Genomic DNA, 54,733 nt, shown 5'->3' with positions numbered 1-54,733 from the left:
GGCCGGCGGAAGGACAGTCAGCGAAGTACACGCCGATCTCTGGGTAGGCCCACTCCTCGATAAGGAACCGGCTGCCCGAGGGCCCAGCCAGAGAACATTCCTTCTCCCGACCGATCCCCATGATCGCGGTGAGGGCGACGTGGTCTTCGGCCCAGGTCGTTCTGCTCGGGGCTGGACAGCAGGTGTTACGGGGCATTCCGCCGTTGCGCATCCGCATCAATGCCACATACGAGGCCGGCAGCCGAAATCCGAGCTCTGCCTCAACCGACGCGACCAGCTCCTCAGTGGGATACCCGCCACCATAGGTCTCCTCGGCATACGCCGAGTCTTCCCAGAACCCGTCCAAGTCCAGATCTGGGAAAACCTGTCTGAGATGCTCGTCAGCCATACTCTTGCCCTTCGTCAACCGCACCACGGGCGCCGGAGAAGCCCCGAGCGCCAGCTGAAGCACGGCGGGGGCACCCCGCCAACCAGTCAGTCATAATCCAGTACTCGCCGCTCAACAGACCCGGCGCCGCGGGTGTCCGCTCACGTTGCGCCATGGTGGAGAGCGAAGCCAGTTGCCCGTTAACCGGCTGGCCCGGAACGTCCTCATCTGCCGCCGACCGCGTCCCGCTGCCGGCGCTGAGCCGTCAACCGGCGTGACGAGCGTCGGACAGCTCGACGTACGCTCATGCCGAGTTGGGTGCACACCGAGATCGCGGCTGGAGCATTCATCCGGCGTGCCTCCAGGGTTGCGGACTGACTGGTCACTGCGCGGAAGTTGCACCCGATGAATCAAGCGCTTCGTATCCGGCCGAATATTTTGCAAAATGCGGATGCGAGATCCAGTACTCGTCTCCGTGAATAGCCCGCATCGCCCAGTGCCATGCCTCGTCATGAAAGATAAGCCCTCGAAGGGGTACGTCGCCTGCCTCGAAGGGATACCGCTCCCCCTGATGGATCTGTGCGACAGCCAGGAACTCGGGAGGCAGGATGACCTCCAGTTCGTCCTGCGCCTGTCGCACCGCCGCGGCCGACGCCGGCTGCGGGTCGTCGATGGCGCCGTCCACCCAGGTCACCATGGTTTCGCTCCTCGTGGTCTCGTCCTTCAGCGGTGCGGGACCTCGAGATTCTCCCCGACGCAGGTCGCCTTGCGCCGGCGTGGACGGTGTCTCAAGGGGTGAAGACGGCGATGGCCGACTCGTGCAGGCTGCCCAGCCAGATGCGGCCGTCGTGCTCGCGGACGCCGGTGACCATGTGGAAGTGGAGACTGTCGGCGGTGAGGTCGTGGACCAGGCGGCCGGTGTCGTCGTACGCCTGAACGCGGACCGTGCGCTTCGGGGCCGGTTGCAGCGCCTCGGGGATTTTGGTGATCTGACGGCGGATCCATACGGGGCTGCGCTGGATGCGTTCCACCACCGGGTCCGTCGGGCTGGCGATCGACGCCCAGATCAGTCCGTCGCTGCCGCGGGCGATGTTGTCGGGGTAGCCCGGAAGGTTCTCGACCAGGTAGTCGTTGCGGCCGGTCAGCCAGTGGCGGGCGATGGCGCGTGTTGCCGTCTCGGCTACCGCGACGAAGGACTCGTCGCCGGCCAGAGCTACGCCGTTGGCGAAGGCCAGTCTGTCGCGCAGGACGGTGACGGCGCCGTCAGGGGTGCGGCGGAGCAGGCGGCCGGTGCGGGTCACCTCGACCATCTCCGCCTTCCACTCGTCGATCGGGTGGACGGCGGAGGAATCCGAGAAGTAGATCGTGCCGTCGGCGGCCACTGCGGCGTTGTTGCAGAAGCGCATGCCACTGGCCAGGCTCTCGATCGTGCCGGTGGACGGCTCCACGGCCAGGAGGCCGCGGCGGGCGTCGCAGACCACGAGACGGCCGTCGGGCAGGAGTTCGATGCCCAGTGGCCGGCCGTCCGTGTTGGCGACGGCGTCCGCGCGGCCGTCGGGAGCGATCCGATGGATCACGCCGTCCTCGGTGCCCGTGAAGACGACACCACCGGGAGCCACGACGACGTCCTCGGCACCATGGCCCGGCACCGCGATTACCTCGAAATTCATGGCGCTGACTATTCGCCTGTGGGCGGGCCGCATCAAGTGTCCGCAGGAGGTCTTCGCCTCGGCGGCGCGGTGGTGGCCGCTGTCGCGTCATTCATCCCAACGGACCCGCACTACGCGGACCCCCGCTGACGCCGGCGCCCGGAGAAGTACAGATACCCGGCCACCATGGCCAGGCCCAGCCCCACGGCGCCGATCCCGATGAGTACGCCCACCGGCAGACCACCTGACGACTCCCCGGCCGCGACCGGTGGCCGCGCCGCATCCCCCACCGTGAACCCGTACGAACCCTGGATCGTGTGCCCGTCGGTCGACACCACCCGGTAGGCCACCGTGTAGGCCCCCTCCCCCAGAGCTCCCTCGATCCGGACCGTGCCGGCCGCTCCGGAGACCGCGGGCGCCGACGCCGGGACCCGCTGCCGGCCGGCGTCGCTCACCACGATGGTCGTGAACTCTGGGTTGAGCTGCTCGTTGAAGGTCAGGGTGACCGCCGCCGGCGCTGTGCTCAGCGCGGCGTCCGGCGCCGGGACCGCCGAGGCCAGCTGGGCGTGCGCCCAAGCGGGGACGCCAGGCAGCGCCACCACCAGGAAGGCGGCCGCGGCCACCAGCAGTCGCTGTATCCAACGTGGACCGCCCAGCCACCGGTTGCGGCGGGACGTCGCCTCGGGCCTCATCCCAGGACCTGCTCGCCGATCCAGCCGCCCTCGGCGCACCCCGGGGGGACGGCGAACACCGCCGATCCGATCGGGGTGATCCACTCGTTGAGCAGGTCCTTGTCGGCCAGGCGCTGCTGGACGGGGACGAACTGGCGGGCGATGTCCTTCTGGAAGGACGCGAAGATCAGGCCGGCGTCCGGGTGGCCGGCCGCGTTCGGTACGCCGTCGTAGTTGTACGGGCGGCGCAGCAGCTTCAAGGCCGGGTCGGTGACCCGGGCGCGCGTCACGTGGGAGAAGTCCGGCATGGCGGGCAGCCCGGAGTCGTCCAGTTTGGTGAAGTCGGGTTCGTCGTGTTCCTGGGTGCCGCTCAGCGGGGCGCCGGTGTCCAGGCGGCGGCCGACTGCGTTCTCTTTGTCGGCGACCGACAGCATGTCCCACTTCTCGATCTCGGCGCGCATCCGGCGGACGACGATGGTTGTCGACCCGTCCTCGTTCCACACGGCGGGGTCGATCTCGGCGCCGCGCGGGTTGGCCGTGCCGTCGAGCTGGCCCATGACGTTGCGCTGGGTGTGGTCCGGCGCGTGGATGCCGGGGCTGCGCCGGAAGCCCTGCTGCACCCAGCGGACCGCGGCGAACGGCCGGGTGTCCTTGATGAGCATGCGCTGGGTGTGAGCGACGGTGAGCGGGTCGTCGGCGCAGACCTGCAGCAGCAGGTCCCCGCCGGACCAGCGTTGTTCGAGCCGGTCGATGCGGAACGCGGGCAGGTCGGCCACGGGTGGCCGGAGGCCGGCCGCGCGGTAGAGACCCGGGCCGAATCCGAAGGTGACGGTCAGCCGGGCCGGGAGCGGGGCCAGGGTGGCGTCCGTGTCGCCCAGCGCGGGCTCGCCCCGGGTCAGGCGGGCCGCGTCATCGGTGAGCAGGCGCATCATCCGGGCCAGCCCGCGCCGGTCGGCGGTGGCGGGCAGGGTGAAGGCCACGAACGCGGCGTGGGCCGGTGGGTCCTCGGCGACGCCGGCCTGGCGGGCGCCGTGGAAGGCGACGATGGCGGTGCCGAGGGCCGGCTGGCCGCCGGGCGCCGCCGCGACTCGCGCGGGGCTGTCCCCGTGCGCGGCGGCGACCACGCCGGCTCCGGCCGCCGCACCGAGGCCGGCCGCCGCGGCCCCGGTCAGCAGATGACGGCGTGAGGTCACGGAGCGGTGCTCCCCATGGGGGCCATCGAGTGGCCCGGGTCGTAGCTCTCCTCGGCGCCGGCGAACGGCTTGGCGATCGCGGTGAACGGCACGGTGCTGCCGTCACCGAGCTTGAGCGTGAAGGACACCTCGTCGCCGGGTTCGATGGCCTGGGCCGGCTTCATGAGCATCAGGTGGTCGCCGCCCGGGGAGAGCTCGTGGCTGCCCCGGGACTTGATGACGAAGCCGCCCTGCTTGGGCTGCATGACCATCTTGCCGTCCTTCATGGCCATCTCGTGCAGCTCGAGCGGGGAGGCCGGCGACTCGGCGGTGGTGATGGTGATGTCGGCGCCGGTGTCGTTCACCAGCGTGCCGAACGCGGCGGTCATGGCGCCGGCCGCACCGGCCTTGACCCACGGGTCCTTGACGGTCAGGGTCGCGGCGGCCGCGGTCGCCGAGGGCGCCGGGGCGGGGGTGGCCGCGTCGCTGCTGCCGCCGCCGCAACCGGCGAGGCCGAAGGTGGCTACGGCAAGCGCGGCAGCCGCGCGCAGAACGTTGGTTCGCATGCAGCATTGGTCTGTTCGGTCGCGGCGAAAGTTCCCGCCGAATCAAGAAATTTCATGACTTGTGCGCGTCGCGGGCATCGGCAGCCGCGTCGGCCAGGAAGGCGTTGTAGCGGGCCAGTTCGTCGTCCTCGCCGGCGGCGGCCGCACGGTCGGCGGCGCGGTCGAGTCGGGCCTGTTCGCGCTCGTCGGTGCGGATCCACTGCCGCACCAGCAGCAGCAGGATCGCGGCGGCCGGCAGCTCGCCGAAGGCCCAGGCCAGGCTCGCGCCCAGATGCTGGTCGTCGAGCAGCGAGGACGCCCACGGCGGGTGCACGGCGGTGTACCAGTCGGCCGCGATGACCGTCGTGGACTGCAGCAGCACGAAGCCGAAGAACGCGTGCGCCACCATGGCCAGGAAATGTACGACGACGAGCATGGCCGGGTGGATCCGCCGGCGGCCCGGGTCGGTCCCGATCAGCACCCAGAAGAGCAGATATCCGGCCAGCACGAAGTGCGTCAGCATGGCCAGGTGCCCGAGGTGGTAGCGCATCAGCGTGCCCAGCAGCCCACCCAGGTAGAGCCCGTAGAGGCTGGTGACGTAGATGGCCAGCGCGACCAGCGGATGGCTGAGCACGCGGGCCGTCCGGCTGTGCAGCGCGAGCAGCAGCCACTCGCGGGCTCCCCGGACCTGCGGGTCGGCCGGGCGGCGCAGGGCGCGCAGGGCCAGGGTGACCGGCGCGCCGCCGACGAGCAGGATGGGCACGACCATCGAGAGCACCATGTGCTGCACCATGTGGACGCTGAACAGGACGTACGCGTACTTCGCCACGCCCAGGCCGGTGATCGCGCCGAGCAGCAGCTGGCCGCCGACCCACGAGGCGGTGCGGCTCGCCGGCCACGGGTGCCCGGCCCGGCGCATCCGGCGGACGCCCGCGAGGTAGACGAAGATGCCGGCGGCGACCACGGTGAGCAGGAACATGTCGGGGAGCGGGTCGCCGAGCAGCCGGGCGGCGGTGGGCGGGCCGGGCTGGTCGAAGCCGAGCAGTTCCACCAGCGGGTCGGGTTCCACCGCGGTCTCGGGCACCGGGGTGGGGCTGCGGGTCAGCGCCACGGCCAGGCCGACCGCCGCGCCGAGCACGACCAGTTCCCCGGCGGCCAGCCGGACGAAGGCCCACGGCCGGCCGTCCCGGAGCGCGGGCAGCGTGCGGGCCCGGTGCGCGGCGCCGATCGCGCCCACGGCGAGCAGCGCGACCGCTTTGAGCAGCACCAGGGCCCCGTACCGGGAGGTCCAGAGCGCGGGCAGGTCACCCAGCCGGACCGCCGCGTTGACGAGGCCGCTGATCGCCGTGGCCACGAAGCAGCCCAGGGCGAGCCGGCTGTAGCGGGCCGCGGTCTCGGCGAAACGGCGATGGCGGCGGACCAGAAGGAGCCCGGCCAGGCCGCCCACCCAGAGCGAGGCCGCGACGATGTGCAGGGTGAGGCTGCTGACCGCGATCTGGTGGTTGCCGGCGCCCGACGAGTGGCCGGTGAAGGCCGGGGGCAAACCGGCGATGACGGCGAGGCCGGCCGTCACGGCCGCGGCGCCACGCGACAGGCCGGCCCGCGAGCCGATCGCGACGGCGAGGGCGAGGGCGGCCTGCAGCATCAGGGCCTGGCCCTGCGACACCGAGAAGCCGAAGCTCAGCACGGACGCCCGGCCGAGCCGGTCCACCGGTACGCCCAGGACGTCGGACACGGTGAACACCACGAGCGCGAGCGAGGTGGCCGCCCACAGCAGGGCCGGCCAGGTGGAGCGGCGCAGCAGCACCCAGCCGTGCGGGGCCACGCTGCGCCCGTCACCGGGCAGCAGGAAGGCCGCGGTCACGGTGAGCCCGACAGTGAGGACGCCGAGCACGGTGGCCAGCATCGTGAGGGACGGCAGGGTCCACTCGGTGAGGGCTCCGGGGCTGGGGATGCCGGGCAGCACCGTGTCGTCCACCGCCCCGCCGAACCGCAGCGCCGCGATCAACGTGACGGCGGCTGCCGCGCCCGCTCCCACCAGAGTTTTCCGCACGGTTCATCAGTCGCCGCGGGGTCCGCCGAAGTTCCCGCGAACCCTGAGATCACGGCCGCGTCCGGCCCGCGCATCGACGGTCGCCGAAGTCCGGCTGGTGGGTGGAAACAGAGCGTCCCGGTTTTAAGGCTCTCTTATGAAACGTCGCGTTACGGTCCTGCCGTCAGCAGATCGACGAGACGAACGAGGTCATCATGGCGCCAGTCGTGGTCGCGGGACGGCGCCCGCACGAGGCCGGGGCGGTCGCCCGGCTCGCCGGGCAGAAGCTGGAGTACGTCCAGCTGGGACCGGCCCTGGTGTGGGGTTTCTCCGGTGGCAGCCGGGTCGTGACGGAGACCGTCGCGCACCTCGCCGGGCCGGGCGGGCCGGCCCGGATCGATCCGGGCGAGCGGCCCTCCGACGCCATCGGCACCCTGCTCGGGGACGTGGTGCAGACGGCTCAGGTGCGCGACAGCGGCGAGCTGGTCATCTGCTTCGCCGGCGGCGCCGAGCTGGTGGTGGGGGCCGACGCCGACGCCGAGTCGTGGGCCGTCGCGGGGGCGGACGGGTGCCTGATCGTGTGCCTGCCCGGCGGCGAGGTGGCCGCCTGGACCCACGTGCCGACCAAGGTGATCCTCCACTGACGAGCCGGAACGACCGCGCCCGGCCGACCCCGAAGGGCCGGCCGGGCGCGAGGGAACAGGATCAGACCAGGTCGAAGCGGTCGAGCTCCATGACCTTGGTCCAGGCGGCCACGAAGTCGGCCACGAACTTGTCGCGGGCGTCGTCGCTCGCGTAGACCTCGGCCAGGGCCCGCAGCTGCGAGTTCGAGCCGACGATGAGGTCGGCCGCGGTGGCGGTCCACTTCACCTCGTCGGTGGCCAGGTCGCGGATCTCGTACACGTGCTCCTCGTTCTTCGACGCCGCCCACCGGGTGCCCGGGGAGAGCAGGTTGACGAAGAAGTCGTTGGTGAGCACGCCCGGCTTGTCGGTGAGCACGCCGTGCTGCGAGCCGCCGGCGTTGTTGCCGAGAGCCCGCAGACCGCCGAGCAGCACGGTCATCTCGGGGGCGGTCAGGTTGAGCATGTAGGCGCGGTCGACCAGCAGGACCTCGGGCTGGGTCTTCTCGCCCGGCCGCAGGTAGTTGCGGAAGCCGTCGGCGCGGGGCTCGAGGACGCGGAACGCCTCCACGTCGGTCTGCTCCTGCGTGGCGTCGGTGCGGCCCGGCCGGAACGGCACGGTCACCTCGGCGCCGGCGTCCTTCGCGGCCTTCTCGACGGCGGCCGAGCCGGCCAGCACGATGAGGTCGGCCAGCGAGATCTGCGCCCCGCCGGCCGCGTTGAACTCCTGCTGGATGCCCTTGAGCGCGTCGATCACGGGGACGACGGGCTGGTTGACCTCCCAGCTGCGCTGCGGCTCGAGCGCGATGCGGGCGCCGTTGGCGCCGCCGCGCTTGTCGGTCGAGCGGAAGGTCGCGGCCGAGGCCCACGCGGTCTGGATCAGCTGGGCGACGGTGAGGCCCGAGCCGAGCACCTTGGCCTTGAGCGCGGCGATGTCGGCCTCGCCCACGAGCTCGCCCTCGACGGCGGGGACCGGGTCCTGCCAGAGCTGCGGCTCGGCCACCCACGGGCCGAGGAAGCGGCTGACCGGACCCATGTCGCGGTGCAGCAGCTTATACCAGGCCTTGGCGTAGGCGAGCGCGAACTCGTCGGGGTTCGCCAGGAAGCGGCGCGAGATCTTCTCGTACGCCGGGTCGACGCGCAGGGCCAGGTCGGTCGTCAGCATCGTCGGCTTGTGCTTCTTGGCCGGGTCGAACGCGTCCGGGATGATCTCGTCGGTGGTCTTGGCGACGTACTGCTTGGCGCCGGCCGGGCTGGTGGTGAGCTCCCAGTCGTACGCGAAGAGGATCTCGAAGAAGCGGTTGCTCCACTGCGTCGGCTTGTCGGTCCAGGTGACCTCGAGCCCACTGGTGATCGTGTCCTTGCCCTTGCCGGTGCCGTGGGTGTTCAGCCAGCCCAGGCCCTGCGCCTCGATGGGCGCGCCCTCGGGCTCGGGGCCGATGTGGTTGTCGGCCGGCGCGGCGCCGTGGGTCTTGCCGAAGGTGTGGCCGCCGGCGATGAGCGCGACGGTCTCCTCGTCGTTCATGGCCATGCGGCGGAACGTCTCACGGATGAAGTGCGCCGCGGCGAGCGGGTTGGCGTTGCCGCGCGGGCCCTCGGGGTTGACGTAGATGAGGCCCATCTCGGTCGCGCCGACGTCCTCGGCCATCGAGTCGTCGGAGACGTAGCGCTCGTCGCCGAGCCAGGTGTCCTCGGGACCCCAGAAGATCTCCTCGGGCTCCCAGGTGTCGACCCGGCCGAAGCCGAAGCCGAAGGTCTTGAAGCCCATCGACTCCATGGCCACGTTGCCGGCCAGCACCAGCAGGTCGGCCCAGGAGATCTGCTGGCCGTACTTCTGCTTCACCGGCCACAGCAGGCGGCGCGCCTTGTCGAGGTTGGCGTTGTCGGGCCAGCTGTTGAGCGGGGCGAACCGCTGACCGCCGTCACCGGCGCCACCCCGGCCGTCCTGGATGCGGTACGTGCCGGCGGCGTGCCAGCTCATCCGGATCATCAGACCGCCGTAGTGGCCGAAGTCGGCCGGCCACCAGTCCTGCGAGGTGGTCAGCACGTCGGTGATGTCCCGCTTGAGGGCCTCGACGTCGAGCTTGGCGAACTCCTTGGCGTACTCGAAGGAGGGGCCGAGCGGGTTGGCCTTGGACGAGTGGGCGTGCAGCACCGACAGGTCGAGCTGGTTGGGCCACCAGTCCCGGATGCTGTGCGGGCGGCCGCCGGTCTTGGGCTTGGGCGAGTCGATCGCCGGGTTCTCGCTCTCGCTGCCGTGCGAGGTCACGGAGTCGTGCGCGACCGGACAGCCGGCCGCCGCCTTCTCGTCCACGCCCTGCGCGCTGGCGGAGACGTTGTCCTGGGTGTCGCTCATCTGGTTCCTTCCGAACTGGCGGATCTCTCGGACGTTTTCGCGGCCGCGCAGCGGGGGCAGACGCCCCAGTAGACGACCTCCGCCTCGTCGATCACGAACCCGTGGTCGTCGGAGGCGGTGAGACAGGGGGTGTGACCGGCGGCGCACTCGACGTCGGCGATCGTGCCGCACGAGCGGCACACGACGTGGTGATGGTTGTCAGCCACCCGGGACTCGTAGCGGGCGGTGGCCCCGGCGGGCTGGATGCGGCGCACCAGCCCGGCCTCGGTGAGCGCCCGCAGCACATCGTAGATCGCCTGGTGGGACACCTTGGGGTGATCGGCCCGGACGAGCGCGATCACGGCGTCGGTGTCGACGTGCGGGTGGTCGCGCAGCGCGCCCAGGACCGCCAGTCGCGGCCTGGTCACACGCAGCGAGGCAGCCCGGAGCTGGGCCTCGAACTGCCGCTGTGCTTCGAAGGCCGCCGTCACCCGGATGACCTTACCCCTAGATTGGAACAAATCAAGTTTACCGGCGAGGGTTCACAAGAACGATCGCGCCGGGCCGGACCATCGGGGGCCGCCGGGTGGAGAATGCGGTATGACTGATTTCGACCCGCGCGCGCTGCTCGCCGGCAGCCGGCTCGGCGTGCTGGCGACCATCAAGGCGAACGGCCTGCCGCAGCTGTCCCCGGTGACCCCGTTCTACGACCGCGCGGCCGAACGCGTCTATGTGTCGGTCACCGACGGCCGGGCCAAGACGGCCAACGCGCGCCGCGACCCGCGCGCCGCCCTGGAGGTCACCAGCCCCGACGGCCGGGCCTGGGCGACGGCCGAGGGATCGGTCGAGCTGATCGGCCCGGGCGCCGACCCGGACGGTCCCGAGGTGGACGCGCTGGTCGACTACTACCGCCGGGCCGCCGGTGAGCACCCGGACTGGGCCGAGTACCGCTCGGTGATGGTCTCCGACCGCCGGGTCCTGCTCGTCCTGCGGGTCGAGCACGTCTACGGCCAGAGCCTGAACGGTTCCTGACCCGTCCCCGGCGCCGCCGCAGCCGAGGCTTCGTCCACCCTGGACAGATGTCTCGCGATGGCGCTGACCGCTTCCCGGCCCGCGCGGTTGGCGCCGACCGTGGACTGCGAGGGGCCGAACCCGACGAGATGGACGCGCGGCTCGTCGGCGACCTGGGTGCCGATCACCCGGATGCCGCCCGCCTCGTTACGCAGTCCCAGCGGGTCGAGGTGGGCCAGCGCGGCCTTGAAGCCGGTGGCCCAGACGATCGCGTCGACGGTGGTGAGGGTGCCGTCGGCCTCGCGCACGCCGAGCGGCTCGATCGCGGTGAACATCGGGCGGCGCTCGAGAACGCCGCGCCGCTTCGCCTCCAGCGCGTACGACGTCCAGGCCAGGCCGGTGTAGGAGACCACGCTGCCGGTCGGACGGCCCGCCTCGACGTCGGCCATGACCTTGGCGATGGTCTCGCGCCCGGCCACCTCGGGTTCGAACCCGTCGGTGCGGAAGTACGGCTCGCGGCGGGTGTACCAGAACGTCTTCGCGACCCGGGAGATCTCCTCCAGCAGTTGCAGGGCGGAGATGCCGCCACCGACGACCGCGACGCGCAGCCCGGCGAACTGCCCGGCCGACACGTAGTCGGACGTGTGCAGCTGAAGACCTCGGAACGTCTCCTGACCCGGATAGTGCGGCCGGACGGGGTTGGTCCACGTGCCGGTGGCGTTGATCACGGCCCGGGTCGTCCAGCGCCCGCGGTCGGTCTCGACGACGAGATCGGGGCCGGCCCGGCGGACCGCGGTGACCCGCACGGGGCGCAGGATCGGCGGGGCGAACGCGCGCTCGAACTCGGCGAAGTAGCGGGGCACCGCCGTGCGGCTGGGCTCGGCCTCGTCGAGCGGCGGCTTGGCCAGGCCGGGCAGGTCGAAGATGCCGTTCACGGTGGCCATCCGCAGCGACTCCCAGCGGTGCTGCCAGGCGCCGCCCGGGGCGGGCGCGGCGTCCAGCACGACGAAGTCGAGACCGCGCCGCTGCAGGTGGTACGCGGCGGACAGCCCGGACTGGCCGCCGCCGATCACCACCACCGTCGCCGATCCGTCGGTCATGGTGTCGCGCTCCTCGCTGTCCGAAAGCCCTGCCCGAAAGCCCCGCGCCGGGAAAACCACCCGAGGAGGAGCGCGTATTCCCGGCGCGGCCGCCGACCGTCAGCGGGCGCCGAGGTTGGCCACCAGCAGCCGGCCGGTCGCCTCGAGGTGGGCGCGCATGGCCGCCTCGGCGGCGGGGGCGTCGCGGGCCAGGACGGCGGCGACGACCGGCTCGTGTTCGGCGTGGATCTCGCTCAGCGTGCGGCCGCTGGCCGTGGTGGGCGGGCCGAGCAGGGCGGTGGTGGAGCGCAGCTGGGCGACGATGGCCGCCGCGCGGGTGTTGCCGGCCGCCTGCAGCAACAGGTCGTGCAGGCTGCGGTCGGCCGGCCAGAAAGCGGCCTCGTCGTCCCGGGCGGCCGCCGCGGCCATCGCGTCGAGCGCCGCCTGGATGGCGGCATGCTGGGACTCCGTGCCGGCGGCGGCCTTGCGGGCGGCGGGCGGCTCCAGCGCGAGGCGGATCTCGACGATCTCCTCGACGTCGTGGGCGCGGGGCGGCAGGACGCGGAAGCCGCGGTTGCGGCGGATCTCGACCAGGCCGGCCTCGGCCAGCCGGAGCAGGCCCTCGCGGACCGGACTGCGGGAGATGCCGAGCAGGTCGGCCAGCTGATACACCGAGTACGTGATGTCGGGGGCCAGTTCCCCGGCGGCGATGCCCTCGCGCACGGCCAGGGCGACGGCGTCGGCGAGGGTGGGAGCCTCCAGCGGCAGGGTCAGCGACGGCACGAGTAACATGTTACCCATGAGCGACGTGGTGGCGGCACTGGAAAAGGCCGGTCTCGAGGTGCGGGCCGACGCGGGCACGCGGGGGATGTACTCCTCCGACGCCTCGCTGTACCGCATCCCCCCGCTGGCCGTGGTGCGGCCCCGGCACGTCGACGAGGTGGCGGCCGCGCTGGCCGTGGCCCGCGAGACCGGCACGCCGTTCACGTCGCGCGGCGCGGGCACGTCGGTGGCCGGCAACGCGGTCGGCCGGGGCATCGTGCTCGACTTCTCCCGCCACCTCAACCGGGTGCTCGAGATCGACCCGGCGGCGCGGACGGCGGTGGTCGAGCCGGGCACGGTCCACGCCGTGCTGCAGAAGGCGGCGACCCCGCACGGCGTCCGGTTCGGGCCCGACCCGTCGACCTGGCCGCGCTGCACGATCGGCGGCATGATCGGCAACAACGCCTGCGGCTCGCGGTCGCTGGCCTACGGGCGCACCTCCGACAACGTCGCCGGGCTGGAGCTGCTGACCGCGGCCGGCGACCGGCTCGACACGACCGCGCCGCACGGGCCGGTCGTCGACGAGTTGCGCACGGTGGTCGGCCGGCACCTGGCCACGGCCCGCACCGAGTTCGACCGGTTCGGCCGTCAGGTGTCCGGCTACGCCGCGCAGCATCTGCTTCCCGAGCGGTTCGACCTGACCCGGGCGATGGTCGGCTCCGAGGGCACCCTCGCGGTCATCACCCGGGCCACCGTCAAGCTGGTGGTCGACTCCCCGGTGCGGGTCGTCGTGGTGCTCGGCTTCCGCGACATCGTGGCCGCGGGCGAGGCCTCCCCGGCCGTGGTCGCGCACGGCCCGACCTCCTGCGAGGGTCTCGACTCACGGCTGCTCGACGTGCTGCGCGCCCGCCGGGGCCCGGCCGCCGTCCCCCCGCTGCCGCGCGGCGGGGCCTGGCTCTTCGTCGAGCTGGCCGGTGACGAGCCCGGCGAGGTCGAGGCACGGGCGCGCAAGCTGGCGGCCGACGGGATCGCCGACGACGCGCTGGTCGTCACCGACCCCGCGACCCAGGCGCGGCTGTGGCGCATCCGCGAGGACGGCGCCGGGCTGGCCGGGCGGGCCCCGTCGGACCGGCCGGCCTGGCCCGGGTGGGAGGACGCGGCCGTCCCGCCCGAGCGGCTCGGCGCCTACCTCGCGCGGTTCGACGAGCTCGTCGCGGCGTACGGGATGACCGCGGCGCCCTTCGGGCACTTCGGTGACGGCTGCATGCACGTACGCCTGGACTTCCCGCTCGACGAGCCCGGCGGCACCAAGGTGCTGCGGGACTTCCTGATCGGCGCCGCGAAACTGGTCGGCGAGTTCGGCGGGTCGCTGTCGGGCGAGCACGGCGACGGCCGGGCCCGCTCGGAGCTGCTGCCGCACATGTACTCCCCCGACGCGATCGCGCTGTTCGCCGGCATCAAGAACGCCTTCGACCCGGGCAACCTGCTCAACCCGGGCGTGCTGGTCGACCCCGACCCGGTCGACGCCGACGTGCGGCCGGCCGGCCGGTTCCCGGTCAAGGGGCTCGCGCTGGCCTACCCGCACGACGGCGGCGACCTGGCTCAGGCCGTGCACCGCTGCACCGGCGTCGGCAAGTGCCGGGCCGACAACTCGGCCGCGCACGGCGTGATGTGCCCGTCGTATCTGGCCACCCGCGAGGAGAAGGACTCGACCCGGGGCCGGGCGCGGGTGCTGCAGGAGGTCGTCCGGGGGGAACTGCCCTTCTCGCATCCGTCGGTGCACGAGTCGCTCGACCTGTGCCTGTCCTGCAAGGGCTGCGCGTCGGACTGCCCGACGGGCATCGACATGGCCACGTACAAGTCCGAGGTGCTGCACCAGACCTACCGCGGGCGGCTGCGGCCCCGGTCGCACTACACGCTCGGGAAGCTGCCGTTCTGGGCCCGCCTGGCCGGGTGGACGCCGCGTCTGGCCAACCTCGGCACCCGGCTGCCCGGCGTCCGGAGCCTGGCGCTGTGGCTGGCCGGCGTCGACAAACGACGGTCGGTGCCGGCCTTCGCGCGGCGCCCGTTCCGCCGGACGTTCCGGGCGGTCCCTGGGCCCAAGCCGGTGGTGCTGTTCGCCGATTCGTTCTCCGACGCGTTCTCCCCCGAGGTCGCGGAGGCCACCGTCCGGGTGCTGCGCGCGGCCGGCTACGAGCCGAGGCTGCCGTCCGGGTCGGTGTGCTGCGGCCTGACCTGGATCACGACGGGTCAGCTCGACTCGGCCAAGAAGATCCTCGCCCGTACGGTCGAAGCCCTCGCGGCCGACGCCCGGGCCGGCATCCCGATCGTGGGCATCGAGCCGTCCTGCACGGCGGTGCTGCGCTCGGACGTGCACGAGCTGCTGCCCGGCTCAGCCGACGCCGCCGTGGTGGCCCGTTCGGTGCGCACCCTGGCCGAGCTGCTGGCCGAGACCCCGGGCTGGACGGCGCCCGACCTGTCCGGGGTCGAGGTGGTCGCCCAGCCGCACTGCCACCACCACGCCGTCCTGGGCTGGAAGGCCGACGCCGACCTGCTGGCGTCGACCGGGGCCACCGTGCGGCGGCTGGCCGGTTGCTGCGGTCTGGCCGGCAACTTCGGCGTCGAGATCGGCCACTACGAGGTGTCCGTGGCCGTGGCCGAGCAGAATCTGCTGCCCGCCCTGGACGCCGCCCCGGACGCGGTCGTCCTGGCCGACGGATTCTCCTGCCGCACCCAGGTGGCCGATCTGCGCGACCGCCCCGCCGTGCACCTGGCCCAGTTGCTGGATCGCTCCTGACCTCGCTCAGGCCCGCCGGAGCGGGATCGGGTTGTCGTCCGGCACGACCCGCCAGGCCCGGTCGGCCAGCGGCGCCAGCAGCTCGGCGCAGCGCCGGGTCGCGGCCCCGCCCAGACTCCGCCACGGGCCCGCGGCGAGATCGTCGGTCAGCGCCTCGACCCGGGCATGGGCCTCGCGGCCCGCGGTCGTGGCGGCCCCGTCCGCCGTCCAGCCGCGGTCCCGGAGCCGCTCGTCCGCGGCCCGCCACTGCTGGTCGGACCAGCCGCGGGCGGGCTGGGTGACCTCGCGCAACCGGCCCCCGTCGAGAGCGACCCGCCAGGCCAGCGACTCACACCCGTCGACACCGGCGGTGAGCAGGGCGGCGACGTGCCCGTCGCCGCGGTGTTCGCGCAGCACGGTGGCCGCCTGCCACAGCCGGGCCACCGGATCGCGGGGCCAGGGGACGTCGGCGTGGGCGGCGGCCAGCACCCGTCCGGGCAGGTCGGCCGCCCGGGCCGCGTCGGTGAGGAGCCCGGCCGCCTCGGCGATCGGGGCCGGTGGCAGCCCGGCGAACAAAGAGGTCAGCGCGGCGTGCGCCCCGGCGGTGCGGGCGGCCAGGGCGGCCGACGGGCTGATCCTCGACCAGACGTCTGGCAACGCCCGCGCCACCATGGCCGGCGCGAACCCGAAGAAGGCGGCGGTCACCGGCCCCGGCCCGACCGGCCCGAGAGCCGCAGCCCGCCCGGCGAAGTAGCACCGCCAGAACCCGGTCAGCCCCGCTTCCGCGAAACCGGCGGTCATCTGGGGAGCGAAATAGGCGACGGCGTGCAACGGCTCGAACAGGCTCCACAGGTGACGCGCGACAGACGGTTCGGTCATGGTCCCATCCCAGAGCCCGGCCGGCCGCCGGGCAAGGACCGCTTCGCCGCCGGTGGCCCCGGCCGTGCCGGTCGCCGCTCGTCAGGCGGCGACCATCGGGTCAGTAGCGGCGCTTGCCCTGCAGCTTGGTGAACAGATCGCGCAGCCGGCGCTGGTTCTCCGGCTTGGCCAGCTGCCGGCGGCCCTGGTCGACCAGGCGCCGGCCCTGCGGGCCCTGCAGGAAAGCGCGGACACGTTGGGCAAGTGTTGCCATGTGGTTCCTCCTCGAATTACGTGGCTTCTTTTGTACCCGCTCGGCCCGCACCGGAACCCCCGGATATCGCCACGGTCGCCGGTCGGCCCGCGGATGGCACTTGCGCTCGACGGTGTAAGCGGGAGACTGGTCACTTCGGCTGCGGCGCGCTTTCGTGGCGCGGCCGTAACCGTCACCGCGGGTCGCTCGTTGAGGGAACGACCCCTCGGAACTCTTCAGGACGACAGTGATGGGTGTGATCTCCGCGGCGGCCGGCCTGCTGGCGGGCTGCTCCGTCCTGGCTGCCGTGCTGATGGCGCGGGCCGCCTTCCACGGAAGGACGGCCGGTCCGCGGCTGCGTGCTCTGACCCTGGCCGGCGGCGCCGGGCTGACCGCGCTGGCCGGCACGGCGAGCGGCGTGGCCGTGCTGGCCTGGCCGGACACGCGGGTCGACGGCGTTCCCCTGGCGGCCGAGATTCCGCTGGTCTGCGTCTTCCTCGTCGCGCTGCTGTATCTGCCGGCGCTGCTCCGGCCCCAGCAGCGTCGCGAGGCGCTGGCCCGGCTGCGGGTCGGGCTGGACACCCTCGGGGTCTGGGCGAGCCTGATGTACACGGGGTGGCTGCTGCTGTTCACCGTGGGCGAGCGCCGGGGTGGCTCGATCACCGCGCTGATCTTCGGTGGCGGCGCGGTGGCGATCGCCGCCGTCACCGGCGTGCACGCCCTGCGGCACCGGGCCGCGTTGCAATGGTGCGGCACGGCCGCGGCGCTGTCCCTGACCGGGCTGACGGCGCTGGTCATCGCCATGGATCACCCCGGCCAGGCCAACGCGGCGATCGCCGGGCTGGCCGCGGCGGCCGCGATCAACGTGGCCGCGGCCGGGCTGTGGTACGGCTCGGTGCGGATCTCCCCCGACACGCGCCCGCTGCCGCCACCGGGCAGCGAGTCGACCGGGAGCTTCCCGCTGCTCGGCGTGCTGATCCTGTCGTCGGCCCTGGCCACCGTCTACCACCTGATCAACGGGGGCCGGCTCGACGCCATCTCGATCATGTTGGGCGCCGTCGCGGTCACGGCCGTGACGGTCCGCGAGTGGGTGTCGGCGACCGTGCTGCGCCGTCAGGCCGGGCACCTCACCGATCAGGGCAACCGGCTGCGCGACCTGATGTTCGGCTCGGCCGAGGTGGCCATGATCCTCGACGCCAACCTGGCCGTGCGCTGGCAGTCGCCGGCCGCGGCCCGCCAGTTCGGACTGTCCGACCAGGAGGTCCTCGGTCGTACGGTGTCGGTGCTGGTGGATCCCGATCAGGTCGAGATGGTGCACGCCCACCTCAACGAGCGGATGGAGCACGGCCGGCCGAGCACCCTCGCGGTGCGCCTGCGCGACGGTTTCGGCCGCTGGCGGGCGACCGAGTGGACCACGAACGGCGCCGACCCGGCCGAGCCCGGGCGCACGCTGGTCGTCCACATCCGCGACGTCACCAACACGCACGACCTCGAGCAGACCCTGCGCCGGACCACCCACCTCGACCCGCAGACCGGCCTGACCAACGAGGCCGGGATGCTGCGGGCGGCCGAGCTGATCCCCGACGCGGCCGCCATGATCGTGGTGGAGCTGGGCGGGCTCACCGCGGTCGGCGACGTCCACGGGCGCGACCTGGCCGAGGTGGTGCTGGTCGAGGCCGCGCGCCGGTTGCGGACCCGGGTGGCCGACGCCGACATCCCGGCCCGGGTGGGCGAGACCCGCTTCGCCGTGCTGACCCACTGCGGCGCGGTCCGGGCCCAGCTGCTCGCCGGCCAGCTGGTCAACGCGCTGTCCGCGCCGTACACGACCGCGGGCACGGTCTCGCACCTGTCGGCCTGGGCCGGTCTGGCCGACCTGGCCGGCGAGACCGGCGCCGACGAGGTCCTGCGCCGGGCCTCGCTCGCGCTGCGATCCGTGCGCTCGGGGCCGCCGGGTGCCGTGGAGTGGTACGAGGCCGAGCTGGAGGCGCGGCTGCTGCGCCGCTCGACCCTCGAACAGGACCTGCCCGACGCGGTGGCCCGCGGCGGGATCGACCTGAGCTACCAGCCGATCTTCGAGCTGCCGGGCGGGCGCCCGGCCGGTGTCGAGGCGGTTCCGGCCTGGCGTCACCCCACGCTGGGCGTCGTGGCCGCGGACGAACTGCTGGCGCTGGCCGAGGACCTGGGGCTGCTCGCCCCGATCGGGCACGTGGTGCTGCGCCGGTCCTCCCGCCTGCTCGCCGGTTGGCGGCGCCGGCACGGCGACCTGTGGCTGGCGGTCGGCGTCCGGCCGCGCGAGCTGGTCGATCCGGCCTTCCAGGCGAGCCTGCACACCGCCCTCGAGGAGCACGACCTGCCGCCCGCGGCCCTGGTCCTCGAGATCGCCGAGCACCACCTTTCCGACGTACGGGACGAGGCCCACCAACCGCCGGTCGAGGACATCTCGGCCGCCCTGGGCCGGCTGCGGGCGCTGGGCGTCCGGACAGCCGTCGACAACTTCGGCGCCGGCCCCACGACACTGAGCCGCCTGCGGATCCTCCCGATCGACCTGCTGAAAATTGACCGCGAGGTGTTCGACCCGGCTCTGTCCTTCCGCCGGCCCGGCGCGGTGATGGACGTGGCGGTGACGCTGGGCCGCCGGCTGGGACTCGAGGTGATCGCCCAGGGCCTCGAGGACGCCGCCGACCTGGACGCCGCCCGCACCGCCGGCTGCCACCTCGGCCAGGGCGATCTGCTGGGCCGCCCGATGCCCGCCGAGCGCCTGGAAGCCCTGCTCGAACAACTCCACGACGCCGATCGCCGGGACAGGCACTAGCCTGGCGGACCATGACCATCACGCCGGGGCCGGGCCTCAGCCGGCTCAACACGATCTATCGGCAGGGTGTGCTCGGGCGGCGGCCCGCCGTGCCGGCCGACTTCGCCGAGCTCGAGCGGCGGGCCCGGCGGGCCAGCAGCGCCCGGGCCTGGGCGTACGTGGCCGGCGGCGCCGGTGAGGGCCGGACGATGCGGCGCAACCGGGCCGCCTTCGACCGCTGGGCGATCGTGCCCCGGATGGCGTCGGGGACCCTCGAGCGGGATCTCTCCGTCACCCTGCTCGGCGAGCGGCACGCCACCCCGATGCTGCTCGCCCCGGTCGGCGCGGCCGCGTTGATGGGCGACGACAGCGACCTGCACATCGCGCGGGCGGCCGCCGCCACCGGCACGGCGTACGTGCTGTCCAACCAGGGCTGCAACCCGATGGAGGACTGCGCGGCGGCGATGGGCGACGCGTCGCGCTGGTTCCAGCTCTACTGGAGCAAGGACGAGGCGCTGGTCGACAGCCTCATCGCGCGGGCCGAGGCGGCGGGGGCGGGTGCCCTGGTGGTCACGCTCGACACCACCGTGCTGGGCTGGCGGCCGCAGGACCTCAACCTGGGCTCGCTGCCGTTCAGCCGGGGTCAGGGCATCGCCCAGTACACGTCGGATCCGCGGTTCCGGCAGATCGTCGCCGAGCGGACCGCCCGGCCGGTGACGCGCGGGAAGACCCCCGTCACGGCGGGCGCGGTGCGGACCCTGCTGGCGATGACCCGCAACCATCCCGGCCGCTTCTGGGCCAACCTGCGCTCCCCCGAGCCGCGCGCGTCGGTCGAGACGTTCCTCGACATCTATTCCAACCCCGGCCTGAGCTGGGATCATCTGGCCACCCTGCGGGATCGTACGAAGCTCCCGGTCGTCCTGAAGGGGATCCTGCACCCGGACGACGCCCGCCGCGCCTTCGATCTCGGCGCGGACGCGGTCGTCGTCTCCAACCACGGCGGACGCCAGGTCGACAACGCGATCGCCTCGCTGGACGCGCTCGTGACCATCCGCCGGGAGCTCGGCCCGGGGCCCGCCCTGCTGCTCGACAGCGGCATCCGGTCGGGCGCGGACGTCTTCACCGCCCTGGCCCTCGGCGCGAACGCCGTCCTGCTGGGCCGGCCCTACCTGTACGGGTTCGCCCTGGCCGGGCAGGGTGGGATCGAGGACGTCATCCGCAACGTCGTCGCGGAGCTCGACCTGACCATGGCCCTGACCGGCGCCCCGGACATCCCCTCGATCACCCGCCGGCTTCTCGCCGCCCAGCCGTAGCACCCTTTCCTCCAAGTGATCTCCTTGCTAGGTTGCTGCCAAAGTTTGGCAACAGTGCGATCGAGGCTGGAGGTGCCACGGTGACGACCGTCCTCCCGGAGGGCCGCCACGACGGGGTGCGGGAGCCCGATGCGCTCGGGATCGGCGCGCAGCGGCGGCGCACGGTGTTCTGGCTGGTGACGCTCGGGGCGGCGCTGGTGGTCACCGGGGTGATCGCGGTCGGCACCGGGGCGGTCGCGATCGGCCCGGTCACCGTGGCCCGCGTCATCGCCCACCAGGCGTTCGGCCTGGGCGAGGTGTCCTGGCCGGCGCCGGCCGAGGCGATCGTCTGGCAGGTGCGGCTCCCCCGCGTGCTGCTCGCCATGCTGGTCGGCGCGGGCCTCGCGGTCTGCGGCGTCGCGTTGCAGGCGATGGTGCGCAACGTCCTGGCCGACCCCTATCTGCTCGGCATCAACTCCGGCGCCTCCAGCGGCGCCGCCGCGGCCATCCTGTTCGGGGCGGGTGCCGGCTTCGGCCGGTACGCCCTGCCGGCCAGCGCCTTTCTCGGCGCGCTGGCCGCGTCGCTGCTGGTCTTCCTGGTCGCGCGGAGCGGCGGCCGGGTCACCTCGGTGCGGCTGCTGCTGGCCGGCGTGGCCGTGGGTTACGCCCTGTACGCCGCCACCAGCTTCCTCATCTTCGCCTCGGGCTCGGCCGAGGGCGCCCGCTCGGTCATGTTCTGGTTGCTCGGCTCGCTCGGGCCGGCCCGCTGGGACGCTCTGCTCGCCGTGGCGGCGATCGTGATCGGCGGCACGATCGCCGGTCTGACCGTGACCGGCCGCCGGCTGGACGCGCTCGCCGTGGGCGACGAGACCGCGCACACGCTCGGCCTCTCGCCCGACCGGTTCCGCCTCCGGCTGCTGGTCATGGTCTCGCTCTGCGTGGGTGTGCTGGTGTCGGCGGCCGGCAGCATCGGCTTCGTCGGCCTGGTCGTGCCCCACCTGGCGCGCCGGCTGGTCGGGGCGCCGCACGTGCGGGTGGTGCCGGTGGCCGCCCTGCTGGGCGCGATCCTGCTGGTCGCGGCCGATGTGCTGGCCCGCGTGGCGCTGGCCCCGCAGGAGATCCCCATCGGCATCATCACCGCGCTGCTGGGCGCCCCGTTCCTGTTGATCCTGATCCGCCGTCTGCAGGGAGGCCGGCCCTGAGAAAAATCGCCATCCTGTCCGCCGCGCTGCTGCCGGCCGCCGGCTGCGGGAGCGACGCCGCTCCCCCGGCCGTCGACGGCCTCGAGCGCATCGTCTCGCGGTTCCCGGCGTGATCCAGGCATCCGGGGTGTCGTGGCGGTACGGCGCCGAGCCCGTGATCGACGGCGTCAGCGTGACCGCCCTGCCGGGCCGGGTGCTCGGGCTGATCGGGCCGAACGGCTCCGGCAAGACCACCCTGCTCCGGCTGCTGTACGGCGCCCTGCGCAGCCCGTCCGGCCGGATCACCGTGGACGGCCGGCCGCTGCCCTCGCTGACGCCCCGGGAGACCGCGCTCCGCCTGGCCGTGGTCGTGCAGGAGACCGGCGGGGAGACGGCGCTGACCGTCGCCGAGATGGTGCTGCTCGGGCGCGGCCCGCATCTCGGCACCTTCCAGCGCACCGGCCGGGCCGACCACGAGATAGCGGCCCGCAGCCTCGCCCGGGTCGGCGCCACCCACCTCGGCCCGCGGCCGTTCGGCGACCTGTCGGGCGGCGAACGGCAACGTGTGCTGATCGCCCGCGCCCTGGCTCAGCAGGCCACCCACCTGCTGCTCGACGAGCCGACCAACCATCTCGACATCCGCTACCAGCACGAGGTGCTCGGCCTGGTCCGGGGACTGGGCACCTGTTCGGTGGTGGTGCTGCACGACCTGAACCTGGCCGCGCGCTACTGCGACGACCTGGTGCTGCTCGGCGAGGGCGGGGTGGTGGCGGCCGGGTCGGTCGGCGAGGTGCTCGACCCGGCGATCCTCGAGCCCGTCTACGGCATCGGCGTCAAGCGTGTGGAGCACGACGGATATCTCCATCTGTTGTTCCACCCGCGGGGCGGGTGACCCGGGCCGGCCCCGGCGCCGCCGCCGACCCGCCGAGGGCGCCCCGGCTTGGTGGATCATCGCCCCGGAACGCCCTCCACGACGGAACGGCGGGTCACGGCCAAGCAACACTCGTTCCTACGGCCATCCTGCCGCAGTTGCCAATAACTGGCAATAGTGCCGGAACCGGTCAGACCATTGCGCTCCCGGCGGCCATGCACGCCCGCCGGGAAGACCGACTCGTGGGGCCCGGAGCACGACGCGCCGGCCTGAGCGAGAATGAGGGCGCACGGACGATGCCCAACTGAGGAAGGACTTGTCTTGGCCGGTGGACTCGTAGCCCTGCTGGATGACGTGGCGGTGCTGGCTCGCGCCGCCGCCGCGTCGGTCGACGACATCGGTGTGGCCGCGGCGAAGGCCGGGGCCAAGGCCGCCGGCGTGGTCATCGACGACGCCGCGGTCACGCCCCAGTACGTGCGGAACCTGGCGGCCGAACGGGAGATCCCGATCATCAAGCGCATCGCGCTGGGGTCGCTCCGCAACAAGTTCCTGATCATCCTGCCGGCGATCCTGCTGCTCAGCCAGTTCGTGCCCTGGCTGCTCACGCCGATCCTCATGCTCGGCGGCGCCTACCTCTGCTACGAGGGCGCCGAGAAGGTCTGGGCCCGGATAGCCCACCACGACGCGCACGGCGCGCAGGACAAGGCGCCGGACGAGAAGACCCTGATCTCCGGCGCCGTCCGCACCGACCTGATCCTGTCGGCCGAGATCATGGTCATCACCCTCAACGAGGTGATCGACGAGCCGTTCTGGTCGCGCCTGGCCATCCTGGCCGTGGTCGCCCTGGTCATGACCGTCGCGGTGTACGGCGCGGTCGGCCTGATCGTGAAGATGGACGACGCCGGCCTGCGACTGTCGCAGAAGTCGAGCGGCCCGGTCGCCGGCTTCGGCCGCGGACTGGTCAAGGCGATGCCCAAGGTCCTGACGGCGCTGACCGTGGTCGGCACCGCGGCGATGCTGTGGGTCGGCGGGCACATCCTGCTGGTCGGCACCGACGAGCTGGGCTGGCACTTCCTCTACGAGCAGGTGCACCACCTGGAGGAGGCGGCGCACGACGCCACCGGTCCGCTCGGCGGCCTGATCGGCTGGCTGGTCAACACCATCCTCAGCGCCATCCTGGGCCTGATCGTCGGCGCCCTGGTCGTCCTGGTCATCACCTTCACCCTGCACCGCCGCAAGGGTGGCTCCCACGACGAGGCCGGCTCCCACGGCGCGACCGACGCCCACCCCACGCCGGACACCCACCCCACGCCGGACATTCAGCCCCGGGCCGACGTCGAGCCCGCGCCGGATGCCAAGGCTGTGCCGGATGCCGAGGCTGAGCCCGGCGCTGAGCCCGCCGCGGATGCCCGGCCGGCGACCGATGCCCAGCCGGCGACCGATGCCCGGCCGGGGAGCGATGCCCGGCCGGGGAGCGGAGCCACGGCCGCGGTCAGGGAAACCGCTGCCGGACCGGCCCCCAGCACCGGACCCGACCGCGGGGCGAACTCCGAGACACACTGACGAGCCCGGGACCGTCGAGTCGGGTGACTCGACGGTCCCCGCAGGGTGAGGTTCGGCGGAACGGCTGTTTGATCGCTTGGTCGCGGGGTAACGCAGCCGCGTCCGACGGTTCTCCCGATCAACCGAGGTTGCGAATGTCTTTGGAATACCGGATCGAGCGCGACGGCGACCGCGTCACCGTCATCCCCGAGGGCGACATCAGCCTCGAGACGGTCGACGTGCTGCGCGGGGTTCTGCGCAGCGTCGTGGACGGTCAGAACGCGTCCTTCATCGACGTGGACATGCAGGCCGTGACCTTTCTGGACTCCAGCGGCATCGGGGTGCTCGTGGCGGCCAAGCGGATGGCGGCCAACCGGGGCGCCACGCTGATGCTGCGGGAGCCGACGGCCATGGTCCGGATGGTGCTGGAGATCGCCCACCTCGACGGGCTGCTCGTTCAGGACGCCAGCGCGTGAATGGCCGGCCGATCACCGGGTAACCGGGGTGGGCACGACATCCACGGACAGGAGGCATCATGACCGACCAGAACATCGAGCGCGGAGCTGCCGAAGAGGGCGCCGACTCGCCGCTCACCCCGACCGAGGTCGACGCCTCGCGCAAGGCGCCCAGCGAGAGCGGGAGCGCCGAGCAGCCCCTCGACGAGCACGACAAGGCCGAGTCGGCCAGCGGCACGGACGTCTGAGGCATTCCAGGAGCGGCCGCTCACCAGTCGTGCAGGGAGCCGTCGAGGCGGCGCGCGACCGGGAGGTATTTCGGCTCGTACGGGAACCGGGCGGCCGCCTCGTCGTCGTAGTCGATGCCGAGCCCCGGCTCCTCCGACGGGAACAGCATGCCGCTCTCCAGCCGGGGCGTGCCGCGGAAGACCTCGTACGTCTCCGGGGTGTGACCCATGTGCTCCTGGATGCCGAAGTTGGGCACCGAGATGTCGACAGCCACGGCGGCGGCGGTCGTCACCGGCGACAGGTCGGTGGCCCCGTGCGATCCGGTGCGCACCTGATACAGCGCGGCCAGGTCGAAGATGCGGCGCAGGTGCGTGATGCCCCCCGCGTGCACGACGGTGGTGCGGACGTAGTCGATCAGCTGCTCGGTGATGAGGTGCTGGACGTCCCAGATCGAGCTGAGCACCTCACCGGTGGCGATCGGCGTCGTCGTGTGCCGGCGGATGATCCGGAAGGCCTCCTGGTTCTCGGCCGGGGTCGGGTCCTCCATCCAGAACAGGCGCAGCTCCTCGACGCTGCGGCCGAACCGGGCGGCCTCGATCGGGGTGAGCCGGTGATGCACGTCGTGCAGCAGGTGGAGACCGAAGCCGAACCTCTCCCGCACCCGGGCCAGGTAGCCCGGGGCGAAGTCGAGGTAGGCCTCGGTGCTCCACGCCTGCTCGTCGGGCAGCGCGGTGGCGGCCGGCTCGTAGAAGGCACCCTTGCGAACGCCGTAGCTGCCGCTCAGCCCGGGCACGGCGGCCTGCGCCCGAATGGCCGTGAAACCCTTCTCCCGGTACGCCGCCACGTCGTCCAGCAGTTCCTCGGCATCGCGGCCGCTGGCGTGGCAGTAGACCAGCACGCCGTCCCGGGAGCGCCCGCCGAGCAGCTGGTAGACCGGCAGCCCGGCGACCCGGCCCTTGATGTCCCACAGCGCGACGTCCACCGCGGCGATCGCCGTCATGGTGACCGGCCCGCGCCGCCAGTAGGCCCCCCGGTAGAGGTACTGCCAGGTGTCCTCGATGCGGGCCGGGTCCCGCCCGATCAGCAGCGGCGCGAGATGCTCCCGGAGGTACGCCGCGACGGCGAGCTCCCGCCCGTTGAGGGTGGCGTCCCCCAGCCCGGTGACCCCGTCCGACGTGGTGATCCGCAACGTCACGAAATTGCGTCCCGGTGACGTCACCAGCACCTCGACGCGGTCGATCGTGGCCATCGGATCACTCCCCCGTCGCCCGGCGCGTGTCTGCTGTCAGTAGTTAACCGTCACACCGGCCGCCTTGCACGCCGCGGTGACCTCCTTGCCGGACTTCACGAAGGCCGGGTTGTCGGCCGCGGTCGCCGGGTCGGCCGCGGTCGACGCCTCGGTGGCCAGGGCGGCGAACTCCTTGATGGACGTGCCGACCTGGCTGTAGCTGGCCGCGGCCGCCCTGGTGAGCTGACCGGCCAGTCCGGCCAGGACGGCGTGCAGTAGTCAGAGCCGGACACCGACAACAACCCCGGTCGGTACGGGGCAGACCGCGCGCTTTCCGGCCCGTACACTCTCGACCTCGTGAGAACTCGAGCCGGCACGCGGCGTCGCGCCGTCCCCGCCACCCTCGCCGTCGCCGCGCTCGCCCTGGGGGCCTGCCAGGGCAACGAAGCGGCCGGGCCACCCGCCCCGGCGAGCGCGGCTGCTCCGCCCGCGGCCCCGCAGGCGGCCGAGAAGGCCAGGGTCGGCACGGCCGCCGACGGCTGCGCGCTGCCCGTGTCGTTCGGCATCGCGGAGTCCTGGAAGCCCAAGGCCGTACGGGTGGAGGCGGACGACGTGCTGGCCGAGCTGACCCGCCGCGGGCCGCTGACGATGGCCTGCGAGATCGACGCCAAGCCGGCCGGCTCGATCGGCTTCCTGCGCGTGTGGACGGGGCCGGCGGGCGAGCCACGCCCGGCCCTGACCGCCTTCATCGGCGACCGGGCACAGGACGCGGTCTTCACCGAGCTGCCGATCGGGGGCCGGCCCGGGCTGGAGGTCGTCTATCGGCAGAAGAGCCAGCTCGACGACGCCCTGGAGCCGGAACGGGCCTTCCTCGTGCCGACCGGGCAGGGCATCGCCGTCGTCTCGCTGGACAGCTTCGACAGCGACGAGCACGACGACATGCTGCCCGCCTACGAACTGGGCAAGGCCGGCCTGACCGTCACCGGCTGAGCGCCGGACAAGTCCGCGATCCGGCGCTCAGAGGTGCCGCCGGCGGAGGTCAGGGCGCGACGTCCACCAGGACCTTGCCGACTGTCCCGGCCTCGACCGCGCGGTGGGCGTCGGCGGTGTCGGCCAGCGGGAAGCGGACCAGCGGCAGGCCGTGCTCCTCGCCGACGGGCATCGCGCCGTCCCCGACGGCGGCGGCGACGTCGGCCGCGGCGGCCTGGAGCGCCTGCGTGCCGACGGTGTAGAGAAGCACGAACTGGAGGCGCGAGTTGAGCGTCATGTTCTGCCGCACGTCGAGCTCGACCGGCCGGCCGCCGTCGTTGGCGTAGGTCGCGATCGTGCCCCGGGTGCGCAGGACGGCCAGGTCGAGCGCGAGATTGGCGCCCAGCGCCACCTCGGCGACGAGGTCGACACCGTCCGGGGCCAGCTCGCGGATCGCCGCCGCCGGGTCGCCCGTGCGGTAGTTGACGACGTGGTGGGCGCCGGCGGCGGTGGCCAGCCGGGCCTTCTCCGGGCCGCTGACCGTGCTGATCACGGTGGCGCCGGCCCACCGGGCCAGCTGGATCACCGCGTGGCCGACCGCCCCGGCCCCGCCCGCGGCCAGCACCACCCGGCCGTCGAGAGCGCCGGGGGCGAGCCGGCGGGGCCCGTCCTCGTCGATGGTGAGCGCCCGGTGGGCGGTGAGCGCCGGGACGCCCAGCGAGGCGCCGACGTCGAAGCTCACCGCGTCGGGCAGCGGGACGGCCTGACCGGCGGGCACGACGGCGAACTCGGCGGCGGTGCCGGTGGGCCGGCCCTGGGTGGCCAGGAACAACCACACGCGTTGCCCGACCCGGCCGGGGTCGACCGACTCCCCCACCGCGTCGATCACCCCGGCGCCGTCGACGTGGGGAGTGACCTCGGGGAACTGCTTGGGGTTGGTGACGCCGGAGCGGGTCTTCCAGTCGGTCGGGTTGACGCCGGAGACGGTCACGCGGACGCGGACCTCGCCGGGGCCGGGCACGGGCACGTCCCGGTCGACGAGCCGCAGAGCCTCGGGGCCGCCGTTGTCGCGGTAGATGATGGCCTTCATGCGCCGATTGTCGTCCGCGTCGAGGAAGGCCGCCACGGCGTCGGCGAAAGGCGTGGGGGTTCTCATACGCGAGCGCCGTGCCCGCCCGGCAGCGTGCCGGTCAACGGGTTGGTGAGCGTGGTGAGTGAATGCATCGCTGTATGGCGATCTATCGATTGATGTCCTTACCGTGAGGGCATGCCGACTGCCCTGTACCGAACTTCCGTCGCTGTCCTCGCGGTCGTGCTGCTGGCGGCGGCCGGGCCGGCACCGGCCCGGGCGGCCCTGCCGACGCTCGCGGTCGGGGCGACGACGTCCGCCGCCGACACCGTCGGCAGCGGCAACACCTGCGCCGGCTTCCTCGACGAGCGGACCCACCTGGGCGAGCTGGGCATCCGGCGCGTGTTCGCGTCGGCCGGCCAGCTGCCGCCGGCCGATGCGGTCAGCTGCCACACCACTGACGGCGCCACGCTGTGGTATTCCTTCAAGACGTCCTGCACGCCGGTCGCCGTGGCCGCCGGCGGATGCGACCTCGAGATCCAGAACATCGCCGCGGCGATGCCGGCCGGCAGCTATCTGACCTTCAACCACGAGCCCGAGAACGACATGACCGGCGTCCGGTTCGTCGCCGCGTTCCAGCGGGTCTACGTGGTCGCCAAGGCGGTCAACCCGGCCGTCACCGTGGTGCCCATCTACATGTCCTACCAGTGGCGGTCCGGTTCGACCCGGGTCACCGCCAACGGCACCGGCGGCGACAACGAGATCCGCGACTGGATCGTGCCGGCCGCCTATGCCGACGCCTACGGCCTCGACCTCTACTGGCAGGCCAGCACCCGCGGCAGCGAGCCGGACGACCCGGTGAGCGTCGGCAACGACCCGCGGATGATCCGGTGGTACAACGCCTTCGCCGGTCTCGGCCGGTCCCTCACGCTGCCCGAGTGGGGCATCGATGACGACCAGGGCACCCGGGCGTCCCGCGGGCCGGCCATCCGAGCCTCCCGGACGTGGCTGACCACGCACGGCTTCCGCATCATCAGCTACTGGCAGCTCGACAACTGGTATCTCGGCACCTCGACGGTCCCCGCGGGCGGCTACGCCGACCCCGACGGCGTCGCCGCCTATCAGGAACTCGTCGCCGCGGCCACCCCCTGACGACGCTCCGATCGGGCTCGCCCCGTTGTCGCGGCGCGGCCCCTGCCCCGAGACAGGCGCCACGGTCGCCCCTGCAGTGGGCCGGAGCAGATCGCTGGGACCGGGCCCGGATCGTCGCGGGGCACGCGGTACGCCGCCGAGGCCCGCCTGACGCCGGCCCGGCGCCTCTCAGCTCAGCGCGGCCAGGATGCAGTCCTCGTCCACGTCGGACGTGTCGCCGCTGACGCCGACGGCGCCCACCACCACGCCATCGTCGTCGCGCAGGAGGATGCCACCGGCCGCCGGAGCCAGCCGGCCGTCGGCGACGGCGGCGAGCGACGTGAAGAAGGCGGGATAGCTGTCGGCGCGCTCGCCTATCTCGCGGGACGACAGGCCCATGCCCAGAGCCCCGTACGCCTTGGCCCGGGCGATCTCGAAGCGCAGGATGCCGGCGCCGTCCTCACGTTTGACAACCACCGGGTGACCGCCGGCGTCGAGCACGACCACGGCCAGCGGCGCCGCGTCGATGGAGCGGGCGTGGCGCAGAACGCCGTCGGCCAGCGCGTCGGCCCGGGCCAGGGTGAGCGGGGTCATCGCGTCTCCTCAATGACTGCCATCGTTTCCCTCGAGAACCGTCATCGTTTCTCCCCGAGAATTTCTAGCAGAACCGCAGCGTCGGCGTGGCCCCTCGCGTCCCGGCGGCCTGTTCGACCATGAGCGGTTCGCGTTCGTCGGAGATGGTCGCGCCCTGACGCCGGGCGCCCTGACGCCGGGTAACCATTGACGCGAGCCTCGGATGGTGCTGATAATGCTAGCACTATGAGGTGGATAGTTGATCACTCGTCGCGCGAGCTGCTGCAGCACCAGATCGCCGCGTGCGTCCGTCAGGGAGTGGCCTCGGGCGAGCTCGCCGTGGGCGAGCAGCTTCCGCCCGCGGCCGAGCTGGCCGAGGCCCTGTCGGTCGACCGCAACACGGTGCTGGCCGCCTACCGGCAGCTCCGCGACGAGAGCCTGCTGGAGTTCCGCCGCGGCCGCGGGGCGCGGGTGGCCTCCGCCGTGCCGGAGCCGGCGCCGGTGACCGAGGCGGCCCACACGCTGGTGGCCGTCGCCCGGCGGCACGGCCTGGGCCGGCACGACCTGATCCGCCTCATCGAGAGACTCACCTGACGAGGAGGCATCCCGTGACGGCGTCCGCACTGCCCGGCCCCGGCCGATACTCGATCTACACCGGACGGGCCACCAACTGGCCCGTGATGGTACTGACCGCCGCCCTGGTGGTGCCGCTTCTGACCCTGGGAAACCCGGGAGCGGGTAGCCGGCGCGACCTGGTGCCGCTCCTGGTGGCGGTGCTCGCCGTCCTGCTCGAGGCGTTGACCGCCGGCAGCGTGCGGACCACCGCCGGCCCGAACGGCGTCTCCGTCCGGTTCGGGGTGCTGGGGTGGCCGCGCTGCGCCTACCGGCTTGAGCGGATCGAACGGGCCGAGGTCGTCGAGCTGCCGTGGTGGCGCGTGGCCTACGGCTTCTGGTGGACGCCGTCGCGCACCAACTGCACCGTCCGCTCCGGGCCGGCCCTGCGCCTGACCCTGCGTACGGGCCGGGTCGTGACCATCACCGTGCCGGACGCCCCCGCCGCCGCGGTGATCATCGCCCTGGGCGCCTGAGTCCCGCCGCGCGCCGGCACGCCTCAGCCGGCATCGTCGCTGTCGTACACGTCGAAGTCGAGCGACACGCCCACCTCGGCCAGGCGGGAAAGCAGATCCGGCTCGAACCCGAACGTGGCGCCCAGCGGCTTGGCGACGACGAAGTACGACCAGAACAACGTCGCGCCCTCGGCCTCCAACCGGCGCAGGGCCGGGATCCGCGCCTCGACAACCGGGAGGAGCGCCCGCAGGTGGTCGGCCGGCACGTCGCTCTGCGCCGCCGGACTGGTCAGCGACCAGGTCGTCCATTCCCGCAGCCGGTCCGGGTGCCGGCGCGACACCGGCTCGCCGCGCTCGGAGACGTCGGTGGGCCGCAGGCCGAGCCGCCGGCTGATCTCGTCACCGCCCAGCGCCCCGCTCCGGACCACGAACGCGAGCCGGCTCCGTCCCGTCATCCCGGCATCCTGACAGAGGGCGGCCCGGTCAGAGGTACCGGACGCCGGTCAGCTCCTCGGCCGCCGCCCAGAGCCGCCGGCCCACCGCCGGGTCGGCCGCCTCCCGGCTCAGCCGGGCTTCGACCACCCGGCCCCGCGTCTCCCCGAGCCCGGACGGGCCGAAGAACTGCCCCCCGCGCACAGCCGGGTCGGTCGCGGCTCGCAGCTGCGGCAGAGCGCCCTGCTCGACCGGCTGGGTGGCCAGCAGGCCGACCGACGAGATCAGCCGGCCGAGCCGGCCGCGGTGCTCCCAGGCCCGCGGCGTCAGATTGGTGCGAGTGAGCCCGGGGTGGGCCAGCGCGCTGACGATCGGTGAGCCGGCGGCGCGCAGGCGGCGGTCCAGCTCGAGACCGAAGATCGTGGTGGCGAGCTTGGAGCGGCTGTAGGCGGTGGACGCCCGGTAGTTCCGCTCGTACATGAGGTCGTCGAAGTCGAGGTGCGCGCTCTTGTGCGTGATCGAGCTGAGGTTGACCACGCGCGGGTTCCTGGCCGCGCCCAGCCGGTCGAGCAGCAGCCCGGTCAGCGCGAAGTGGCCGAGCAGGTTCGTGCCCAGGTGCAGCTCGAACCCGTCGGCCGAGGTGTGGCGCGGGCCCAGCAGCACCAGGCCGGCGTTGTTGACCAGCAGGTCGACGACCGGGTGGTCGGCCGCCAGGCGCGCGGCGAAGGCGCGTACGGACTGGAGCGAGGCCAGGTCGAGCTCGCGCACCTCGACGTCGTCGCCCATCCCCCGGGCGGCCTCCCGGCCGGCGGCCACGTTGCGGACGGCCAGCACGACATGGGCGCCGTGCCGGGCCAGCTCGGTCGCGGTGACCCGGCCCAGTCCCGAGTTGGCGCCGGTCACGACGGCGACCCGGCCGTGCTGGGCGGGAATGAGGTCGGCGGTCCATCCGGTCATCTGCTGCTCCTGGGTCGGTCGGTGTCAACGGAGCCGACGTTAGGAGCGAAACGGCACGGTTCGATCGTTCCCGCTTCCCTAGGTCTGCGAGACCTACCCGGCCGGTGCGGCCAGGCGGCACACTTGCGGCATGACCCATCCGTACGCCCGGGAGCTCGGCGACTTCCTGCGGGCCCGGCGCGGCCGGCTGCACCCGCGCGACGTGGGCCTCGAGCCGGGCGGCCGGCGCAAGGTGGCCGGGCTGCGGCGCGAGGAACTGGCCTTGCTGGCCGGACTGAGCACGGATTACTACCAGCGGATGGAGCAGGGCCGCGAGGTGCGCCCGTCCGACGACGTCCTCGACGCGCTGGCCGGCGCGCTGATCCTCGACGACGACGAGCGCCGGCACCTGTTCACGCTGGCCCACGCGGCTCGCCGCCCGATGCCCGGACGCACGGACCGATCCCCCGATACGGTGCCGGAGAACACCCGGCGGCTGCTGCGGGCACTGGACACCCCGGCGATCGTGCTCGGCCGCCACCTCGACCTGCTGGCCGCCAACCCGATGGCCGAGGCGCTGCTGGGCGACCCGACCGGCATCCCGCCGGACCGGCTCAACATGCTCCTGCTGATGTTCGACGACGCCCGCACCGCCGAGCGAACCTGCCCGGACTGGGAACGGCAGGCCCTCGACTACATCGGCATGATGCGGACCGCCGTCGCGGCCGACCCGGCCCACCCCCGGGCCACCGCCGTCGTCGGCGAGTTGAGCATCCGCAGCGCCGAGTTCCGGCAGTTGTGGGCCCGGCACGACGTCCGCGCCTCGGTCAGCGGCACCAAGACCTTCCAGGCCCCCGAGGTCGGCGGCATCGACCTGTCCTGGGACACGTACCCGCTGCCCGGCAGCCCCGGCCCGGTCATGGTGGTCTACACGGCCGAGCCCGGCACCGCCGACGCGGACCGGCTGCAACTGCTGGCAGCCCTGCACGCGACCCGGGCCACCAGGCGCTAGGAGCCGCCGGACCGCGTGCGGGCGTAGCTGTCCACCGTGAGCGCGACGAGCGTCAGCACCACGGCGTTGAGGCAGTGCCACAACCAGTGGGTGCCGACCGGGACGGTGGCGCAGAACGGCCCGTCGACGGTCCGCAGCGTGAGCGACACGGCGAAGATCACGGCGGCGGCGGCCAGCCGGCGATCGCGCAGGACGACCGCGAAGCCGGCCAGAGTCAGCAGCGCGGGCAGATAGCCACCCAGCGCGCCCCGCAGCAGCACGGTGACGACCACGGCGAAGGCCACGAAGGCCGGGACGGCCAGCCAGGCCCGGGTGGCTCGCACGCCGAGCCCGAAGCGGGTCAGCAGCACCGTCGCGGTCAGCACGAAGACCAGGATCGACAGGGTGTCCAGCGCGGCGGTCACCGGCGTCGCGAAGGTGTGGAAGGCGAGGCTGCACAGGCCCACCAGGCCCAACAGGAACGGCAGGAGCGAGCGCGGGCGCCGGACGATCAGATAGACCGCGGCGAGCAGGAAGGCCGCGTTGCTGAGGGCGTTCAGGGGCTCGCCGAGCAGGCCGGGGCCGAGCCGCTCGCAATATCCGTCCACGAGCGGGACCGTAGCGAAGCCGGGATGCAGCGACGTGAACGCCGGGGAAAGGCGTGGTGGTCGGTCCCGTCCGCGGTTAGGCTTCGCCGGTGCTCCGGGCCGTGATCATCGATGTCGACGACACCCTCTGCCTGACCGAGGCGGCCTCGTACGACTTGGAGAACGAGGTGCTGGCCCGGCTGGGCCGCCCGCCGATGTCGCGCGCGGTGCACCTGGCCACCTGGGGTGACACGTTGCTCGAGGCCATGCCGCGGCGGTCGCCCGGGGTGGACCTGGACCGGTTCGCCGAGCTGTTCCCGGTGGCCCACCAGGAGTATCTGGCCGCCGGCCGGCTGGACGTGATCCCGGAGGAGAACCTGCGGGCGCTCGACGAGCTGGTCCTGGCCGGCCGGACCGTCCTGCTGCTGACCTCCCGGGCCGAGGCGGAGGTCCGGCACATGCTGGCCGCCGACCACGTGCTCGCCGGCCGGGTCAGCGGCGCCTATCACCAGGGCAACACCCGGTTCCGCAAACCGGACCCGCGCGCGTTCGACGAGCTGCTGGCCGAGACCGGCTTCGCGCCCGGCGACTGCGTCTACGTGGGCGACTCGCCGGGTGACGCGGTGGCCGCCGGAGGTGCGGGGCTGAGCTTCATCGCCTGCCTGCAGAGCGGGGTGCGCAGCCTGGACGACTTCGACCCACGTCACGTCGACGCGTGCATCGACGTCTTCCCCGACGTGGTCGCCGCGGTGAACCGCCTCGACCCGCACGGGTGACCGCCGACCGACCACCATTCCCCCGGCGGCCCACCGCCGTAGCGTCCTCCCATGATCAACCCGGGAACGGCCCCGATCGAGGACGCGCGGCCCGACCTGGCCGAGGCCAACCTGGACGCCTTCCTCACGGCGGTCCGGCGGCGCGCGGCGGAACTGGACGAGACCCCGATCCGGCACCGCGTCGCCCACCTCGCCGGCGACCCGGTCCGCGACCCGCGGGCCGACCGGGACGGCCGGTTCGGCTGGGACCTGCCGATGTCCGACGGCCGGGCGGTCCGCCTGCTGCTGCCCGGCGCCGAGCTCACCCGGCTGCGCGACGACATCACCGCGGAATCGCCCTGCCTCTATGTCAACGGCACGGCGTGGTGGTGGTCCGGCGCGGTCGACGCGGTGGCCGGCGAGGGACTCCGGCTCCGCCCGGACCCCGACCGGCCCGGCTGACCACAGACGTCGCGGCGCTGCTGGCCGCGTCTCCTTGCTGGGTCCCGACCACACCCACCCGCGCCGCGCTCGGCCTCTGCAGCGTCGCGACCCGCATCGCCGTACGCAAGGATGGGATCATGACTCGGGTTCATGTCGTCTACGCGCACCCGGGCGGGCGCAGCTTCACGCACAAGGTGCTGGGCACGTTCCTGGACGCGCTCGGCGCCTCCGGCCATACGGCCACGGTCTCGGACCTGTACGCGATGGGATTTCGCAGTGTCCTCACGCTGGAGGAGTACGAACGCGAGTCCAGCTACGCAGCCGATACACCCGTCCCCGCCGACGTGGCCGCCGAGCATGACCGGCTCGACGCCGCCGAGGTCTGGGCCTTCATCTATCCGGTCTGGTGGGCGGATTGCCCCGCCGTCCTCAAGGGCTGGTTCGACCGGGTATGGACGGTCGGGTTCGCCTACAAGCCCACGGTGCGTCGCGCCCGGAAGGCACTGGTGCTGTGTACGGCCGGATACAGCGTCGAGGAGCTCGAGGCCTCGGGCGTCCATGCGGCGATGAGGACCACGATGCTCACCGATCGCATCGGCGACCGGGCGGGCTCCAGCGACTTCGTGGTGTTCGGCTCCCGTGTGACTGGCGACGGCGACGCGGCCGAACGGTGGGCCGCTACGAAGGCGCGGCACCTGAGCGAGGTCGCCGCGATTGCCCGGTCGATCTGAAGCCTCGTGTTGTCACCTGGGCTGAGGAGAACTGTGCCGGAGAACGGCCAGATACTCGTGGTGCTCGCGCAGCAGGGGGTGCCATCCCGGCTGTCGTGCCAGGGAGATGGTCTGTTCTCCGACACTGATCGCCGTGAGGTGCAGACCGGTACCGGCGATCAGGAGCTCAAGGTCCGCGGGCGTGTAGCACCGGAGACTCTGGCTGATCTTGTCGTCCGGCCTACCGGCCTCCCACCACGTGTCGATGGCCGTACAGGTCACCGGGTCGAAGACGGTCTGCTCGAACAGCTCGTGCTCGTACCCGTGCTCGGGATCCGCCACCTTGTGTTCGGTATCGCCGTCCCACCGGGCCCAGACGAAGGGGTTGAAGACGTCGATCAAGGCGACCCCACCGGGTCGAAGCCAGTCCGTGACGACCCGGCCGAGCAACCTGCGCTGGTCCGCGTCCGAGCCGACGCCGAAGCCGTTCCAGTAGCAGACGACGTCGAACTGTCCCTCCAGGCGGACCGCATAGAAGTCGTCCTTCACCACGGTCAAATCCCCGGAGCCGACGTCCTTGACGAATGCGGCGGCGTAGTCGACCCGATCGCTGATCTCGACCGCGGTCACCGAGTGACCGGCCCGCGCCGCCACCGCGGCCGTGGTTCCGTAGCCGGACCCCAGCTCGAGCACCCGCCGGGGTCCGACGCCGGCGTGCTCATGGAGAAGGGCCAGCCGCCGATGATCGCGTTCGCCGATGCGCGCTTCGGCCCGGCCCCACCACGCGCCGGTCCGCGAGTAGAACCCCTCGACCCAATCCATCCCGAGACCCTAATAGGACAGCCGGTCAGCTTGCAGCCGAATTGACGGCACACCGGATGGACTCGCCGCCCGAGTTCGCGGGTTCCGGCACAATGTGATCATGCGATCGTCTCCGCCTTGGTGGACGTTGCTGTCCTCCGGGGCAGCCCCTGCTGTGCTGATCGGCGGATGGACTCTGGCCGCTCAGCGGCAGCCGGGAGGTTACGACAGCACGGTGGCCACGATCAGCTCCCTGGCGGCGCAGGATGCCACTGATCGTTGGCTGATGACCGTGGCGCTGCTGGGCGTCGGCGTCTGCCACGGCGTCACCGCGCTGGGTCTGGCCCAGGCAGCTCCGGCCGGTCGGGCCGTGCTCGGCCTCGGTGGCGTGGCGACGATGCTGGTGGCGGCGTTTCCTCTGCCGGCCGCGGGGCCCGCGCCGGCCCACGCGGTCGCCGCCGGGGTGGCGTTCGTGGCTCTCGCGGTGTGGCCGGCGCTCGCCTGGCACCGGGCCGGTCGCGGCCCGGCGGCGCTGCGCCCGGTCGTGTCCGTCGCCGCAGCGCTGATCCTGCTCGGCTTGGTCGCCTGGTTCGGTGTCACTCTGAGCACCGGTGGTCGGGTGGGACTGGCGGAACGCGTGGCCGCCGGCGCCCAGGCGTGCTGGCCCCTGGTCGCGGTGCTGTCCAGCCGGTGGCACTCCCATCGTCGGGGCACCACCTCGAGCCCGGAGGACGAGCAACCCTGAATTCCGCAGGGCTGCGCCTCGCCTGCAGACCTCGGCACGCCCGTGACAATGGTGGCGGCGAGTCCGTCGGAGACGCAACGGAAGCCGCTGCGGCTCACCCGTCCCCGGGTGACCCGGTGCCGTGCGCGCAGTCATTCTCGTGTCCCGGCTGGGGCGGACCAGCGACGAACGTAGGAGACTGTCGACCAGGACTCGTTTTTCACCTCGCGGAGGCTGTCCCGCTCGGGATCCCTGAGGTAGCCGGCGCGCTCTGCCACCGTACGGGAGCCGTCGGCAGCTCAGCGGTGAACTGCAGGATCAGCGGATCTCCGGTAACCGTTGCGGCATACCACGTCGCGTCGTCGGTGCTCCATCGTCGAAGAGCGACGACGCCATCGCTGATCTCGTGGCCGTTCACCACTGCAGCACAGCATGCGACCGGTACGCGAGGCCAGCCGACTTCCCCTCATGTTCGAACGCAGATTATTCAGGCGCATAGATATCCGTGATTCCTAAAATGCCAAGAACAATCATCGCCGTGCCGACCAGGATTGCTATGACACGCGCATAGGCCGCCGTGAACCGAGGCTCACGCGTCCCTGGTCGCACTTCGCGGCCGAAGATGGAACGACTTGACTGGATGCTCGAGGCTACGAAGCGGCGATTGAAGATGATCGGGAGAACACCTGCGAGGACGAGGCACCCGTACATGAAGCGTTCCACTGAACCGATCTCCCTTCGCCGGTGGACGCGTATGTTCCCGAGCCGCCCTGGACTCCTGAGGTGCCACCGTTGATCGTGCCGAAACCGAGGCCGCATTCCCCTTCCCCGGACCGACCTTGTTCAACCTGCCCGAGGCGCCAACGAAACACATAGGCGCCGTTCCGAGCGCACGGCAGGGCGGCGGAACAGGTGGAGCAGGGCGGACGTCGGGTGCGCCTGGTCGATACCGTGCGTACGTCACGTCGGCTGGGGAGGCGTAGGTGCGGGTACGGGTATGGGTGGTTGCGGTGCTGACAGCTGGTTCGCTCGCGGGGTGTGCCGGCGTGGAACCGGAACCTGCGGCAGCGCCGACGAGCGCGGCGCCGGCCGAGTCACATCCGTCATCCGCCTTCCTGGAACCAGGGTGGCACATCTCCGAGGATACGTTGCAGGCATACCAGGAGGCGCTCGCGAAGATCGATGAACGCCTCCCGACGGACGAGAACGTCGCGCACCACGCCTTGGAGATATGCCACGCCATTCGACAGGGCGAGACCGATGCCCAGCTGGTGAACTACGCGGCCACGCAGTTCAAGGTGGAGGCTGCGGCCGCCGCGAAAATCGTCGAGGCGACGAGGAGCACGGTCTGCCCGCAGTAGCCGTATCAGCTATGACTTCGGGCGGCTGATAGCGGACGTGGGCGCGGACGTCTACGGTGGCCGGCATGACCGTTGATTTGTTCGCGGGGGTGCCGGTCCGGGACTACGCCACCGCGGCCGCCTGGTACGAGGTGCTCCTCGGCGGTCCGCCGTCGTTCCGGCCCAACGACGTCGAGGCGGTGTGGGAGCTGGCCGAGCACCGGTACCTCTACATCGAAGAGAAGCCGGAGCACGCGGGCCATGCGTTGCAGACCGTCTTCGTCAGCGACTTCGACACGCGTATCGCCGAGATCGCCGGGCGGGGCCTGGAACCGGCCGAACGCGAGACGTACTCCAACGGCGTCCGCAAGGCCATCTTCCACGACCCGGACGGCAACGAGATCGGCTTCGGCGGCGCTCCGCTCGAACCGGAAAGTGTCGGAGACGAGCAGTAGCCTCCCTGCACAGCGGCGACGGGCCGGGCTTCGTCCGCTGGAGTCCGCCCGGCGGTGGGGACACCATGCTGGGCTTCGTCGATTTCGCGATCTTCCCGCACGTCGACTACCCGGGCATGCCCGACAACTCCATGGCCGCCGCCGAGCAGTGGGCCGCCACGATGCCGTTGAAGGCGTACGCCACCGACGCCGAGACAGCCCTCAAGGTGACCGGCGGAGAGGTCGACGTCATCTCCCAGGGGCATTGGAGGTTGTTCACCCCCTGAGGAGGTCACTCCTTCGGCGCGCGTCGCGGGGGCGGGTGGGCCGTTCGGTCTTATGACCGTCAGGAGTGAGCGATGATCGGGCCCCACCCGCCGAACCTGAACCATCCGCACGATGGCGCCGGGCGGCGCGGCCGGCGCGGCGACGACCGTCCGGCGCCGCGCGGCAGCACCGTCTGGTGGACCGTGCGGGCTGTGGTCGTCGTCGCCGCGATGGTGCTCGGTTGCGTCGGATGGGCGGGCGTCATGGAGGCCACTTCCGCGCACTGTTACGGGGTCAGTAAGCGGATGTGCCTGTCCCTGGTGGTCGACCACCTGACCGGCAGCACACCGCCGCTGAGCCCGTCAGCCGACTGAGCGGAAGACGGCACGAGCCTGGCGTCGACTACGGCGCCAGGGCATGGGCCAACCGTCAAGCGGCGCTGTTCGTTCCTCCGGACGGCTCTTGTCGGGGCAGCGGGTCGGCAGACTCGAGCGTTCAGCTCGCGACCTGACGGAGGAAGGCGGCCACGTCGCTGGTCACGGCGTCGGCGTTGAGCTCGTTGAACAGTTCGTGCCGGGCCTCGGGATACGTGCGCTCGACGTAGTGGGGGCCGCGCAGGTGCTCGATGCCGGCGCGGGAGCCGTCGATCGGGACCAGCGGGTCGGCCTCGCCGTGGATCCACATCAGGGGCAGGTCGCCGAGGGACGGGCCGTTGGCCACGGCGGCGAGGCCGCGCTCGATCGCCTCCAGCGTCGCCCGCTTGAACGGGCCGTGCCACACCAGCGGGTCGGCCGCGTACCGTTCCCCCACCGACGGGTCGCGCGACAGCGTGGTGATGTCGAGCGGCACGTCGGGGATCTCGTCGAGCGCCAGCAGCTGGGCCGCGCTCGGCCAACGGCCGACCAGCGGGCTCGACAGCACCAGGGCGGCCAGCGTCGGCCCGTACCGCTGGGCGTAGCGGGCGGCGATCAGCCCGCCCATCGAGTGGCCGAGCAGCGCGACCGGCAGCGCCGGGTGCTCGCGCCGGGCGGTCTCGTCGAGGGTGCGCAGGTCGGTGACGACGTCTTCGAAGTCGGTGACGTGCACGCGTTCGCCCTCGCTGCGGCCGTGGCCGGCATGGTCGACGGCGTGGACCACCGCGCCGTCGGCGACCAGCGCGTCGGCCAGGCGCTCGTACCGGCCGACGTGCTCGCCGTAGCCGTGGGCGAGGACGACGACGCGCGCCGGTTCGCCCGGGCCCGTCCAGGTCCGCGCGGCCAGTCGTCCCCGCACCCCGTCGTACGTCCACTCCCGCGATTCAGCCATGAGGTCATCATGCCGCCGCCGCGCCCCCGGGGCGACCGGGACGGCCGGCGGGCCCGGGGTCATCGCGGGCTCCACCAGTTGGCCCGGCCCAGGGCGGCGACCAGCGCGGGCGCGAGCACGCCGCGCACGATCGTCGCGTCGATGACGATGCCCAGCGCGAGCGCGGTGGCCAGCATCTTCACCTCGATGGTGGGCACCTGCGCGAGCGAGACGAAGGCCAGGAACAGGATCAGGGCGGCCGAGGTGACCAGCCGTCCGGTACGGGCGACACCGCGCACGGTCGCCTCGTCGGTGTCGCTTCCGTTGTCGTACTCCTCGCGGATGCGCGACAGCAGGAACACCTCGTAGTCCATGGACAGGCCGAACAGGAACGCGAACACCGCGATCGGCACCCAGGTGGTGATCGTCCCGGCGCCCTGCTCGCCGAAGAGCAGCTCGGTGCCGTGCCCGTACTGCCAGATCCAGACCGTGATCCCGTACGCCGCCCCGAGCGACAGCACGTTCAGGAGCAGCGCCTTGATCGGCAGGACGACCGAGCGCAGCGCCCGGACCAGCAACAGCACGGTGACCACGGCGATCAGCCCGATCACCCACCACGCGTTGCCGTAGACCGCGTCGATGAAGTCGGCGTCCCCGGCGGGCAGACCGCCGACCCGGGCGCCCAGGGCCTCGGCCGCGGCGCGGACCCGGGCGGCGGTGGCCGCACCCTGCTCGGTGGAGGCGTCCGCGGTGGTCCACACGCCGATCAGGGACTCGCCGTCGCCGCCCGGCCAGGTGACCGCGGCGGCCACGCCGGGCAGTCCGGCCACGGCGTCGCGGGCCGCGGCCGGGTCGGCGGTGAGGATCTCCACCGGGGTGGTCAGGCCGGCGCCGATGCCCGAGGCGCCGAGCCGGGTGACCGCCGCGCCGGCGTCGCCGCCGGTGGAGGCCAGGGCCGCGTCGGTCGGCTGGCCCAGCCGGATGGTCAGGGCCGGGGCGGCCAGGGCCAGCAGCACCACCGTCGCCGCGACGGCCGAGGCCCAGCGGTGCCGGACGACGAAAGCGCCGATCCGCCGCCACAGCCTGCTCTCCGGGTCGGTGCGGCGCCGGTGCGGCCAGTCGAGGCGCGGACCGGCGGTGAGCAGCAGGGCCGGCAGCAGGGTGAGCGCGGCGAGCACGCTGACCACGGGGATGAGCAGGCCGGTGAAGCCGACGCTGCGCAGGAACGGCACGGGCAGGGCGATCAGCGCGGCCAGGCTGACCGCGACGGTCACGCCGGAGAAGAACACCGAGCGGCCGGCGGTCGCCATCGACCGGTGCACGGCCTCCTCGGCGCCCGCGCCCCGGCCCAACTCCTCGCGCCAGCGGGTGACGATCAGCAGCGCGTAGTCGATCGCCACGCCCAGCCCGATCAGCGCGAGCAGGAACTGCACGATGAACGAGATGTCGGTCAGCCCGGTCAGGCCCCAGACGATGAGGAACGTGGTCAGGATCGAGCCGGCCGCGATCAGCAACGGCATCAGCGCCAGCGCCGAGCCGAAGACGACCAGGAGCACGATCAGCGCCCCGGCCCCACCGAAGATCGTCTCGACCAGCACATCGGCGCCCTGCTCACCGCCACCCTCGGCGGCCAGGGCGTCCTTGCCGGTCACGGTGACCCCCTCGTACCCACCGGCGAGTTGCTCCAGGACGGGCAGAGCGGCGGCGTACGGCTCGGGACCGGGTGTGACGCGGGGATAGACCACCACGACGCCCAGGCGGCCGTCGGCCGAGCGGAGCACCCCCTCGTCGGCGTAGGACAGCACCCGCGAACCCGGCAACGCCTGCTCGACCGCCCCGGCCAGGCGACCGGCCCGCTCTGGGGCGGGCCGGTCGTCGACCAGCAGGACCGGCGCCACGTCGCCGCCCGAGCCGAACCGCTCGGTGATGAGCCGGTTGGTCTCGTATCCGCGCTGGCCGGGCAGCGAGAAGTCGTAGGACAGCGCGGCTGTCGCCTTCGGCGCGGCGAACCCGCCGGCCAGGGCCAGTGCCAGCCAGGCCAGCAGGACCCACCAGCGGTGCCGGGCGACGAAGCGCGACGTTGCGTTCACCCGGGCACGGTATCCCGCCCGGCGCCGGTGAGGCCGCAACCGACCAGCGATCGGCCGGCCCCACCGGGCGAAACGCGAATTGGCGGAACGCGAACCAGCGGCTACCGCCGGATCACGGTGAACCCGCCGGGCAGCACGAGCGCTCGCACGGTCGCACCGGACCCGGAGGTGGAAACGCGGGAGCGAAGTACGCCCGAAGCGTCGTACGTCTCGACGACGGCCACCCCGGCGCCGGGGATCGGGACGCCGACCGTCTCCGGGCGCCGGGCGGCGCTGCGGAGCAGGGCCGTCGTGTGGCCGCGTCCCCCGATGACGTAGCGCGAGACCAACGGCTCGAGCAGGACCGCGTCGACCACGGCCTCTCCCCCGGTCGCCGTGGCGAGCAGGTCGGTGGCGCCGGCCGGCAGCTCGCCGTCCAGCGTGACCGGCAGCAGCGCCCCGGGCGCGGGCGAAGCACCCTGCGCGCCGATCCGGCCGTGCCGCACACTGCCCAGCCCCCGGCCCGCAGAGGTCCAGCGGGTGACCGCGGCGCTGCCGGGCCGCAGGTCGGCCACCGGCAGCACCAGCCGGGGCTGAGTGGCCGCGGGCAGGGTGAACCGGGCGGTGGCGCCGGCCGGCAGCCGGGCGTAGCGGCCCTCGCTGAACTGCGACTCGCCGGTCCAGGCCGACGGCGGGGTCACGACGGTCGCGCCACCGGCCAGGACGGCCGACTCGGCCTCCACCGTGGTCGATCCCACCCGGTCGACGATGCTGCCCTGACGGGCCAGGGCGGCCACGTCCGGGTGGGCGTCCAGGACCAGCATGCTGAGCAGGCCGTGGATGGTCGACTCGGCGCCGGCGTTGCGGTTGACCGTGCCGTCGGGGGCGATGCCGTCCACCGTGCGGCCCGTCGCCGGGTCGTAGGCCGGTGCGCCGGCCGCGTTGGCGCCGAAATACCAGGCGGCCACGATCCCGGCCAGCGTGCGGAAACCGGTGCGCCCGGTCGCGCCGGCCACGGCTAGCAGCGACTGGATGCGCGAGTCCACCCCGTACGCGATCTGGTTGCGGTCGATCGCGGCGGGCAGGCGGCCGTTGTCGGGGCCGCCCGAGGTGAGCAGCCACGGGGTGAAGACCGCCGAGTCGGTCACCGCCGGGCGGACGAGCCGGTCGTCGCCCAGGACCTGACCGGCCCGGGCCAGCGCGGCCGGCATCTGCGAGGCCCAGGCGTGCCAGTCCGACCGGGACAGCCCCCACGGGAGCACCGCGCCGAACGGCCATTCCCGGGTCGAGCCCTCGGACAGCGCCGCGATGCCCTCGCCGAACTGCCGCAGCGCGCGCCGGGCGGCCGGGCCCCCGCCCGACGAGACGTAGGCGGCCAGCCCCAGCACGGCCTCGGCGGTGGCGTCGGCGCCGTCGACGATCAGCCACGCGGGCGTCCGCCGGCCGTCGACGGTCAGCCAGGAGCCGTACCGGGACAGCACCTGGCGGTCGAGCGCGCCGATCGCGAGGTCGAGCCGCCGCTTCAGGAAGGCCGCGAAGCCCGGGTCGGCCTTCTTGAACACGGCGTACCCCTCGCCCAGCGCCCACACCGCGCGGGCCAGCCAGTACGACGGCCCGCTGTCCGACGGGTCGGGCAGCTCGACCGGCTCGGGGCTCGCGTTGAACGTCCCGTCCGGCTGCATCCACAACACGACATTGCCGGATGTGGTCGTCTGGAAATACGTCAGCCCGCGCAGCAGCTCGTACGCGGCCGTGCGGCTCCGGGACGAGCCGGTCTGCTTCCAGTGCCGCAGATATACGATCGCGGCCCGCGCGATGTCGTCCGAGTTAAAGGCGCCCTGCCCGTACGTGCCGGTGGCCGGGTCGTACGGTCCGCCCCCGATCCGCCGGTAGGTGCCGTCGGCGCCAGGCTCGGCATAGGTCCAGAGCACGCCGAGGGCGGTGGCCGGCCGGTAGGTGGTGTGGCCGACCTGCGCGGGCGGGGTGACGCTGTCGCGCAGGAAATCGAGGTGGGCGGTGTTGGTGAGCCGCGAACCGGCGGCCCGGCTAGGTGTGGAGGTCAGCAGCGGTGCTGTCAGGGCTAGTCCGCTGCTCACCAGGACGGATCGGCGCTTCATCGCGCGCTCCTTGGGGGACTCGGTCGAGACGAGCGACGCCGATCTTGCTGTCCGCCATGCCGTAGAAGACATAGTGGACGCCGTCGACCTGCTCGATGGCGGTGGGGAAGACAACGTTGGGCACGGTTCCCGACTGCTCGTCGGCCGTCTCGGGAACGAAGATCGGCTCGGCGGTCCGGTCCAGCACGTGGCTCGGGTCGGCCGGGTCGAGCAGCATGGCCCCGGCGGCGTAGGTGACCCGCTGGTTCGCCGGGTCGAAGCCGGGCGGGATGTACCCGGTGACCCCGTGGTGGATCAGCAGCCAGCCCTCGGGCACCCGCAGCGGCGGGGGCCCGGCCCCGATCTTCAGTTCCTCGTACGGGAACTCGGGCAGCGCGACACAGCGGTGCTTGCGCGGGCGGACCAGGGCGGTGAGGTCGGCCGCGGCCTCGTCGGCCGGCACGTACGAGATCCAGATGCCGGCCCGCTCGTCGGAGATGCCGGCCGGCAGGTGCACGCCCTCGCCGGGCCGGAACCAGCCCAGGTCCCACATCGGGCGGTGGATCATCGCGTAGCTCGGGCGGCCGTCCGGGTCGGGCACCGGCTCGGGGAAGAAGACCGCGTCCTTGTTGGGGAACAGGTTGAGGTCGGTGTCCAGGTCGGGCTGATAGGCGAACTGCACCGGGCCGAGCCGCTGCCACGACTCCAGGTCGTCGGAGACGGCCAGGGCCAGCCGGGGCCCGAGCGGACCGTACGCCACGTAGGTCATCAGGTGCTTGCCGAGGCTCGGCACCCACGTGGTGCGCGGGTCCTCCACGCCAGCGTTGTTGAGCCCGCGTTCCCAGCCTTCGTCCGGGGACAGCACGATGCCGCGGCGCCGCACCCCGACGGGCACGCCGTCCTTGAGCTCCACCTCGGCCAGTCCGACGCGCGAGACGTTGCCGGTGGCCACCAGGCGCGGCAGCAGGAACAGCCGGCCGTCGGGCGTACGGCCGCTGGCCGGGTTGAGAACGCCCTCGGCCTCGAGGGGGTCGCCGGTGTCGGGCGCCATGACGACGCCCAACCGGGTCAGGGTGTAGGGAACCATGTCAGCCTTTCACGCCGGAACCGAGGTCGGAGGAGGTGAACTGCCGTTGGAAGGCGATGAACAACGCGACCGCGGGAGCGGCCAGCACACAGGCGCCGGCCAGGATCGCGCCGAACGGGTTGGCCGCCCGCGAGGACACGTTGCTGATGTAGTTGGCCAGCGAGACGGCCAGCGGTTGCATGTCCGCGTCCTTGGTCACCAGGAACGGCCAGAGGAACTCGTTCCACGGGCCGATGAAGGTCAGCAGGACCGCGGTCAGCAGGGCCGGGCGCACCAGCGGCAGCGCGACCGACCAGAGGATCCGCAGCTCGCCCGCGCCGTCGAGCCGGGCCGCGGCGAACAGGTCGTCCGGCAGTTGCAGGAAGAACTGCCGGAAGACGAAGACCGCGGCGGTGTTGATGGCGAACGGCAGGATCATGCCGAGGTAGTTGTCGGCCAGGCCGTAGCCGCGCACGATCAGCACGTACAGCGGGATCAGCAGCAGCTGGAACGGGATCACCTGGACCAGCAGCACGAGCGCGAAGAGCACGCCCCGCCCGCGGAACTGCAGCCGGGCCAGCGCGTAACCGGCCAGCGTGCCGAACACGACCGTCCCGAGCAGCACCCCGCCGGTGAAGATGCCCGAGTTGACCAGCGAGCCGAGCAGGTCGACCCGCGAGTTGATGTCCCGGTAGTTGTCGAGCGTCAGCCCGGAGGTCGGGAACGCTCCGCCCACCGAGGTGTCCGGCGCGGACTGCAGCGAGCCGACCAGCATGTAGTAGAAGGGGAACAGGAAGATCAGCGCGCCGAGGAAGAGCAGCACGTAGCGCACGACGTTGGGCCAGCGCCTCATGTCAGTCCCGTCCTTCGATGAAGCGGCGATTGAGGTACGCGAGGATCAGCACGCCGATCACCAGGATCACGCCGAGCGCGGCGGCGAAGTCGGGCTCACCCTGCTGGATGCCGCGCTGATACATGATCAGCACCGGGGACGCCGAGGCCCCGTTCGGCCCGCCCCCGCCGGTCAGCAGGTAGGGCTCGGTGAACAGGTTGGCCCCGGTGATCAGGGCCAGGATCACCACGAGCGCGGTGGCCGGGCGGACGGCCGGCACGGTGACCGACCAGAACTTGTTCCACCCGTTGGCGCCGTCGACCGAGGCCGACTCGTAGAGCTCCTTGGGCACGTTCTGCAGCGCCGCCAGGTAGAGCAGGATGAAGAAGCCGAGCTGCTTCCAGGTCACGAAGAACGCGATGACGGGCATCGCCAGGCCCTCGTTGACCAGCCACGACGGGTCGGGCGCAAGCGGGCCGAGGACGCTGTTGACCAGGCCGCCCGAGTTGAACAGGAACAGCCACACGCCGACCACGGCGACGCTCGCGGTCACGTACGGGACGTAGAACGCGACCCGCAGGAACGTGCGGGCGTGGACCACCCGGTTGAGCGCGACCGCCAGCACCAGCGCGAGCGCGGTCGTGAGCGGCACGTTGATGACCAGGAAGATCACGATGTTCTTGAACGCCTGCCGGACCGCCGGGTCGGTCAGGGCGGCCCGGTAGTTGTCGAGCCCGACGAACGGGTGGTCGACGATGGCGCCGGGCGCGGCGAAGAAGTAGTCGTGGAAGCTCATCCACACCGAGAACCCGAACGGGTAGGCGAAGATGACAGCGAGGTAGACGGCGTACGGGGCGGCCAGGATCATGCCCACCGGGTGGCGGCCGAGAACGGCCGCCACTCGGTTCCGTTGCGCGCCGCCCGCGGGGGCGGCCGTCATCACGACCCGCTGGCGAGCTGGTCTACCTTGGTCGCGGCGCCCGAGAAGGCGTCGGCCACCGGCTGCTTACCGAAGATCACCGACTGCGAGTACGCGTCGCGGAAGGTCTGCCAGACAGCCACCGAGTTGGGCACGTTGGGCACCTCGACGGTGCGCGCGGCCTGGTCGGCGAACTGCTTGTAGGCGGCGTTCCCGGCGAAGTAGTCCGGGTAAGCGGTCTGCAGGTCCTTGCGCAGCGGCATCTGGCCGGTCGCGTCGAGCAGCTTGCCGTCCTGCTCCTGGCTGGTGGCGAACTTCATGACCTCCCAGGCCGTGGCCCGGTTCTGGCAGGCGCTGTACATCGCCACGTTCTTGGCGTCGCTGAACGTCCTGATCTGCTCGGCCGGCTTGCCGGTGGAGGTCGGCACCGGCACGGCGCCCCACTTCACCTTGTCGCCGTAGACCTTGATCGCCCACGGGCCGACGATCGCCATGGCCGCCTTCTTGTCGGCGAACGAGTCGCCGTTGTACATCTCCTTGGGCGCGAGGCCCTCGTCGTACAGGGTCTTCCAGAAGCCGGCGACGGCCTGGCCCTGCGGGGTGTTGAACTGCGCCTTGTTGTCCTTGACCAGCTGGGTGCCGTCGGTCTCGGCGGCGAACAGCGGGTAGAAGTCGAACCAGGACTGGAAGAACTCGCTGCTCGGTGCCGGATAGATGGCGGCCTGCGCGGCCTTGGACGACTTGATCTTGCGGGCCGCCGTCAGGAACTCGTCGTACGTGGACAGCGCCGGCTTCTCGGGGTCGAGCCCGGCCTTGGCGAAGATGTCCTTGTTGTAGAAGATCATCACCGGGTTGGACTTCCACGGCAGCTGGTAGAACTTGCCGTCCGGCGACTTGTACTGCTCGGCCGTGTCCCCCGTGCGGTCGGTGATGTACTGGTCGCCGCCCTCGAACGAGTCGAGCGCGACCAGGCCGCCCTGCTTCTGGAACTGCGGGATCGCGGCGGGCGCGGTGTTCCAGATGAGGCAGGGCGCGTTGCCGGCCGTGATGGCCGCGCCGATGACCTCCTCCGAGCTCTTGCCGGCCGGGATCTCCTGGGCCGTGATCTTCTGGTCGGCGTGCCGGCCGTTCCAGGACTCGACCATGGCCTTGCCCCAGGCCAGCTCCTCCTGGTTGTTGGAGAGCCAGATGGTGATCGGGCCGGTGGCCGCGTTGGCCTGGCCGGCGTCGCCGCCGCCGCTGCCGTCACAGCCGGCGGCTAGCGCTAGAGAGAGGGTGAGAAGGGCGGCCGGGAGGGCGCGTTTCATGGTCACTCCGTTCGGACTTCGGGGGGCGGGGGCGCGGTGGACGCCCGGATCACCAGCTGGGCGGCGGGAACGGGAACGTCGTCGACCGTCCCGCCGTCGATGAGCTCGAGCAGGGCTTCCGCGGCTTTCCGGCCCCACAGGTACGGGTCGGTGCGGACGCTCGTGAGCGCGGGACTGACATAGCCCGCGAGATCGGTGTTGTCGAAGCCGGTGACCGACAGCCGCGCGGGCACGGCCCGGCCGAGCTCGACGGCGACGGACAGCCCGGCGATGGCCATCAGGTCGTTGGAGTAGACGATCGCGGTGGGCCCGGCGGCCAGGATCTCGCGGGTCGCCGCCGCACCGCCGGCCGCCGAGAAGTCGGCCTCCACGACCGGGCCGGGTGGCAGGCCGGCCTCGTCCAGGGCGTCGTCGAAGGCCCGGCGGCGGCGTGAACCGTGCAGGAAGTGCGCGGGGCCGGCGACATGCGCGATGTGGCGGTGCCCGAGCCCGGCCAGGTGGCTCACGGCGGCGGCGATGCCCGGCCGGTCGTCGACCAGCACGGCCGGGAAGGGGCTGGGCCCGTCGGGCCGGGCGATGGTCACCGCGGGCATCCCCAGCTCGGCCAGCAGGGCGATCCGCGGGTCGGCGACCCGCAGGTCGAGCACGAACACCCCGTCGACCCGGCCGGCGTCGGCCAGCCGCCGGTAGCCCGCCTCCTCCTCGGCCTCGGGCACGACCTGCAGCACGAGCGCCTGCCCGCGGTCGGAGAGCGTGCGCTCGACGCCGGCGATGAAGGCCGGGAAGAACGGGTCGGCGCCGAGCAGCTCGGGCTCGCGGGCCAGCACCAGGCCGACGGCGAACGCCCGGGAGACCGACAGGGCGCGGGCCTTGGTGCTGGGCGTCCAGCCGAGGTCGCGGGCGGCGGCGAGGATGCGCTCGCGGGTGTCCTCGGAGACCCCCGGCCGGCCGTTCAGCGCGAACGAGACAGTGCCTTTGGAAACACCGGCGGCGGCCGCGACATCCCGGATCGTCGGCCTGTCTGGCCTGGTCATCGCGCCTCCCTTGGTTTACTAAACCGGTTTGATCGAAACATAGACCGGTTTCGGTGATCGCACAATCGGAGGACGACGACGACGTGAACGGCCGGTCCGACATATCCGAACAGATGATGATCAGCGAGCCGGGCCCGCCCGGTCCGCCGGGCGCGCGCCGGGCCCCGGGGATGGGTTACGTTGCCAGGATGGCGAAGATCAGCAGGCTGGCCGGGCTCGCCGCGGACGTCGCGCTCGGGCTGCCGGTGCGGGCCGTCCCGTACGAGATCCGCAAGGACGTCCCCGTGCCGATGACCGACGACGTCACGCTCCTGGCCGACCACTACCGCCCGGTGGGTCAGCAGACGCCCCTGCCGGTGGTTCTCATCCGGGTGCCGTACGGGCGGGCCGGCGCGTTCGGCCAGGCCTTCGCGGCCCCGCTGGCCCGCCGCGGCTTCGCGGTGTTCATGCAGGCCACCCGCGGGACGTTCGGGTCGGGCGGTCAGTTCCGTCCGTTCACGACCGAGCGCGACGACGGTCTGGCCACGATCGCGTGGCTGCGCCGGCAACCGTGGTGCGACGGCCGGATCGCCATGGTCGGCGCGAGCTACTTCGGGCACACGCAGTGGGCCGTCGCGCCCTACGCGGACCCGCCCCTGGTCTGCGTCTCCCCCCACATCACCTCGGCCAACGTCACCAACCGCCTGTTCTACGAGCACGGCGTGCCGTCGATCCACACCGCGCTGAGCTGGTCGGCCCAGATCGGCCGGCAGGAGCGCCCGGGGCTGCTCGCCGGGCTGCCCGACCCGCGGGTCAAGGCCCGGGTCCGCCGGGGGCTGGGCCGGTTGCCCCTGCAGGCGGTCGACGTCCAGGTGGCCGACGCCCCGGTGCCGTTCTGGCGGGACTTCGTCGCGCACGCCGAGCCGGCCGACGACTTCTGGTCGCAGGCCGACCACGACGGCGCCGACCTCACCCGGATGCCCCCGGCCAACATGGTCACCGGCTGGTGGGATCTGTTCCTGGCCGGCAATCTGAGCGATTACACCGCCCTGCGGGCCGCCGGGGTGCCCGCACGGCTGGTCGTCGGGCCGTGGCTGCACGGCGAGCTCGGCGAGCTGCGGACCGTCGTGCAGTCCGACGTCGCCTGGCTCGAGCACCACCTGCGCGGCGGGCCCGCGCCCGAGGGCGCGCCGGTGCGCGTCCACCTGCAACAGGCGGGCACGTGGCTCGAGTTCGAGAACTGGCCACCCCCGGCCGCCCGGGAGACGGTCGTCCACCTGAGCGGCGGTGGCCGGCTCGGGGCGGAGCCCGGTGGCGACCCGAGCCGCTTCACATACGACCCGGCCCGCCCGACGCCGACCGTCGGCGGCCCGCTGCTGCAGCCGCCGGGCAAGCAGGCCGACAACCGGCTCGTCGAGGAGCGCGACGACGTGCTCGTCTTCACCGGCCCGGCGCTGGAGTCCGACCTCGACGTCGTCGGCCCGGTCGGCGCGACGATCCACGTGCGCACCGACATCCCGTACGCCGATGTGTTCGTGCGGCTCTGCGACGTCGACGAGAAGGGTGTCTCCCGCAACGTCGTGGACGGCATCCGCCGGCTCGACCCCCGCACCCTGAACGCGCCCGACGTCGAGGCCGGCGCCGACGGCGTGCTCGCCGTGCACGTCGAGTTGTTCCCCACCGCCTACCGGTTCCGCGCCGGTCACCGGCTGCGGGTGCAGGTCAGCGGCGGAGCCTTTCCCCGCTACGCCCGCAACATGGGCACGGCGGAGCCGTTCGGCGTCGCCACCGCCGGCCGCCCGTGCCGCTTCGAGGTCTTCCACGACGCCGACCGCCCGTCGTCGATCACCTTGACGACGCTGGACGGCTGACGCGGGGCCGGTCCCCGTTCGGGGGAACCGGCCGGGGCGGGCCCGATGCGAGACTGATCGTCATGGGGTACGTGCTCGACACCGCCGAGCTGCCCGTGCAGGACCGGGTCGAGGCCGTGCGCACGGCGATGCTGCACGCCTCGGCGCCCTGCCACGTGCTGCACGAGGATCCGGACGGCGACGTCCACGCGCGGCTCGAGGTGTGGGAACTCGGCAACGCCACCATCTTCACGCACCGTTCGTCGGGCATCCGGCTGCTGCGCACGGCCAAGCAGGCCCGGCAGGACGGCATGCCGGTGGTCGCGCTGGCCGTCCAGCGCCGCGGCTCCGGGCGGATCGACCAGGGCGGGCGGCAGCGGGTCGTGCCACCCGGGGAGCTGCTCGTCGTCGACCTCTCCGCCCCGTACGACTACTCGTGGTCGGGTGACGGCGGCGCCGCGGCGCTGCAGATCCCGTACGACCAGCTCGGTCTGCCGCTGGACGCCGTGCGCCGGGCCGCCGCCGAGGTCGGCGCCAGCCCGCTCTACCGTCTGGTCGCGACCCACATCGCCGAGATCGGCCGGGACCCGGCCGGGATCACCGGGGACGCCGCCTCGGCCACCGTGGGCGCGGCCGGCATCGATCTGGCCCGGGCCCTGCTGGTCTCGGCCGGCCACTCCGGACGGCACACCCGGACGGTCCTCGCCGAGACGCTGCTGACCCGCGTCCGGGCCTTCACCCGGCTGCGCCTGGCCGATCCGGACCTCACGCCGGCGACGATCGCGGCGGCCCACGGCATCTCCCTGCGGCAGCTCTACAAGCTGTGCGCCGGCGCGGACCTCAGCCTCGAGCAGTGGATCATCGACGAGCGCCTGCACCGCGTCCGGCACGAGCTGACCCGGCCGGACCGGCGGCACCTGCCGATCGCCACGATCGCGCGGCGCTGGGGATTCCGCGACCCCACCCACTTCACCCGCCGCTTCAAGGCCCGGTACGGGACGACGCCCTCGCAGTGGCGCCGCCGTGCGGAGTAGGCCGACAACGCTGCAGCGAGAGCCGAGGGCGCGGCCGAGTTGATCGTTACCGTCGGCTCATGCTGGTACTCGACACCGGGTCGCTGCCCGCCGCCGAACGCGCCGAGGCGTTCCAGGCCACGGTCAGCGCGAACTGCTCGTCGAGCATGGCGTCGTTCGAGGATCCGGCGTCCATCGACGCCCGGATGTCGGTCTCCGACTTCGGCGTGTCCAAGGTGTTCACCATCGACGCCTCCGGGACCACCCTGCGCCGCACGCCGCGCATGTCGCGGGCCGAGACCGAGAGGTCCATCGTCCTCGCGCTGCCGATGCGGACCGACAACCACATGGTGTGGGAGCGGGAGGAGCGCCTGTTCGGGCCGCGCGACCTGATCCTGGTCGATTTGTCCCGGCCGTACGTCTACGGGTGGAAGGGCAGCGGCGCCTCCTACGCCCTGCACGTCGACGTGGACCATCTCGGCCTGCCCCGCGACCTGATCCACGCGGCCGCCCGGGGACTGCGCGGCAGCCCGCTCTACGACCTCGTCCGCGATCACGTCGCCCGGGTGACGGCCCAGGCCGACGAGCTGGCCGCCGGGGCCGGGGCCCTCGAGCTCGGCGTCGCGTCGGCCGAGCTGATGCGGGCGCTGATCGTGTCGGCCGCGGACGACGGCCGGCGGATGCGCGAGGCGATGCAGTCCTCGTTGCCGGTCCGCGTGCAGGCTTACGTCCGTGCCCACCTGCGCGACCCGGATCTGACCCCGGCCCGGATAGCGGCGGCCCACGCCATCTCGGTCCGCGCCCTCTACAAGCTGTACGAGTCGCTGGGCCAGAGCCTCGAGCAGTCCATCATCGAGCAGCGGCTGCTCGGCGCCCGCGCCGAGCTGCTCTCGCCCCGCCGCCGCCCGGTCCCGATCGCGGCCGTGGCCCGCGCCTGGGGCTTCTCCAATCCAAGCTTCTTCTCCAGCCGTTTCCGCGAGGCCTTCGGCGTCACCCCGCGCCGGCTCACCGGCCGCCCCTGAAGCTGCGCACAGGCGTCAGACCTGTGCGCGCTGAGACAACATCATCTGCCGCCGCGATGCGAGATTTCTGGGAGCGCACCCAAGGAGGCTTTCGTGGCGATGCACGGCCGTGACCGGGAACTGTCGATGGTGGAGAAGCTGCTCGGCGAGGCCCGCGCCGGGCGCGGCGGCGCCCTGGTCGTGCGCGGCCACGCCGGGATCGGCAAGACGATGGTGCTGGTCGCGGCCCGGGACAGCGCGGCCGCCTCAGGCATGGTGGTGCTGCAGACCAACGGCGCCGAGGCCGAGACCGCGCTGCCGTTCGCCGGGCTGCATCAGCTGCTGGCCCCGCTGCTCGGCAACCTGGACGTGCTGACGCCCCGGTTGCGGCGCACGCTGCTCGGCGCGTTCGGGCAGGACGACCTGCGCCCGGATCTGTTCACGGTCGGGCTCGCCGTGCTCGAGCTGCTGGGCGACCGCGCGGCCCGCACCCCGCTGCTCATCGTGGCCGAGGACGCGCACTGGCTCGACCCCGAGACCCTCGACGTGCTGGTCTTCGTGGCCCGCCGGCTGACCGTCGAGCCCATCGCGGCGGTGCTGGCGGTGCGGGCCCAGCACACCGACGTGCTCGCCCGTACAGGCCTGGACGGGTTGTCCCTGGGCGAGCTGGACGACGAGGCCGCCCGGCGGGTCCTGGACGACCACGCGCCCGGGCTGCCGGCCCGGCTGCGCGCCCGCATCCTCCGCGAGGCGGCCGGAAATCCCCTCGCGCTGGTCGAACTGCCCCGGCTGCTGGCCTCCGAGAGCGCGCCCGAGCTGCTGCCCCTCAACGAGCGGCTGGAGTCGGCGTTCACCGACCGCTTCGAACAGATGCCGCCCGGCACCCGCGCGGTCCTGGCCGTCCTCGCGGCCGACACCGGTTGCCCGCTGCCGGCGCTGCTGGCGATCGCCGGGGTGCTGACCGGCGCCGGCGTCCCGGCCGAGGCGATCCAGCCGGCCATCGACGCCGGGCTGCTGCAGGTGCAGGCCCAGCGGCTGCGGTTCCGCCACCCCCTCGTCCGGTCCGCGGTGTACCGGTCGGTCAGCGACATCGCCCGGCTGACCATCCACGCGGTGCTGGCCGACGCCCTCGCGCACGACCCCGACCGGCGGGCCTGGCACCGCAGCGCCGCGACGCTCGGGGCCGACGACGACGTCAGCGCCGACCTCGAGGCCGCGGCCGGCCGGGCGCTGGAACGCGGGGCGCTCGGCGTCGCCGTCACCGGCCTCGACCGCGCGTCCGAGCTCACCACCGACGCCGCCCGGCGCTCGTCGCTGCTGCTGCGCGCGGCCGAC

At 72.7% G+C, this 54,733-nt stretch carries 56 protein-coding genes (2 of these 56 running past the window's edge); 27 read left to right on the top strand and 29 right to left on the bottom strand.

The genetic code is table 11. The features are described 5' to 3' along the window. From HJC40_RS07230 to HJC40_RS07200, 7 genes are all read right to left on the bottom strand, one after another. On the bottom strand, window positions 1-388 hold the 5' portion of the coding sequence (locus tag HJC40_RS07230; protein ID WP_249999361.1) for an SMI1/KNR4 family protein. The gene continues 161 nt to the left of window position 1, outside the view; only the first 388 of its 549 coding nucleotides appear in the window; the start codon lies at window positions 386-388; the stop codon falls past the left edge of the window. Between the two features lie 361 nt (window positions 389-749). Beyond that, window positions 750-1,064 carry a hypothetical protein gene (locus HJC40_RS07225; protein WP_249999359.1) on the bottom strand — a complete coding sequence of 105 codons (315 nt, stop codon included), beginning with the start codon at window positions 1,062-1,064 and terminating at the stop codon, window positions 750-752. 91 nt (window positions 1,065-1,155) lie between these two features. Further along, on the bottom strand, window positions 1,156-2,037 hold the full coding sequence (locus HJC40_RS07220) for an SMP-30/gluconolactonase/LRE family protein (protein ID WP_249999357.1): 882 nt from the start codon (window positions 2,035-2,037) through the stop codon (window positions 1,156-1,158). Between the two features lie 110 nt (window positions 2,038-2,147). Then, window positions 2,148-2,708 (bottom strand): copper resistance CopC family protein, encoded by a 561-nt coding sequence (locus HJC40_RS07215; protein WP_249999354.1) that lies wholly within the window; start codon window positions 2,706-2,708, stop codon window positions 2,148-2,150. After that, window positions 2,705-3,880 carry a Dyp-type peroxidase gene (locus HJC40_RS07210; protein ID WP_249999352.1) on the bottom strand — a complete coding sequence of 392 codons (1,176 nt, stop codon included), beginning with the start codon at window positions 3,878-3,880 and terminating at the stop codon, window positions 2,705-2,707. Before HJC40_RS07210 ends, HJC40_RS07215 begins: the two co-directional genes overlap by 4 nt. Next, complete coding sequence (locus tag HJC40_RS07205) at window positions 3,877-4,425, bottom strand: copper chaperone PCu(A)C (RefSeq protein WP_249999350.1); 549 nt, start codon at window positions 4,423-4,425, stop codon at window positions 3,877-3,879. Before HJC40_RS07205 ends, HJC40_RS07210 begins: the two co-directional genes overlap by 4 nt. Window positions 4,426-4,477: 52 nt before the next feature. Further along, on the bottom strand, window positions 4,478-6,457 hold the full coding sequence (locus HJC40_RS07200; protein WP_249999348.1) for a cytochrome c oxidase assembly protein: 1,980 nt from the start codon (window positions 6,455-6,457) through the stop codon (window positions 4,478-4,480). A 194-nt stretch (window positions 6,458-6,651) separates the two neighbouring features. Between HJC40_RS07200 and HJC40_RS07195 the strand changes: the two genes are divergently transcribed. Next, the gene (locus tag HJC40_RS07195) at window positions 6,652-7,080 is read left to right on the top strand and encodes a DUF6188 family protein (RefSeq protein ID WP_249999346.1); all 429 of its coding nucleotides are present in this window, start codon (window positions 6,652-6,654) and stop codon (window positions 7,078-7,080) included. A 61-nt stretch (window positions 7,081-7,141) separates the two neighbouring features. Here HJC40_RS07195 and katG read toward each other — a convergent pair whose 3' ends face one another. Beyond that, a complete protein-coding gene (gene katG, locus HJC40_RS07190) occupies window positions 7,142-9,412 on the bottom strand; it encodes a catalase/peroxidase HPI (RefSeq protein ID WP_249999344.1) in 2,271 nt (756 codons plus the stop codon). Next, a complete protein-coding gene (locus tag HJC40_RS07185; protein ID WP_249999341.1) occupies window positions 9,409-9,882 on the bottom strand; it encodes a Fur family transcriptional regulator in 474 nt (157 codons plus the stop codon). The genes katG and HJC40_RS07185 overlap by 4 nt, the downstream gene beginning before the upstream one ends. 109 nt (window positions 9,883-9,991) lie before the next feature. Between HJC40_RS07185 and HJC40_RS07180 the strand changes: the two genes are divergently transcribed. Next, entirely contained in the window at window positions 9,992-10,423 is a 432-nt protein-coding gene (locus tag HJC40_RS07180) for a PPOX class F420-dependent oxidoreductase (RefSeq protein WP_249999339.1), read from the top strand. Here HJC40_RS07180 and HJC40_RS07175 read toward each other — a convergent pair. After that, on the bottom strand, window positions 10,396-11,502 hold the full coding sequence (locus HJC40_RS07175; RefSeq protein WP_249999337.1) for an FAD-dependent oxidoreductase: 1,107 nt from the start codon (window positions 11,500-11,502) through the stop codon (window positions 10,396-10,398). The two genes, HJC40_RS07180 and HJC40_RS07175, sit on opposite strands and share 28 nt — an antisense overlap. Before the next feature lie 99 nt (window positions 11,503-11,601). Further along, window positions 11,602-12,264, bottom strand: coding sequence for a GntR family transcriptional regulator (locus HJC40_RS07170; protein ID WP_249999335.1), 663 nt, complete (start codon window positions 12,262-12,264; stop codon window positions 11,602-11,604). Window positions 12,265-12,280: 16 nt separating this feature from the next. On the opposite strand from HJC40_RS07170, the gene HJC40_RS07165 reads away from it, so the two are divergent. Next, window positions 12,281-15,040, top strand: a complete 2,760-nt coding sequence (locus tag HJC40_RS07165; protein ID WP_249999333.1) for an FAD-binding and (Fe-S)-binding domain-containing protein — start codon at window positions 12,281-12,283, stop codon at window positions 15,038-15,040. A gap of 6 nt (window positions 15,041-15,046) precedes the next feature. Here HJC40_RS07165 and HJC40_RS07160 read toward each other — a convergent pair whose 3' ends face one another. Together HJC40_RS07160 and HJC40_RS07155 are read right to left on the bottom strand one after the other, a co-directional pair. Next, window positions 15,047-15,898 carry a hypothetical protein gene (locus HJC40_RS07160; protein WP_249999331.1) on the bottom strand — a complete coding sequence of 284 codons (852 nt, stop codon included), beginning with the start codon at window positions 15,896-15,898 and terminating at the stop codon, window positions 15,047-15,049. Window positions 15,899-15,998: 100 nt separating this feature from the next. After that, window positions 15,999-16,151, bottom strand: coding sequence for a hypothetical protein (locus tag HJC40_RS07155; protein WP_249999328.1), 153 nt, complete (start codon window positions 16,149-16,151; stop codon window positions 15,999-16,001). 229 nt (window positions 16,152-16,380) lie between these two features. On the opposite strand from HJC40_RS07155, the gene HJC40_RS07150 reads away from it, so the two are divergent. From HJC40_RS07150 to HJC40_RS07120, 7 genes are all read left to right on the top strand, one after another. Then, window positions 16,381-18,942 (top strand): EAL domain-containing protein, encoded by a 2,562-nt coding sequence (locus HJC40_RS07150; RefSeq protein WP_249999326.1) that lies wholly within the window; start codon window positions 16,381-16,383, stop codon window positions 18,940-18,942. 11 nt (window positions 18,943-18,953) lie between these two features. Beyond that, window positions 18,954-20,234: an alpha-hydroxy-acid oxidizing protein gene (locus HJC40_RS07145; protein ID WP_249999324.1), complete on the top strand. Its 1,281-nt coding sequence runs from the start codon at window positions 18,954-18,956 to the stop codon at window positions 20,232-20,234. Between the two features lie 80 nt (window positions 20,235-20,314). After that, window positions 20,315-21,415 (top strand): iron ABC transporter permease, encoded by a 1,101-nt coding sequence (locus HJC40_RS07140; protein WP_249999322.1) that lies wholly within the window; start codon window positions 20,315-20,317, stop codon window positions 21,413-21,415. A 109-nt stretch (window positions 21,416-21,524) separates the two neighbouring features. Next, window positions 21,525-22,286, top strand: coding sequence for an ABC transporter ATP-binding protein (locus HJC40_RS07135; RefSeq protein WP_249999320.1), 762 nt, complete (start codon window positions 21,525-21,527; stop codon window positions 22,284-22,286). Window positions 22,287-22,586: 300 nt separating this feature from the next. After that, the gene (locus HJC40_RS07130; protein ID WP_249999318.1) at window positions 22,587-23,828 is read left to right on the top strand and encodes a DUF808 domain-containing protein; all 1,242 of its coding nucleotides are present in this window, start codon (window positions 22,587-22,589) and stop codon (window positions 23,826-23,828) included. Window positions 23,829-23,962: 134 nt separating this feature from the next. After that, complete coding sequence (locus HJC40_RS07125) at window positions 23,963-24,283, top strand: STAS domain-containing protein (RefSeq protein WP_249999316.1); 321 nt, start codon at window positions 23,963-23,965, stop codon at window positions 24,281-24,283. Window positions 24,284-24,342: 59 nt separating this feature from the next. Further along, window positions 24,343-24,510, top strand: coding sequence for a hypothetical protein (locus HJC40_RS07120; protein WP_249999313.1), 168 nt, complete (start codon window positions 24,343-24,345; stop codon window positions 24,508-24,510). Window positions 24,511-24,530: 20 nt separating this feature from the next. Here the strand turns inward: HJC40_RS07120 and manD are convergent, their stop codons facing one another. Next, a complete protein-coding gene (manD, locus tag HJC40_RS07115; protein ID WP_249999311.1) occupies window positions 24,531-25,739 on the bottom strand; it encodes a D-mannonate dehydratase ManD in 1,209 nt (402 codons plus the stop codon). Between the two features lie 336 nt (window positions 25,740-26,075). Here manD and HJC40_RS07110 point away from each other — a divergent pair, with 336 nt between their 5' ends. Further along, window positions 26,076-26,708: a lipoprotein gene (locus tag HJC40_RS07110; protein ID WP_249999308.1), complete on the top strand. Its 633-nt coding sequence runs from the start codon at window positions 26,076-26,078 to the stop codon at window positions 26,706-26,708. Between the two features lie 49 nt (window positions 26,709-26,757). Here the strand turns inward: HJC40_RS07110 and HJC40_RS07105 are convergent, their stop codons facing one another. Then, window positions 26,758-27,777 carry an NADPH:quinone reductase gene (locus HJC40_RS07105; RefSeq protein ID WP_249999442.1) on the bottom strand — a complete coding sequence of 340 codons (1,020 nt, stop codon included), beginning with the start codon at window positions 27,775-27,777 and terminating at the stop codon, window positions 26,758-26,760. Window positions 27,778-27,954: 177 nt separating this feature from the next. Here HJC40_RS07105 and HJC40_RS07100 point away from each other — a divergent pair, with 177 nt between their 5' ends. Continuing rightward, window positions 27,955-28,908: a hypothetical protein gene (locus HJC40_RS07100; protein ID WP_249999306.1), complete on the top strand. Its 954-nt coding sequence runs from the start codon at window positions 27,955-27,957 to the stop codon at window positions 28,906-28,908. 168 nt (window positions 28,909-29,076) lie between these two features. Here the strand turns inward: HJC40_RS07100 and HJC40_RS07095 are convergent, their stop codons facing one another. Together HJC40_RS07095 and HJC40_RS45150 are read right to left on the bottom strand one after the other, a co-directional pair. Further along, on the bottom strand, window positions 29,077-29,481 hold the full coding sequence (locus HJC40_RS07095) for a heme-binding protein (protein ID WP_249999304.1): 405 nt from the start codon (window positions 29,479-29,481) through the stop codon (window positions 29,077-29,079). Between the two features lie 64 nt (window positions 29,482-29,545). Next, entirely contained in the window at window positions 29,546-29,668 is a 123-nt protein-coding gene (locus tag HJC40_RS45150; protein WP_284042721.1) for a hypothetical protein, read from the bottom strand. Between the two features lie 38 nt (window positions 29,669-29,706). On the opposite strand from HJC40_RS45150, the gene HJC40_RS07090 reads away from it, so the two are divergent. Both HJC40_RS07090 and HJC40_RS07085 read left to right on the top strand, forming a co-directional pair. Beyond that, window positions 29,707-30,054: a GntR family transcriptional regulator gene (locus HJC40_RS07090; protein WP_249999301.1), complete on the top strand. Its 348-nt coding sequence runs from the start codon at window positions 29,707-29,709 to the stop codon at window positions 30,052-30,054. A gap of 14 nt (window positions 30,055-30,068) precedes the next feature. Then, a complete protein-coding gene (locus tag HJC40_RS07085) occupies window positions 30,069-30,548 on the top strand; it encodes a hypothetical protein (RefSeq protein ID WP_249999299.1) in 480 nt (159 codons plus the stop codon). Window positions 30,549-30,571: 23 nt separating this feature from the next. Here HJC40_RS07085 and HJC40_RS07080 read toward each other — a convergent pair whose 3' ends face one another. Continuing rightward, entirely contained in the window at window positions 30,572-30,982 is a 411-nt protein-coding gene (locus HJC40_RS07080; RefSeq protein WP_249999296.1) for a DUF4279 domain-containing protein, read from the bottom strand. Window positions 30,983-31,010: 28 nt separating this feature from the next. Then, complete coding sequence (locus HJC40_RS07075; RefSeq protein ID WP_249999294.1) at window positions 31,011-31,916, bottom strand: oxidoreductase; 906 nt, start codon at window positions 31,914-31,916, stop codon at window positions 31,011-31,013. 130 nt (window positions 31,917-32,046) lie between these two features. On the opposite strand from HJC40_RS07075, the gene HJC40_RS07070 reads away from it, so the two are divergent. After that, window positions 32,047-32,907, top strand: a complete 861-nt coding sequence (locus HJC40_RS07070) for a helix-turn-helix transcriptional regulator (protein ID WP_249999292.1) — start codon at window positions 32,047-32,049, stop codon at window positions 32,905-32,907. Here HJC40_RS07070 and HJC40_RS07065 read toward each other — a convergent pair. Then, window positions 32,904-33,494, bottom strand: coding sequence for a ceramidase (locus HJC40_RS07065; protein ID WP_249999290.1), 591 nt, complete (start codon window positions 33,492-33,494; stop codon window positions 32,904-32,906). The genes HJC40_RS07070 and HJC40_RS07065 overlap by 4 nt on opposite strands. An 89-nt stretch (window positions 33,495-33,583) precedes the next feature. Here HJC40_RS07065 and HJC40_RS07060 point away from each other — a divergent pair, with 89 nt between their 5' ends. The 3 genes from HJC40_RS07060 (at window position 33,584) to HJC40_RS07050 (ending at window position 35,403) form a co-directional block, all read left to right on the top strand. Next, a complete protein-coding gene (locus HJC40_RS07060) occupies window positions 33,584-34,249 on the top strand; it encodes an HAD family hydrolase (RefSeq protein ID WP_249999288.1) in 666 nt (221 codons plus the stop codon). 51 nt (window positions 34,250-34,300) lie between these two features. After that, window positions 34,301-34,690 carry a hypothetical protein gene (locus HJC40_RS07055; RefSeq protein WP_249999286.1) on the top strand — a complete coding sequence of 130 codons (390 nt, stop codon included), beginning with the start codon at window positions 34,301-34,303 and terminating at the stop codon, window positions 34,688-34,690. A gap of 119 nt (window positions 34,691-34,809) precedes the next feature. After that, window positions 34,810-35,403, top strand: a complete 594-nt coding sequence (locus tag HJC40_RS07050) for an NAD(P)H-dependent oxidoreductase (protein WP_249999284.1) — start codon at window positions 34,810-34,812, stop codon at window positions 35,401-35,403. A gap of 12 nt (window positions 35,404-35,415) precedes the next feature. Here the strand turns inward: HJC40_RS07050 and HJC40_RS07045 are convergent, their stop codons facing one another. After that, entirely contained in the window at window positions 35,416-36,204 is a 789-nt protein-coding gene (locus HJC40_RS07045) for a cyclopropane-fatty-acyl-phospholipid synthase family protein (protein ID WP_249999281.1), read from the bottom strand. 100 nt (window positions 36,205-36,304) lie between these two features. Here HJC40_RS07045 and HJC40_RS07040 point away from each other — a divergent pair, with 100 nt between their 5' ends. The 5 genes from HJC40_RS07040 to HJC40_RS07020 all read left to right on the top strand — a co-directional run bounded on the left by HJC40_RS07040 (window position 36,305) and on the right by HJC40_RS07020 (window position 39,322). Next, complete coding sequence (locus HJC40_RS07040) at window positions 36,305-36,928, top strand: DUF998 domain-containing protein (RefSeq protein WP_249999279.1); 624 nt, start codon at window positions 36,305-36,307, stop codon at window positions 36,926-36,928. A gap of 962 nt (window positions 36,929-37,890) precedes the next feature. Next, window positions 37,891-38,268: a hypothetical protein gene (locus HJC40_RS07035; RefSeq protein ID WP_249999277.1), complete on the top strand. Its 378-nt coding sequence runs from the start codon at window positions 37,891-37,893 to the stop codon at window positions 38,266-38,268. A 65-nt stretch (window positions 38,269-38,333) separates the two neighbouring features. After that, the gene (locus HJC40_RS07030) at window positions 38,334-38,702 is read left to right on the top strand and encodes a VOC family protein (protein ID WP_249999274.1); all 369 of its coding nucleotides are present in this window, start codon (window positions 38,334-38,336) and stop codon (window positions 38,700-38,702) included. Window positions 38,703-38,767: 65 nt separating this feature from the next. Continuing rightward, window positions 38,768-38,968: a hypothetical protein gene (locus tag HJC40_RS07025; protein ID WP_249999272.1), complete on the top strand. Its 201-nt coding sequence runs from the start codon at window positions 38,768-38,770 to the stop codon at window positions 38,966-38,968. A gap of 72 nt (window positions 38,969-39,040) precedes the next feature. After that, a complete protein-coding gene (locus HJC40_RS07020; protein WP_249999270.1) occupies window positions 39,041-39,322 on the top strand; it encodes a hypothetical protein in 282 nt (93 codons plus the stop codon). 121 nt (window positions 39,323-39,443) lie between these two features. On the opposite strand, the gene HJC40_RS07015 is transcribed toward HJC40_RS07020, so the two are convergent. The 8 genes from HJC40_RS07015 to HJC40_RS06980 form a co-directional block, all read right to left on the bottom strand. Then, window positions 39,444-40,253: an alpha/beta hydrolase gene (locus HJC40_RS07015; protein WP_249999268.1), complete on the bottom strand. Its 810-nt coding sequence runs from the start codon at window positions 40,251-40,253 to the stop codon at window positions 39,444-39,446. A 59-nt stretch (window positions 40,254-40,312) separates the two neighbouring features. Then, a complete protein-coding gene (locus tag HJC40_RS07010; protein WP_249999265.1) occupies window positions 40,313-42,322 on the bottom strand; it encodes an MMPL family transporter in 2,010 nt (669 codons plus the stop codon). 101 nt (window positions 42,323-42,423) lie between these two features. Continuing rightward, the gene (locus HJC40_RS07005) at window positions 42,424-44,418 is read right to left on the bottom strand and encodes a hypothetical protein (RefSeq protein WP_249999263.1); all 1,995 of its coding nucleotides are present in this window, start codon (window positions 44,416-44,418) and stop codon (window positions 42,424-42,426) included. After that, window positions 44,348-45,484, bottom strand: coding sequence for a hypothetical protein (locus tag HJC40_RS07000; protein ID WP_249999261.1), 1,137 nt, complete (start codon window positions 45,482-45,484; stop codon window positions 44,348-44,350). Before HJC40_RS07000 ends, HJC40_RS07005 begins: the two co-directional genes overlap by 71 nt. Window position 45,485: 1 nt before the next feature. Next, entirely contained in the window at window positions 45,486-46,316 is an 831-nt protein-coding gene (locus HJC40_RS06995) for a carbohydrate ABC transporter permease (protein WP_249999259.1), read from the bottom strand. A 1-nt stretch (window position 46,317) separates the two neighbouring features. Next, window positions 46,318-47,196 (bottom strand): carbohydrate ABC transporter permease, encoded by an 879-nt coding sequence (locus tag HJC40_RS06990; RefSeq protein WP_249999257.1) that lies wholly within the window; start codon window positions 47,194-47,196, stop codon window positions 46,318-46,320. A 38-nt stretch (window positions 47,197-47,234) separates the two neighbouring features. Continuing rightward, a complete protein-coding gene (locus tag HJC40_RS06985; RefSeq protein ID WP_249999255.1) occupies window positions 47,235-48,521 on the bottom strand; it encodes a sugar ABC transporter substrate-binding protein in 1,287 nt (428 codons plus the stop codon). Window positions 48,522-48,523: 2 nt separating this feature from the next. After that, window positions 48,524-49,555: a LacI family DNA-binding transcriptional regulator gene (locus HJC40_RS06980; protein WP_249999253.1), complete on the bottom strand. Its 1,032-nt coding sequence runs from the start codon at window positions 49,553-49,555 to the stop codon at window positions 48,524-48,526. 188 nt (window positions 49,556-49,743) lie between these two features. On the opposite strand from HJC40_RS06980, the gene HJC40_RS06975 reads away from it, so the two are divergent. From HJC40_RS06975 to HJC40_RS06960, 4 genes are all read left to right on the top strand, one after another. After that, window positions 49,744-51,405 (top strand): CocE/NonD family hydrolase, encoded by a 1,662-nt coding sequence (locus HJC40_RS06975; RefSeq protein WP_249999251.1) that lies wholly within the window; start codon window positions 49,744-49,746, stop codon window positions 51,403-51,405. Between the two features lie 62 nt (window positions 51,406-51,467). Then, complete coding sequence (locus tag HJC40_RS06970) at window positions 51,468-52,418, top strand: helix-turn-helix domain-containing protein (protein ID WP_249999249.1); 951 nt, start codon at window positions 51,468-51,470, stop codon at window positions 52,416-52,418. A gap of 59 nt (window positions 52,419-52,477) precedes the next feature. Next, complete coding sequence (locus tag HJC40_RS06965; protein ID WP_249999246.1) at window positions 52,478-53,419, top strand: helix-turn-helix domain-containing protein; 942 nt, start codon at window positions 52,478-52,480, stop codon at window positions 53,417-53,419. A 99-nt stretch (window positions 53,420-53,518) separates the two neighbouring features. Then, window positions 53,519-54,733, top strand: the 5' portion of a protein-coding gene (locus HJC40_RS06960; RefSeq protein WP_249999440.1) for an AAA family ATPase. It continues 1,563 nt past the right edge of the window; the window shows 1,215 of its 2,778 coding nt (coding positions 1-1,215); it begins with the start codon at window positions 53,519-53,521; the stop codon falls past the right edge of the window.

The sequence above is a fragment of the Actinoplanes sp. M2I2 genome (assembly GCF_023544445.1).
Taxonomy (GTDB): domain Bacteria; phylum Actinomycetota; class Actinomycetes; order Mycobacteriales; family Micromonosporaceae; genus Actinoplanes.
This window is presented reverse-complemented; position numbering and strand designations above follow the sequence as displayed.

What these genes read in the sequence shown, in the direction of transcription:
- HJC40_RS07220 (WP_249999357.1), bottom strand. Translation starts at nt 2,037, where the DNA reads ATGAATTTCGAGGTAATCGCGGTGCCGGGCCATGGTGCCGAGGACGTC.
- HJC40_RS07160 (WP_249999331.1), bottom strand. Translation starts at nt 15,898, where the DNA reads ATGACCGAACCGTCTGTCGCGCGTCACCTGTGGAGCCTGTTCGAGCCG.
- HJC40_RS07025 (WP_249999272.1), top strand. Translation starts at nt 38,768, where the DNA reads ATGCTGGGCTTCGTCGATTTCGCGATCTTCCCGCACGTCGACTACCCG.
- HJC40_RS07205 (WP_249999350.1), bottom strand. Translation starts at nt 4,425, where the DNA reads ATGCGAACCAACGTTCTGCGCGCGGCTGCCGCGCTTGCCGTAGCCACC.
- HJC40_RS06995 (WP_249999259.1), bottom strand. Translation starts at nt 46,316, where the DNA reads ATGAGGCGCTGGCCCAACGTCGTGCGCTACGTGCTGCTCTTCCTCGGC.
- HJC40_RS06975 (WP_249999251.1), top strand. Translation starts at nt 49,744, where the DNA reads ATGGCGAAGATCAGCAGGCTGGCCGGGCTCGCCGCGGACGTCGCGCTC.
- HJC40_RS07175 (WP_249999337.1), bottom strand. Translation starts at nt 11,502, where the DNA reads ATGACCGACGGATCGGCGACGGTGGTGGTGATCGGCGGCGGCCAGTCC.
- HJC40_RS07125 (WP_249999316.1), top strand. Translation starts at nt 23,963, where the DNA reads ATGTCTTTGGAATACCGGATCGAGCGCGACGGCGACCGCGTCACCGTC.
- HJC40_RS07225 (WP_249999359.1), bottom strand. Translation starts at nt 1,064, where the DNA reads ATGGTGACCTGGGTGGACGGCGCCATCGACGACCCGCAGCCGGCGTCG.
- HJC40_RS06985 (WP_249999255.1), bottom strand. Translation starts at nt 48,521, where the DNA reads ATGAAACGCGCCCTCCCGGCCGCCCTTCTCACCCTCTCTCTAGCGCTA.
- HJC40_RS07080 (WP_249999296.1), bottom strand. Translation starts at nt 30,982, where the DNA reads ATGACGGGACGGAGCCGGCTCGCGTTCGTGGTCCGGAGCGGGGCGCTG.
- HJC40_RS07045 (WP_249999281.1), bottom strand. Translation starts at nt 36,204, where the DNA reads ATGGATTGGGTCGAGGGGTTCTACTCGCGGACCGGCGCGTGGTGGGGC.
- HJC40_RS07050 (WP_249999284.1), top strand. Translation starts at nt 34,810, where the DNA reads ATGACTCGGGTTCATGTCGTCTACGCGCACCCGGGCGGGCGCAGCTTC.
- HJC40_RS07100 (WP_249999306.1), top strand. Translation starts at nt 27,955, where the DNA reads ATGCCGACTGCCCTGTACCGAACTTCCGTCGCTGTCCTCGCGGTCGTG.
- HJC40_RS07005 (WP_249999263.1), bottom strand. Translation starts at nt 44,418, where the DNA reads ATGAAGCGCCGATCCGTCCTGGTGAGCAGCGGACTAGCCCTGACAGCA.
- HJC40_RS07155 (WP_249999328.1), bottom strand. Translation starts at nt 16,151, where the DNA reads ATGGCAACACTTGCCCAACGTGTCCGCGCTTTCCTGCAGGGCCCGCAG.
- HJC40_RS07090 (WP_249999301.1), top strand. Translation starts at nt 29,707, where the DNA reads ATGAGGTGGATAGTTGATCACTCGTCGCGCGAGCTGCTGCAGCACCAG.
- HJC40_RS07040 (WP_249999279.1), top strand. Translation starts at nt 36,305, where the DNA reads ATGCGATCGTCTCCGCCTTGGTGGACGTTGCTGTCCTCCGGGGCAGCC.
- HJC40_RS07180 (WP_249999339.1), top strand. Translation starts at nt 9,992, where the DNA reads ATGACTGATTTCGACCCGCGCGCGCTGCTCGCCGGCAGCCGGCTCGGC.
- HJC40_RS07000 (WP_249999261.1), bottom strand. Translation starts at nt 45,484, where the DNA reads ATGGTTCCCTACACCCTGACCCGGTTGGGCGTCGTCATGGCGCCCGAC.
- HJC40_RS07015 (WP_249999268.1), bottom strand. Translation starts at nt 40,253, where the DNA reads ATGGCTGAATCGCGGGAGTGGACGTACGACGGGGTGCGGGGACGACTG.
- HJC40_RS07105 (WP_249999442.1), bottom strand. Translation starts at nt 27,777, where the DNA reads ATGAAGGCCATCATCTACCGCGACAACGGCGGCCCCGAGGCTCTGCGG.
- HJC40_RS07150 (WP_249999326.1), top strand. Translation starts at nt 16,381, where the DNA reads ATGGGTGTGATCTCCGCGGCGGCCGGCCTGCTGGCGGGCTGCTCCGTC.
- HJC40_RS07020 (WP_249999270.1), top strand. Translation starts at nt 39,041, where the DNA reads ATGATCGGGCCCCACCCGCCGAACCTGAACCATCCGCACGATGGCGCC.
- HJC40_RS06970 (WP_249999249.1), top strand. Translation starts at nt 51,468, where the DNA reads ATGGGGTACGTGCTCGACACCGCCGAGCTGCCCGTGCAGGACCGGGTC.
- HJC40_RS07145 (WP_249999324.1), top strand. Translation starts at nt 18,954, where the DNA reads ATGACCATCACGCCGGGGCCGGGCCTCAGCCGGCTCAACACGATCTAT.
- HJC40_RS07095 (WP_249999304.1), bottom strand. Translation starts at nt 29,481, where the DNA reads ATGACCCCGCTCACCCTGGCCCGGGCCGACGCGCTGGCCGACGGCGTT.
- HJC40_RS07195 (WP_249999346.1), top strand. Translation starts at nt 6,652, where the DNA reads ATGGCGCCAGTCGTGGTCGCGGGACGGCGCCCGCACGAGGCCGGGGCG.
- HJC40_RS06965 (WP_249999246.1), top strand. Translation starts at nt 52,478, where the DNA reads ATGCTGGTACTCGACACCGGGTCGCTGCCCGCCGCCGAACGCGCCGAG.
- HJC40_RS07075 (WP_249999294.1), bottom strand. Translation starts at nt 31,916, where the DNA reads ATGACCGGATGGACCGCCGACCTCATTCCCGCCCAGCACGGCCGGGTC.
- HJC40_RS06980 (WP_249999253.1), bottom strand. Translation starts at nt 49,555, where the DNA reads ATGACCAGGCCAGACAGGCCGACGATCCGGGATGTCGCGGCCGCCGCC.
- manD (WP_249999311.1), bottom strand. Translation starts at nt 25,739, where the DNA reads ATGGCCACGATCGACCGCGTCGAGGTGCTGGTGACGTCACCGGGACGC.
- HJC40_RS07120 (WP_249999313.1), top strand. Translation starts at nt 24,343, where the DNA reads ATGACCGACCAGAACATCGAGCGCGGAGCTGCCGAAGAGGGCGCCGAC.
- HJC40_RS07030 (WP_249999274.1), top strand. Translation starts at nt 38,334, where the DNA reads ATGACCGTTGATTTGTTCGCGGGGGTGCCGGTCCGGGACTACGCCACC.
- katG (WP_249999344.1), bottom strand. Translation starts at nt 9,412, where the DNA reads ATGAGCGACACCCAGGACAACGTCTCCGCCAGCGCGCAGGGCGTGGAC.
- HJC40_RS45150 (WP_284042721.1), bottom strand. Translation starts at nt 29,668, where the DNA reads ATGGTTACCCGGCGTCAGGGCGCCCGGCGTCAGGGCGCGACCATCTCC.
- HJC40_RS07070 (WP_249999292.1), top strand. Translation starts at nt 32,047, where the DNA reads ATGACCCATCCGTACGCCCGGGAGCTCGGCGACTTCCTGCGGGCCCGG.
- HJC40_RS07055 (WP_249999286.1), top strand. Translation starts at nt 34,301, where the DNA reads ATGATCAACCCGGGAACGGCCCCGATCGAGGACGCGCGGCCCGACCTG.
- HJC40_RS07165 (WP_249999333.1), top strand. Translation starts at nt 12,281, where the DNA reads ATGAGCGACGTGGTGGCGGCACTGGAAAAGGCCGGTCTCGAGGTGCGG.
- HJC40_RS07215 (WP_249999354.1), bottom strand. Translation starts at nt 2,708, where the DNA reads ATGAGGCCCGAGGCGACGTCCCGCCGCAACCGGTGGCTGGGCGGTCCA.